This window comes from Erwinia artemisiae, assembly GCF_051400835.1.
GTDB classification, from domain to species: domain Bacteria; phylum Pseudomonadota; class Gammaproteobacteria; order Enterobacterales; family Enterobacteriaceae; genus Erwinia; species Erwinia aeris.
Genome location: NZ_JBLFFM010000011.1, coordinates 1 through 55,019 on the forward strand (window position 1 = coordinate 1; position 55,019 = coordinate 55,019).

Below are 55,019 nucleotides of genomic sequence, written 5' to 3' on the forward strand. Positions count from 1 at the left end.
CACGGTCGGGGTTTTTTGCGTTTGTGGGCCGGGAAAAAGCGGCCCCGCAGCGGATAAAGCGCGCAGGGGCCCGGAATCTCCCTTTACGGCCCGGCTGCGGGCCAGTGATGCCCTACTTACTGCTGTTCTTCTAACCAGTTTAAAATAAAGTCTGTAACCATAATTGCGTTATTAATATCCAGCAAGGGCACAGGCAAAGAGAAAGCAGAATCTGCGGCAACCGCAATAACGTGTTCATCAAACAGCTCGCTGAAACACTGTTCGCTCCCTCCACGCCACAGCACTATTTTGGGCACCGGCTCATGTTTAAAACCTTCCACTAAAATAATATCTGTCAGAGAAGGATCCATACGGCTGGCGAGAAAGCGAAGATCCGGCTCATTATGCTCAGGCGTTTCGGTAATCAATGCCCAACGCTGCGGATTATAAACCATCACCTGATCGGCTCCTGCCTTACGTAATTCATAGCTATCCTTGCCGGGCGTATCGATATCCATATTATGATGGGTATGTTTGATCAGGCCTGTACGGATCCCTCGCTGTTTTAAAATGGCAATAACCTGCTTTAACAGCGTCGTTTTGCCTGTCCCGCTCCAGGCCGCGATGGCTAAAAGGGGGATCATCCGCGTTCTCCTGCAATAAGATCTTCATAACGATTAATATTATTAAACGCGTCAGGACAATCGTTAAAATCCACGCTGTGTCCGCCTGCCTGCTGGAGAAAAATCATCACCTTCCGTTCTCCCTTTATCAGAAAGCTTTTCAGCGGCTCAATTAAACTGACATGCATTAATGCCAGAGTGGGATGATCGCGTCCGTCAGATTTAGCCCAAACCACAGGTGCATCCCGTTTAGCCTGCCACAGGCGAGAAACTAAATCTTCTGGCAGTAAAGGGGTGTCGCAAGAGACAAAAACCACCCATTCCGTCTCGATTTTTTCCAGCGCTGCCAGCATACCGGCTAACGGCCCCGGAAAATCCGGCAGCGTATCGGTTATAACCGACAGGCCGGTTTGCTGATAAACAGACAAATTACGGTTGGCGCTGATACACACACGGCTGACCTGAGGTCGTAGGCGACTCAGAACGTGCTGATAGAGCGGTTTTCCCTGATACAGCACCAGCCCTTTATCTTCGCCGCCCATGCGGCTGCCGCGCCCGCCTGCAAGAATGACGCCTGTAATCGAAACGGTATCTGAACCGCAAAAACGCATAAGCTGTAGACCCTCTTTTTTTGTGGGATTAACCCTGCTACCGTAGCGGAACCCGAATCTCACAGGAACCCTATTATGAAATGTCACCGTCTTAACGAGTTAATTTCACTGCTGCAGCCAGCCTGGCAACAGGAACCCGATCTGAATTTAGTGCAATTTTTGCAGAAAATGGCGGATGAGGCCGGATTTACTCAGCCCCTGGCCGACCTGAGCGATGACGTGCTGATTTATCATCTTAAACTACGCAATGTTGACAAAAGCGAAGCTATCCCGGGCCTGCAAAAAGATTATGAAGACGATTTCAAAACGGCGCTGCTTCGCGCGCGCGGCGTTATTAAAGATTAACTGCCGCTGTTCATCCGACGTACCGGCGATTAATGGTATCCTCAATGCATGACGATTATCGATGAGTACGCCGGATGACTGAACCCGCCTTTAACTTTCAAAACCTTAATCCTGATACGATCCTGGATGCGCTCTGGGAAACGGGCATCCGCGTTGAATCGGGGCTTACCGCGCTGAACAGCTACGAAAATCGGGTATATCAGTTTTCCGACGAGGACAAAAAGCGTTACGTGGTGAAATTCTATCGCCCTCAGCGCTGGTCTTCGCTGCAAATCGAAGAAGAACACCGGTTTACTGCCGAGCTGCTGGCTGATGAGGTCCCTGTGGCCGCACCGCTTGTGCTGCAAGGGCAAACGCTGCATCAACATAACGGCTACTGGTTTACCGTTTTCCCCAGCCTGGGAGGACGGCAATACGAAACGGATAACTACGACCATCTGGAATGGGTTGGTCGTTTTCTGGGACGTATTCACCAGACGGGACGTAAAAAAACCTTTGATGCTCGTCCGACCTTTGGTCTGGAGGAGTATATCCACGAACCTCATCAGGTGCTTGAATCCAGCACGTTGATCCCGGCCAAACTGAAACAGAATTTATTGGCAAGCGTCGATCTGCTCAGCGCAACTTTACAAAAGTGCTGGCATACTCAGTGGCAGCCGCTTCGTCTGCACGGCGATTGCCATCCCGGCAATATTCTGTGGCGCGATGGCCCGCTGTTTGTGGATCTGGACGACGCTCGTAATGGCCCTGCCGTACAGGATCTATGGATGCTGGTTAACGGCGATCTTCAGGAGCAGCGTATTCAGTGGGATATCCTGCTGGAAGCCTACGGTGAATTCTGCGAGTTCGACACACACGAATTGTCACTGATTGAGCCTTTACGCGCTATGAGGATGGTTTATTATCTGGCGTGGATTGTGCGCCGCTGGGAAGATCCGGCGTTTCCGGCCAGCTTTCCATGGATGACGGACGAAGATTTCTGGCGCAGACAGATCGCTATTTTCAATGAGCAGACCCGGCTGTTGCAGGAGCCACCGCTGCAGCTGATGCCTGCATTCCAGGGCTGATCGCCTTTTCCGGTCAGCCTCTTTTGCTGTTAGGAGAGAGTTTCCAGATGAAAAAGATTTTATTCGCGCTGATTGGTGTTTTTCTGGCGTTCAGCGCTTCTGCTGCCCAGTTTACCGATGGACAGCAGTACGTCACGATACAGAAACCTGTTACCGGCGAGCCTCAGGTTGTGGAGTTTTTCTCTTTCTTCTGCCCGCACTGCTATGAATTCGAACACGTCTGGCACGTTAGCGACGCGGTGAAAAAAGCCGTGCCTGCCGGCACTAAAGTGACTAAATATCACGTTGAATTCCTCGGCGGCGAAATGGGCAAAGTGGTGACTCAGGCATGGGCCGTTGCCATGGCGCTGGGTGTGGAAGATAAAGTCACTGCTCCGCTGTTTGAAGGCATCCAGAAAACCCAGACCATCACCGATCCGGCCAGCCTGAAAGCGGCCTTTGTGAAGGCAGCCGGCATCAAGCCGGAAGAATACGATGCGGCCTGGAACAGCTTTGTGGTGAAATCGCTGGTAGCCCAGCAGGAAAAAGCAGCGGTTGATGTCGATCTGCGCGGCGTGCCGGCGATGTTTGTTAACGGTAAATATATGGTTAACAACGGTGGCCTGGATACCAGCTCGATGGATAATTACACGCAGCAATACGCTAACGTCGTAAAATTCCTGTTAACCCAAAAGTAAGCCATATTTTGACGCAGCGAGGGTTTCAACCTCGCTGTGTCGGTTAAACCGCATCTTCATTTCCTCGTCAGATCAAAATTCTTCCGATCGCTTTTTCTTGCTAAAGATCCACCAGATCGTTTAGCCGCTAATTTATATCCACATTAATGCAAATTACCTTTGGGCAAGGATCCTTAGCGGTTAAATATTTAAGTTATTGAAAATTAAGGATTTAAATAATTGGTATAGCCCGGTACGCCAGCTGTATTAATATGTTATGAAATTTACGCACAAAGTTATCCACAGGAAGCGTTTGCGAAACAGGCCGCAAAACAAAGGCGTGTCGCCCGGAGATATTTCATATTTCCGGTATAGCTGTGGCATCCTTACCCTATAGTGAAATTTAACCCGGAATGTGACAAACCTATGGCACAAATTGCAGAAAACCCGCTTATTCTGGTAGATGGCTCGTCCTACCTGTATCGCGCATATCATGCGTTTCCTCCGCTGACCAACAGCGCCGGCGACCCTACCGGCGCTATGTACGGCGTGCTGAATATGCTGCGCAGCCTGCTGCTGCAATATAAACCCAGCCATGTTGCGGTCGTTTTCGATGCCAAGGGCAAAACGTTTCGTGATGAACTTTTTGAGCACTACAAATCTCATCGGCCGCCTATGCCGGACGATCTGCGTGCGCAGATTGAGCCACTGCACAATATGGTCAGGGCGATGGGACTGCCGTTATTAGCGGTATCAGGCGTGGAAGCCGATGACGTTATCGGTACCCTGGCGCTGGAGGCGGGTAAAAAGGGCATACCTGTTTTAATCAGCACCGGCGATAAAGATATGGCGCAGCTGGTCACGCCAAATATCACCCTTATCAACACCATGAATAACGCTATTCTTGGCCCGGACGAGGTGGTGGAGAAATACGGCATTCCACCCTCGCTGATTATCGATTTTCTGGCGCTGATGGGCGACGCTTCGGACAATATTCCGGGCGTGCCGGGCGTAGGCGAGAAAACGGCGCAGGCGCTGTTACAGGGACTTGGCGGTATTAAAGATATCTATGAGAACCTGGATAAAGTCGCCGATCTCTCCTTCCGCGGTGCCAAAACCATGGCGGCTAAGCTGGAGCAAAACAAGGAGGTCGCTCTCCTTTCTTACCAGCTGGCCACCATCAAAACTGATGTGCCGCTCGATGCAGGCTGTGAAGAGCTGATCGTTAGCGAGCCTGCTGTCGAAGAACTGCTGACGCTGTTCCGTCGCTATGAATTCAAACGCTGGATCACCGATCTGGAGGAGGGCAAATGGCTACAGGGGAAAAAGGGCGGCGCTGCTGCACAGAAAACCCTGGCGGAACAGCCGGAAAGCCCGCAGCCTGAAGCGACCAGCATTCTGGCGACGGATGGCTACGTCACTATCCTTGACGAGGAGACCTTTGCCGACTGGTTGCAAAAGTTACAGGCAAGCGAGCTTTTCGCTTTTGACCTGGAAACCGATTCGCTGGATACGTTGAGCGCCAATATCGTCGGCATCGCTTTCGCTGTGGCGCCGGGTGAGGCCGCTTACCTGCCGGTTGCTCACGACTACCTCGACGCACCTTTGCAGCTCGATCGTAAAGAGGTGCTGGCGCGCCTGAAACCGCTGCTGGAAGATAAAAAACTGTTCAAAGTTGGTCAGAACCTGAAATACGATCGCGGCGTGCTGAACAACTATGGTATTGAACTGCAAGGTATTAAATTCGATACCATGCTGGAATCCTACGCGCTAAACAGCGTGGTGGGCCGTCACGATATGGATACGCTGGCTTCACGCTGGCTGAACCATAAAACCGTGACCTTTGAGGAAATCGCCGGGAAAGGCAAAAAGCAGCTGACGTTTAATCAGATTGCCCTTGAGCAAGCGGCGCACTATGCGGCGGAAGATGCGGACGTAACGCTACAGCTGCATCTGAAAATGTGGCCGGAGCTGGAAAAAGAGCAGGGGCCAAAAGAGGTTTTCGAAAATATCGAAATGCCGCTGGTGACGGTGATCTCCCGTATTGAACGTAACGGCGTGCTGATTGACCAGGCTATCCTTGCCAAACATTCTCAGGAGCTGACCACGCGTCTGGCAGAGCTGGAGCAGAAAGCGCACGAGCTGGCGGGTGAGCCCTTTAATCTTTCCTCTACTAAACAGCTGCAAACTATTCTGTTTGAAAAACAGGGGATTAAGCCAACCAAGAAAACGCCCGGCGGCGCGCCGTCCACCAGCGAGGAAGTGCTGGCCGAACTGGCGCTGGACTATCCGCTGCCAAAAGTTATTCTGGAGCACCGTGGCCTTTCCAAGCTGAAATCAACCTACACCGACAAACTGCCGGTAATGATTAATCCGCTGACCGGCCGCGTGCACACTTCTTATCATCAGGCGGTGACGGCCACGGGACGCCTTTCTTCTACCGATCCTAATCTGCAGAACATTCCGGTACGCAATGAGGAAGGACGTCGTATCCGCCAGGCCTTTATCGCTTCTGAGGGCCATCAGATCCTGGCGGCGGACTACTCGCAAATCGAGCTGCGTATTATGGCGCACCTTTCTCAGGACAAAGGGTTACTGAGCGCCTTCTCGGCAGGAGAAGACATTCACCGTGCCACGGCGGCGGAAGTGTTTGGCATGGCGCTGGATAAGGTGACGGGCGAGCAGCGTCGCAGCGCAAAGGCTATCAACTTTGGCCTGATTTACGGCATGAGCGCTTTTGGTTTGTCGCGTCAGCTTAATATCGGCGCGGGCGAAGCCAGAAAATACATGGATCTCTATTTTGAACGCTATCCTGGCGTGCTGGAATATATGGAAAGCACGCGCCAGCAGGCGGCGGAAAAAGGCTATGTCTCTACGCTGGATGGTCGTCGTCTTTATCTGCCGGACATTAAAGCCAGCAACGCGATGCGTCGCAAAGCGGCCGAGCGGGCAGCAATCAACGCGCCAATGCAGGGCACGGCTGCCGATATCATCAAAAAGGCTATGATTGCCGTCGACGGCTGGCTGACGCCGCAGGCTAATCCTGATGTGAAGATGATCATGCAGGTTCACGATGAACTGGTATTTGAGGTGAAAACGTCGGAAATCGAAGCGGCAACGGTGAAAATCCGCGAGCTGATGGAAAACAGTATGCAGCTGGACGTGCCGCTGCGTGTCGATGTGGGCGTAGGGCATAACTGGGACGAAGCGCATTAAGCTGAGGCCGGGCTAAGGCCCGGCTTTATCAATGTGATGGCAGAAAGCGCTTTAGCCTGTCAATTAATGAGCGTTTATAAGCGATGATACCGTGCATAACGCCAGCGCTAACCTGTTAGCGCTCAAACATTTTTTTTGCGCCTTCGCTACCTGAAAACTATTTTTCTGTGAAGTGTATTCGATAAAAAAGGGAATTTTGTGAAACGGGGCGGTAAAAAATCCTTTTGAGGCCTGAAAAAATCATGTAGAGTTGAAGATGTAGGGTACAGAGGTAAGATGTTCTATCTTTCAAACCGTTTACTTCACGTAACCGGATTTGGCTGAATATTAGCCGCCCCAGTCGTTATGACTGGGGCGTTTTTTATTGGGCGTCGTTCAGCCGGATATCAGGCTTCTGGTAACGTTTCTTCCGTCGCTGGTGGAATTTCACTGAACCAGCTGTCCAGTTTCAGGCGCAATTTATCGACGCCCAATTTCTTAAGCGAAGAGAAAGCTTCAACCTGTACATCGCCGACGAACCCTTTAGCGGCTTCGCGTACCAGATTTAACTGCGCTTTACGCGCGCCGGAAGCCAGCTTGTCTGCCTTGGTCAGCAGCACCAGCACCTGAATGCCGCTCTGTACCGCCCATTCAATCATCTGCCGATCCAGATCCTTCAGCGGATGACGGATATCCATCAGCACAACCAGCCCTTTCAGACACTGACGCATCTGAAGATATTCTGCCAGCGAACGCTGCCATTTTAACTTCATCTCTTCCGGCACTTCGGCATAGCCATAGCCAGGTAAATCCACCAGGCGATAGCCTTCGGTGACCTGAAACAGGTTAATCAGCTGGGTGCGGCCGGGCGTTTTACTGGTACGGGCCAGGCTCTTCTGATTGGTTAGCGTATTCAACGCGCTGGATTTGCCGGCATTAGAGCGTCCTGCAAACGCCACTTCAATACCGATATCGGCTGGAAGGTGGCGGATGTCGGGCGCGCTGGTGACAAAGTGGGTAAGGTTATAATTCCAGCCAGACAAGTTAGAAACTCCAGATAATAAGAACAATTGCGCAGAGTATACCCTGTATGGATTAAAAGCGCCCAGCCGCACGCGGCGCGGCGGTGGCTTTGTAAGAGATTGGCTATACTTTTTGCCAGAACTTTACATTTTCTTTCCAGCTTTTAAAAATTAAGTTATTTAAAATCAATATCTTATTATTTTAAGGCCAAACATTAATAAATTTTTTCGTAACTTACCTTGTGAGTTTCTCCATATAGTCTACATTTGTTGTCAGAGCCAGGACGGCTCACTTCAGGATGAAGCGCTCAGGGGGATGCCAGGAAGGTACTGAGCAGGGAAGGAAAGTGTCGGGGAACGGCTCATCTGAAGGGAAAGGACTGCGTCCACGGAGGACGGCATGGCAAGGGAAAACCGGGAAGTTGGATGCCAAAAAGGATGCTGACTTAGTCAGTCCTTCTGCGGAAGGTGCGAAAAAAGGCGACAGGGTGACCTGGCGCCTTTTTTCTTTGTCTGCTTTCTGCTAGATTCCGCCGCAATTCTATACTGAAGATAAACAGTCTGAGAGCAGAAACCATGAAGCAACCTGTACGCGATTCGCAGAAAAAACCGGCGGCAAAAGCGAAGCGTAAAACGCGCGATGAAATCAACACGGAAGCGCGCGATCGTAAACGCGATAAGAAACATCGCGGCCACGCCTCCGGCAGTCGCGCTAACCCCGTAGCGGCGACAAAGAAAAACGGCGAAAGCGCTAAAGAGAAAGATCCACGTATTGGCAGTAAAACGCCGGTAGCGCTGGGCGCTGCTGCCGCGCAGCCCGCGAAAAAAGCTAAACCGGTGAAAAAAGCCGAAGAGAAGAAACCCCGTCTGACGCCGGAAGAAGAGCTGGCGAAGCTCGAAAACGACGAGCGGCTGGATGCGCTGCTGGATCGGCTGGAAAATGGCGACACCCTGAAAGCAGAAGAGCAGGCGTGGCTTGACCAGACGCTGGATCGCATCGACACGCTGATGGAACAGCTGGGGATCGCGCTGGATGACGAAGTCGAAGATGAAGAAGCTGAAGAGGATATGTATCGCCTGCTTAAAGGCGGTAATTAATCCCGGCGATGCTTTTCGGACTTACTTAAAGGACGGCGCCAACGGGCGCCGTTTCTGCATAAGGTATCTCTGCCAATGATTTGGCCTGGATCAATTTACCTGCTGATTCTGTTCTGCTGCCTGCTCTGGATGTTGGGTAAACTACGGCGTCTGTCCCGGCTGAAAGCCCGGCTACGCAGACCGACCGTCCTGCCGACAGCGCCTCCGCGACGGTCAACACGCCAATGCAGGAGAGAATATCGTGACGCAGACAATTGAGTGGGATCCCGTCCTGCTGCAAAAATATAATATCTCGGGTCCCCGTTACACTTCTTATCCTACCGCGCTGGAGTTCAGCGAGGCTTACCGTGAAGCCGATTTTATCCGTGCCAGCCAGCGTACTCCCCATCGCCCGCTGTCGCTTTATATTCATATTCCTTTCTGCCATCGCCTTTGCTACTTCTGCGGCTGTAATAAAGTCGTTACCCGTCATCAGCATAAAGCTGACGACTATCTGGAAGCTTTAGCCGTAGAAATCGCCAGTCGCGCCACGCTTTTCCGCAACCGAACCGTGACGCAGATGCACTGGGGCGGCGGCACGCCTACTTTTCTCAATAAAGCGCAGATTTCCACACTGATGGCGCTGCTGCGTCAGCACTTTGCCTTCAGCGACGAGGCGGAGCTTTCCATTGAAATCGATCCGCGAGAAATTGAAGCGGACGTGATCGATCATCTCTTTGCCGCAGGTTTTACCCGGCTGAGCATGGGCGTGCAGGATTTCAATAAAGAGGTGCAGGAAAAGGTTAACCGCGTACAGGACGAGCAGACTATCGTCGCGCTTATCGAGCGGGCAAAGCGGGTGGGCTTCAGCTCTGTTAATCTCGATTTGATTTATGGCTTACCGAAGCAGACGCCGGAAAGCTTTGCCTTTACCCTGCAAAAGGTCATTGCGCTGAACCCCGACAGGCTTAGCGTCTTCAATTATGCGCATATGCCCGCGCACTTTGCCGCGCAGCGGAAAATTAAAGAGGCCGATCTGCCCGATCCCCAACAGAAACTGACCATCCTGCAACAGTCCATTGCCGCGCTGATGGCGTCCGGCTACCAGTTTATCGGTATGGACCACTTTGCCAGACCGGAGGACGAGCTGGCCGTTGCTCAGCGGGAAGGCAAGCTGCATCGCAACTTCCAGGGGTATACCACGCAGGGAGACAACGATCTGCTGGGCCTGGGCGTCTCCGCCATCAGTATGATCGGCGGCGGCTATGCGCAAAACCAGAAAGGGCTAAAAGAGTGGTATGACGCCGTGGCTAAGCAGGGTACGGCGCTCTGGCGCGGCGTAGAGCTGTCGGGCGACGATATCCTGCGCCGCGAGGTGATTAAAACGCTGATGTGTAATTTCTCGCTGGATTTCGCCGCTTTTACCTCGCACGGCGTCACCTTTACCGACTATTTTGCGGAGGATCTGGCGCTGCTTGAGCCGCTGATTGCAGACGGGCTGGTGGAGCGCAGCGAGAAAGGCCTTCAGGTCACTTCTAAGGGGCGCCTGCTGGTCAGGAATATCTGCATGTGCTTTGACCGCTATCTACGCCAGCAAACGCGCCTACAGCAGTTCTCGCGGGTGATCTGAAAAGAGGCGAGCATAAAAAAGCCGGAAACAAAAACGTTCCCGGCTTTTTAGTGCTGAAATTTTTGGCGCCTCAGCCTGGAAATTTCAGCATTGCTGCGCACAGCACGGCGGCCATAGCCGTTTGCGGCAGATGCGCGGCACCCGTCTGCGCGTAGTGCGTCACCACATGAATTAACGATTCCAGCATTATCTTCCTCCCCGATAACGGTTCAGAATGATACTGACTGATACCGATGTGTAAAGTCGCAAAAGCATAAAAAATGCGCGAATCGACGTTTTTTTATGCTTCTTCTGCTTTACTCCATACCCAGCTCTTTCAGCTTGCGGGTCAGCGTGTTTCGCCCCCATCCCAACAGTCGCGCCGCTTCCTGCTTGTGGCCTTGTGTATGACGCAGCGCGGTAGTCAGCAGCGTGCGCTCCATCTCTGGCTGTGCTTCCGATAACAAGTTTTGATGACCGGAACGCAGCGCGCGATCGGCCCACTGCGCCAGCAGCGTCGCCCAGCTGTCGGGCAGTGACTGCACGGGATTGTCCGGCGTGGCGGTTTCAAACAGCTCCGGCGGCAAATCCTGGATCAGCACTTCCTGGCCGGCGGCCATCACCGTCAGCCAGCGGCAGGTATTTTCCAGCTGGCGCACGTTGCCTGACCAGTGCAGGCGGGTCAGTGCCGTTTCGGTTTCGGGATGCAGAATTTTTGCCTCGACGCCCAGCTCGCGTGCCGCGACCTGAAGGAAATAGCGCGCCAGACGAGGGATATCCTCACGACGCTCCCGCAGCGGCGGCAGATGCACGCGGATAACGTTCAGGCGGTGAAACAGATCCTCGCGGAATTTGCCTTCCTGTACCCGCAGCTCCAGGTTCTGGTGCGTGGCGGCGATGATCCTGACGTCGACTTTGACCGGCGCATAGCCGCCGACGCGATAAAACTGGCCGTCGGCCAGCACGCGTAATAAACGAGTCTGCACATCCAGCGGCATATCGCCAATTTCATCCAGAAACAGCGTGCCGCCGTCGGCCTGTTCGAAACGTCCCTGACGGATTTGATTAGCGCCCGTAAATGCGCCTTTCTCATGGCCGAAAAGCTCCGACTCAATCAGATCCTTCGGGATAGCCGCCATGTTCAGCGCGATAAAAGGCGCCTTCGCGCGCGGGCTGTGGCGATGCAGCGCGTGCGCCACCAGCTCTTTGCCCGTGCCCGACTCGCCGTTGATCAATACGCTGATTGAAGAACGCGAGAGGCGGCCGATAATACGAAACACGTCCTGCATCGCTGGCGCTTCGCCGATGATATCGGTAGTCGGGCCGCTGACCGGCTGGTTGCGCGGCTGCTGCTGCTCCTGATAGTGGCTGATCGCGCGTTCCACTAACGCCACGGCTTCATCGATATCAAAGGGTTTTGGCAGGTAATCGAATGCGCCTTGCTGATAGGCGCTGACGGCCGCATCCAGATCGGAGTGTGCGGTCATAATAATTACCGGCAGCATCGGATGACGTTGCTTAATTTGTTTCAGTAACGCCAGTCCGTCCATGCCGGGCATACGAATATCGGAAAGCAAAACGTCCGGGGTTTTGGTGGCAAGCGCGTCCAGCACCTCGCTCGCGCTGTCAAACGTGGCGCAGTTTAAACCGGCTCCAGTAAGCGCGCGTTCAAGCACCCAGCGGATGGAGCTATCGTCATCGACGATCCAGACTATCCCTCGTTGCATAGAAACCTCACTGGCGAATAGGCAAATAAACGGAAAATTCGGTGTGGCCAGGCCAACTGTTAAATTCTATTTTTCCCGAATGCTGATCGATCAGGCTGCGGGCGATCGACAGGCCTAAACCGGTGCCGCCTTCGCGGCCGCTCACCATCGGGTAAAACAGCGTGTCCTGTAGCTGAGCCGGAATGCCGGGGCCGTTATCTTCAATATCGATACGGGCCACCAGGCGATAGCGGACGCCGTGCAGCGTTAGCTGAAATGCGGTGCGGGTGCGCAGCGTAATGGCACCGCCTTTTTCTCCCAGCGCCTGTAGCGCGTTACGCACCACGTTTAGCAGCACCTGTTCGATTTGATCCGGGTCATGCGGCAGCTCCGGCAGGCTGGGGTCGTAATCTCTGATCAGCGTAACGTTATCGGGCAGCTCCATTGAGACCAGGTTAACCACGCGCTCGGCGACCTGATGGATGCTTTGCGTAACGTGCATGCCCGGCTGCTGCGGGCCAAGCAGGCGATCCACCAGGTTACGCAGGCGATCGGCCTGTTCGATAATGACTTTGGTATATTCCGTTAAGGCCGGGTCAGGCAGGGCTTTTGCCAACAGCTGCGCCGCGCCGCGTAATCCCCCTAACGGATTTTTAATTTCATGCGCCAGCCCGCGAACTAAATCCCGTGCGGCGACCTGTTGAGCATGCTGAAGCTGTTCCTGACTGAGGCGACGCTGATTGTCCATCGGCGCCATTTCCAGCAGGATTAGCCCGTCCGGCAGCAGCTGCGCCGTTAAAGACATAATATGCGCGCGGCTGTCGACGACCAGCGTAACCTCGCTGTCGGTAAACCCCTGACCGGCATTCAGACTCTCACGCATCACCCCGATGTTCAGGGAAAAATAGCCCATCAAATCCGGCAGCGGCGTGCCAAAGAGCTTGCGGGAGCTTTGCGCCAGCAGTTGCTGAGCGGCGGGATTGGCGTAATGCACCACCAGTTCGCTGTCGACCAGCAGTATGCTGTTAATCAGCGAGTTGAGGATCTGCCCGGCATCGGGCTGCGTGCCTGTTGCCATAACAGCGTTCTCCTGCACTATTTTAGTGCATTATAGTCATGGAACCTGAAATTCGTCTCTCTGCGCGTGGCGCTCACGGCGAAAAAAGCCCATCCGGAGATGGGCTGAAAATTTCCACGGCAACACTATCTCCGGCGTTCGTTACGCTGCGGCCCGTGTTCACCCGAATCACTGAGCCTGCCGTAGCCGCTTTAACGCGACGAGTCGCCGGAGTCAGAAATCAGACGCTGTAGTACAGTTCGAACTCAACCGGGTGCGGCGTCATGCGAACGCGATCCATTTCAGCCTTGCGCAGGTCGATGTACGCATCGATGGTGTCGTCGGTGAACACGCCGCCACGAGTCAGGAACTCACGGTCTTCGTTCAGCGCGTTCAGCGCCTCTTCCAGCGAGCCGGCTACTTTTGGAATTTCAGCTTCTTCTTCCGGCGGCAGGTCGTACAGGTTTTTGTCCATCGCGTCGCCAGGATGGATCTTGTTGATGATGCCGTCCAGGCCAGCCATCAGCAGCGCGGCGAAGCACAGATATGGGTTAGCGGCTGGATCCGGGAAGCGGGCTTCAATACGGCGCGCTTTCGGGCTGGCAACCACTGGAATACGGATAGAGGCGGAACGGTTACGGGCAGAGTAGGCCAGCATAACCGGCGCTTCGTAACCCGGAACCAGACGCTTGTAGGAGTTGGTAGTCGGGTTAGACAGCGCGTTGATCGCTTTAGCGTGCTTGATCACACCGCCGATGTAGAACAGGGCCATTTCAGACAGGCCGCCGTATTTGTCGCCAGCGAACAGGTTGGTGCCGCCTTTGGACAGGGACATATGGCAGTGCATACCGGAACCGTTATCGCCAAAAATTGGTTTTGGCATAAAGGTCGCGGTTTTGCCGAAAGCGTGCGCCACATTGTGCACGACATATTTGTAGATCTGAATTTCGTCGGCTTTTTTGGTCATGGTGTTGAAGCGGGTGGCCACTTCGTTCTGACCTGCGGTCGCCACTTCGTGGTGATGAGCTTCAACAACCAGACCCATCTGCTCCATGGTCAGACACATAGCAGAACGGATGTCCTGTGAAGAGTCGACCGGTGGCACCGGGAAATAGCCGCCTTTCAGGCCCGGACGGTGGCCTTTGTTGCCGCCTTCATATTCTTTGCCGGTGTTCCATGCCGCTTCGATATCATCGATAGCCACGTGAGAGCCAGAGGTGGTCGCGCCGAAACGCACATCGTCAAACAGGAAGAATTCTGGCTCCGGGCCAAACAGCACGGTGTCCGCAATGCCGGAAGAACGCAGGAAATCTTCGGCGCGCTTGGCGATAGAACGTGGGTCGCGATCGTAGCCCTGCATGGTGCCTGGCTCAAGGATGTCACAACGAATGATAAGCGTAGAGTCTTCAAAGAAAGGATCCAGGACCGCGGTGGTCGCGTCCGGCATCAGCACCATGTCGGATTCGTTAATGCCTTTCCAGCCGCCGATGGAGGAGCCGTCAAACATTTTGCCTTCTTCGAAGAAGTCAGCGTTAACCTGGTGAGCAGGAATGGTAACGTGCTGCTCTTTACCTTTGGTGTCAGTGAAGCGCAGGTCAACAAATTTGACTTCATGCTCGTTCATCATCGACAGAACGTGTTCAGCGGACATACTTAACTCTCCTGGATTTGTCATGGTCGTCGGTTAGAGAACTTTCGCGGTGCGCTTTGCTTATCTCGCCCAGCCGACCGATAATTATGTTCTCTGACTGCTTAGCAACCGTTGTGGAAACTGGCCTCTTTCGCTTGTTATAATTAAAGCGAAAACTATGCCAACTTTCTTAATTGATGAAAAAAGCGCTATGATGCGCCCTCTCGTGAAACGGGAGCTGCACCATGATGGAAGTCGCGCACCATTATGGTGCTTTTGCGTGCGGTCAGTGCACAATAATAGTGCATTTTTCTGATAAAGGGTGTTTTTTGCACCGGAAACGGCCCCGAAAGCAATCCCGAAAGTTATCTTTAATTGAAAACTGTGATCCTGTTCAGCTCTTCGATTAATCCGTGTACAATAGCGCGCTATTTCTAATGCCTGAGGCAAAGCTGTGATCGAAAATTTGCGTAACATCGCCATTATTGCCCACGTTGACCATGGTAAAACTACCCTGGTTGATAAGTTGCTGCAGCAGTCCGGGACCTTTGACGCCCGCACCGAAGCGACCGAACGCGTAATGGACTCCAACGATTTGGAGAAAGAGCGTGGGATTACCATCCTCGCAAAAAACACCGCCATTAAATGGAACGACTACCGTATCAACATCGTGGATACCCCGGGACACGCCGACTTCGGCGGCGAGGTAGAGCGTGTGATGTCTATGGTCGACTCGGTGCTGCTGGTTGTGGATGCAATGGATGGCCCTATGCCGCAAACCCGCTTCGTGACCAAAAAAGCGTTTGCTAATGGTCTGAAGCCGATCGTGGTCATCAACAAGGTTGACCGCCCTGGCGCACGTCCTGACTGGGTTGTGGATCAGGTCTTTGACCTGTTCGTTAACCTGGACGCGACCGACGAACAGCTCGACTTCCCGGTTATCTACGCTTCTGCTCTGAACGGTATTGCTGGTCTTGACCACAGCGACATGGCAGAAGACATGACCCCGCTGTATGAAGCCATCGTGCAGCACGTTTCTCCTCCACAGGTAGAAATGGAAGCGCCGTTCCAGATGCAGATCTCGCAGCTGGACTACAACAACTATGTTGGCGTTATCGGCATCGGCCGCATCAAGCGCGGCAAAGTGAAGCCGAACCAGCAGGTCACCATCGTCGATAGCGAAGGCAAAACCCGTAACGGTAAAGTCGGCAAGGTGCTGACTCACCTGGGTCTGGAGCGTATCGACGCGACCGAAGCAGAAGCGGGCGATATCATCGCTATCACCGGTCTGGGCGAGCTGAACATCTCCGACACCATCTGTGACCCACAGAATGTGGAAGCGCTGCCGGCGCTGAGCGTTGATGAGCCGACCGTTACCATGTTCTTTAACGTCAACACCTCGCCGTTCTGCGGTAAAGAAGGTAAGTTCGTTACTTCTCGTCAGATCCTGGATCGTCTGCGTAAAGAGCTGGTGCACAACGTTGCGCTGCGCGTGGAAGAGACCGAAGACGCCGATGCATTCCGCGTTTCCGGCCGTGGTGAACTGCACCTGTCCGTACTGATCGAAAACATGCGTCGTGAAGGCTTTGAGCTGGCGGTATCCCGTCCAAAAGTTATCTTCCGCGAAATTGACGGTCGTAAGCAGGAGCCGTTCGAGAACGTCACCCTGGATATCGAAGAGCAGCATCAGGGCTCTGTGATGCAGGCGATGGGCGAACGTAAAGCGGACATGAAAAACATGGATCCGGATGGCAAAGGCCGCGTACGTCTTGACTACGTGATCCCAAGCCGTGGCCTGATCGGCTTCCGTAACGAATTCATGACCATGACTTCCGGTACCGGCCTGCTGTACTCCACCTTCAGCCACTACGACGACATTCGTCCGGGCGAAGTGGGCCAGCGCCAGAACGGCGTGCTGATCTCTAACGGCCAGGGTAAAGCGGTAGCTTTCGCCCTGTTCAGCCTGCAGGATCGCGGTAAGCTGTTCCTGGGTCACGGCGCAGAAGTTTATGAAGGCCAGATTATCGGTATTCATAGCCGTTCTAACGACCTGACCGTGAACTGTCTGACCGGTAAGAAGCTGACCAACATGCGTGCTTCCGGTACTGACGAAGCGACCACGCTGGTGCCGGCTATCAAGATGACGCTTGAGCAGGCGATTGAATTTATCGATGACGACGAGCTGGTGGAAGTGACTCCGCTGTCCGTACGTATCCGTAAACGTCACCTGACTGAAAACGATCGTAAACGCGCATCACGCGGCAGCAAAGAAGCTTAATCGCTTTTTTTAAGCTGTAATACAGGGCCGGATCTTTCCGGCCCTGTTTTTTTTCGCCTGTGGAACCTTCTTTCCAGATTTCAAAATCCTGCCCTGTTCAGCTTCTCTTTTTACCGCTAGAGTGAATACCTTACCGGAACAAATGGAGATGGCCATGCTGTATATCTTTGATTTAGGTAACGTCATTGTTGATATTGATTTCAACCGGGTTCTGGGCGTCTGGAGCGATCTGGGACGCGTGCCTTTGGCCACGCTGCAAAGCCGTTTTACGATGGGAGAAAGCTTTCATCGTCATGAACGAGGAGAAATCAGCGACGAGGATTTTGCCGAACAGCTGTGCGACGAGCTGGGTCTGGCGCTGAGCTTCGAACAGTTCACCGCAGGCTGGCAGGCCGTTTTTGTCGGCGTCAGGGCGGACACCATCCGTATCATGAACGGACTGCGCGCGCGCGGCCATCGGGTCGTGATCCTGTCTAACACCAACCGGCTGCATCAGCGTTTCTGGCCGTCGCAGTATCCTGAGGTACAAAGCGCGGCGGACAAGCTCTATCTTTCCCAGGAGATGGGGATGCGCAAGCCGGAAGCGCGTATCTATCAGCAGGTGCTGAGCGAAGAGGGCTTCACCGCCGACCAGGCTATTTTCTTTGACGACAACCAGGAAAATATCGACGCGGCGCAGGCGCTGGGCATTCAGAGCGTGCCCGTATTTGATGCGACCACCATACCGGCCTTTTTCGCTAATGCGGCCGATTAACCATTATCGACACCGCCTGCGGGCGACCTGGCGCTGGATAAAGCTGCTGTGGCAGCGTATCGACGAGGATGGCATGACGCTGCTGGCGGGGCATCTTGCCTACGTATCGCTGCTGTCGCTGGTGCCGCTGGTGGCAGTGGTATTTGCGCTGTTCGCCGCGTTCCCGGCCTTCGCCGATGTCAGCAGGCAGCTCAAGCTGTTTATCTTTCAGAACTTTGTGCCGGCGTCCGGCACGGTAGTTCAAAGCTATCTGGAACAGTTTGTCGCCAACGTCAATAAAATGACGGCGGTGGGCGCCTGCGGGCTGGTGGTGACGGCGCTGCTGCTGATGTACTCCATCGACAGCGCGCTAAATGTCATCTGGCGCAGCAAGCGCAAAAGGCCCCTCGTTTACTCTTTTGCCGTCTACTGGATGATCCTGACGCTTGGCCCGCTGCTGGCGGGTGCCAGCCTGGCGATCAGCTCTTATCTGCTGTCGCTGCGCTGGGCTTCGGTCAGCGGCGTCAGCGGACTGATTGACTACGGGCTGCGTATTTTTCCGCTGCTGCTCTCCTGGCTGGCTTTCTGGCTGCTCTACAGCATTGTGCCAACGCGGCAGGTACCGGGGAAAGATGCGCTGGTCGGCGCGCTGGTGGCGGGGCTGCTGTTTGAGCTGGGGAAAAAAGGCTTTGCGCTCTATGTTACGATGTTCCCTTCATATCAGCTTATCTATGGCGTGCTGGCGGTTATCCCTATTCTGTTCCTTTGGGTTTACTGGACATGGTGTATTGTTCTGCTGGGTGCAGAGATCACCGCCTCTCTCGGCGACTATCGCCAGCTTAAACAGGAAGAAGAAAAGGAAGAGAATGATTGCCTTAATTCAACGAGCGCTGAGCGCCAGCGTGACGGTAGCCGGTCAGACCATCGGTGAAATCGGGCCGGGATTGCTAATCTTACTGGGCGTGGAAAAAGGCGACGACGAGCAAAAAGCGCAGCGGCTGTGCGACCGCGTGTTGGGCTATCGCATTTTCAGCGATGAGAACGGCAAGATGAATCTTAACGTGCAGCAGGCTGGCGGCAGCGTGCTGGTGGTTTCGCAGTTTACGCTGGCGGCCGACACGCAAAAAGGCATGCGCCCAGGCTTTTCGGGCGGCGCGGCGCCAGCAGAGGCCGAGCGGTTATATGAGTACTTTGTCGCCTGCTGTCGCGAAAGAGGCCTTGTCACCGAGACGGGCCGCTTTGCGGCGGATATGCAGGTATCGCTGGTTAATGACGGGCCGGTGACGTTCTGGCTCCAGGTATGAAGCGGTCGGAAAGGCTAACGGGCGCTCCGGAAAAAGAGAATCACTTTATGTATCATCTTCGTGTACCTGAAACCGCAGAAGAGCTGGATATCTACTACCAGTTTCGCTGGGAAATGCTGCGTAAACCGCTTCGCCAGCCCAAGGGATCGGAGCGCGACGCCTGGGATGCCTTTGCGCATCACCAAATGGTGGTGGATGAAAGCGGCGCGCCGGTTGCCGCAGGGCGGCTCTATATCAATGCGGATAACGAGGCGGCCATTCGCTTTCTTGCCGTGCACCCGGCGGTGCAGGGCAAAGGATTGGGCACGCTGGTCGCGATGACGCTGGAGTCGGTGGCGCGTCAGGAAGGGGCCAAGCGCGTGGTGTGCAGCGCCCGTGAAGACGCCGTCGAATTTTTCGCCAAGCTTGGCTACGTCAATCAGGGCGAAATCACCGTGCCACAGACAACGCCGGTTCGTCATTTTTTAATGATTAAGCCGGTGATCACGCTGGACGATATTCTGCATCGTGCCGACTGGTGCGGGCAGCTGCAGCAGGCCTGGTACGAGCACATCCCGCTCAGCGAAAAAATGGGCGTGCGTATTTTGCAGTATACCGGGCAAAAATTTATCACCACGATGCCGGAAACCGGCAACCAGAATCCGCACCATACGCTGTTCGCCGGCAGCCTGTTTTCGCTGGCGACGCTGACCGGCTGGGGACTGATTTGGCTGCTGCTGCGCGAGCGGCATTTAGGCGGCACCATTATCCTGGCCGATGCGCATATCCGCTACAGTCATCCCATCAGCGGCAGACCGGGCGCGGTAGCGGACTTAGGCTCGCTGAGCGGCGATCTGGACAGGTTGGCCCGGGGACGCAAGGCGCGCGTTCAGCTGGAAGTCGAGCTGTTTGGCAATGAAGAGTGCGGGGCGGTATTTGAGGGCGTCTATATTGTGTTGCCTGCCGATCCGGATGGCCCGCTGGAGCCAGCCGGATCGAATATGCCTTAACGGCCTTTTTTCTTGCGGCCCGGCTGGGTAAAGCGCTTACGGGAGGCCAGGTTGCCCGGCGTCTTCGCGCCTTCTTTACCGCCTTTATCGCCGCCTTTCGGCCCGCCGATGGCCGGTTTCTTCGCGGCGGCGGGCTTCGCTTTTGCCTGCGCTTTTTTGGCGGGTTTCGCTTCGGATGAGGAATCCTCAATCAGCCCGAACAGCTCGGTCAGCTCGTCGTCGGTCAGATCGCGCCACTCGCCCAGCGGCAGGCCTTTCAGGCTGACGTTCATAATGCGCGTGCGTTCGAGCTTAGTGACCTCGTAGCCAAAGTGTTTACACATGCGGCGGATCTGGCGGTTAAGCCCCTGCACCAGCGTAATGCGGAAAACAAACGGCGCTTCCTTTTGCACCTTGCACTTCAGCGTCACCGTGCCCAGCATCGGCACGCCAGCGCTCATGCCCTCAATAAACTCATCCGTCACCAGCTTGTTTACCGTGACCACATACTCTTTTTCGTGATTGTTTCCGGCGCGCAGGATTTTATTGACCAGATCGCCGTGATTGGTCAGGAAAATCAGGCCCTGCGAATCTTTATCCAGGCGGCCAATAGGGAAAACCCGCTTGCTGTGGTTAACGAAGTCGCTGATGTTATCCCGCTCGCCTTCTTCCATGGTGGTGATAATGCCGACGGGCTTATTCAGGGCGATAAAGACCAGATCTTCCTCATCGCGCGGCTCGATAAGCTGACCGTTCACTTTCACCACGTCACCGGCAAAAACCTGCGCGCCAACGGCGGCCCGCTTGCCGTTAATAAAGACATTTCCCTGTTCGATATAGCGATCGGCATCGCGACGAGAACAGATACCGCTCTCGCTAATGTATTTATTGAGACGTATGGATGAGTTGGTCAGCATGGTTCCTCCGTAAAAAAGCGGACTATACATTAACCGCGCTACGTTGCGAATACGGGTTAATCATATAGTCCGCTTACGGGCAGCGTTTTTACCTGCTGCCGAGATTACCTGCCTGCACGGTCTGCTGGACTGACTTATCGCCAGCAACAGCGGAAAGCGAGCCGTTAACGGAAGGCTTCAGCGGCGCGTCTTTCGCCAGGCTGCCCTGCATCTTCAGCGTCAGCTCACCGTTTTCGGTCAGGGGCACCGCTGGCCATCCCCAGTCCTGCAACAGATTCAGCGGCGTTTCACGGCCATGCAGCGACAGCGAAAAGGCGCGCTGCGGCTGCTGCGAAACCGTTGCCAGCCCTTCGAGAAGGCCGCTGCGGGGAAACGCGCTCATCTCCGTGACGTTAATGGCATTACTGTCCGCCGTCAGGGCGAGAGAAGGATGACGCAGATCCACACGGTTAAAGGTCGCTTCCGCCGCGTTAAAGCTCAGGTTGCCGCCCCAGATGCCCCATTCCCGATCGCGCGCCAGCAGCAGGTTGCTGCCGTTGCCATCCAGCGAGGTCAGCTGGAAGGGAAAATCCGGATCGATATCAATAATCAGGTTATGGCTGACGTTCAGCTTTGTTACTTCCACAGCGTGCAGCCACGCCGGTAAACGGCTCAGCCAGAACGCCCGCCAGGCTGGCGGCAGCGTGTACTCCAGCCCGGCGATTACCACGTCATCCAGCGTCAGCTTTTTATCGCTGCGCGTCCAGTTACCTGACGCGCGGATCAGCCCGTTAACCCAGCGGGAGCTGAACTGCGTCAGCGCCGCGCCCTGCGGCGAGAAGGTCATATTAACGATAGGATCGTTCAGCAGCAGCGCGCCATTTACAAAGCTGCTGGCGTTCATCGACAGCGAGCCGTCCTCGCTTTCCCAGTCGCCGTCGCGCAGCGTTATATTTTTCAACGCCAGATTAAGATCGGTCACCGCCCAGTTCTGACCTTCCAGTCGGGCATCGGTTACATCCACTCGCTCGAAATGCACGGCGGGCAGCATCAGTAAAGGCTGTAGAAATTCGGTAAGCGTTTTGCTGCTTTGCAGACGCAGATTGTTCAGCCTTAGCGTGCTGACCTGCCAGCTACCCTGCTCGTCACGCTGTGCGCTGGCCGTCACCGATCCGCGCGCCACGTCGGCGCCCATATTACTAAGCTCCAGCTGTTTGGACCTGATGCGGCCTTCAATCAGCACATTCCTGGCGGGAATGTCTTTAAACGTCAGCGATCCGGCGCTGAACTGGAAGCTGGCATTATTACCGATAAAGCTTGTCGCCTCGGGCTGCCACGGCATCACGCCGCCGTTTACGTGCTGAGCGTCCAGGGGCAGCATGTCGTGATGGCTGCTAACCGCCATTTCGCTCAGCTGCAAACGCGCTGCGGAAAGAGGCAGTTGGCTGGTTTTGCTGGTAATTCTTAGCGTACCCTGGTTAAGCAAAACGCTGGCAAAATGCAGCGGCCGTGAAAATTGCCCGGCGCTTAACCCTAAATCGACGCTTTTTGCCACCAGGGTGGCTGGTCGGGTTTTATGGCCGAACGAAACGTCATGAAGGATGAGATGCGATGGCGCGGAAAAATTATGCACCAGCTTGCCGACTGCCAGCTGATAACTACTGTGCTGGCTAACGGTGCGGCTGAGCCAGCTGGCTCCCCAGCGAGTTTGCAGCAGTAGATACAACACAATGACCAATGCCAGCAGGATAACCAGCAGCGAAAGAAGAATTTTTCCAACAAATTTCATGAGCTATCCCTGTGCGCTTGCAATAAGGGGTGTTATGCCTGATTTATGCGCGAAGCTCAACCCTGGGAAGACGGCAGAAGGCGCTTTGCCCTCTGCCGTTTACGCTATTTCTCCTGCGGGAAAAGCAGATTCAGGATGATAGCGGTAATGCCGCCGGCGGCGATGCCGGAAGAGAGCAGCGTTTTTAGCCATTCCGGTGCGAATTGCAGGATCAGCGGCTGTTGTGAAACGCCCAGTCCCACCGCCAGCGACAGCGCAATAATCATAATCGCCCGACGATTCAGCGGCTCGCGCGAGACGATGCGCACGCCCGAGGCCGCAATCGTACCAAACATAACGATGGTCGCGCCGCCCAGCACCGGTTCAGGAATATGCTGCACAAAGCCGCTGACCGCCGGGAAAAGCCCCAGCACGATCAGCATCAGCGCCACCACGAAGCCAACGTAGCGGCTGGCGACGCCGGTCAGCTGGATCACGCCGTTGTTCTGTCCAAAACAGGAGTTGGGAAAGGTATTAAACAGCGCCGAGACGCACGAGTTCAGGCCGTTCGCCAGCACGCCGCCTTTCAGCCGCTTCATATAGAGCGGGCCGCTGACCGGCTGTTCGGAAACGTCGGAAGTGGCGGTAATATCGCCGATGGTTTCCAGCGAGGTCACCATAAATACCAGCATCAGCGGGATAAGCAAATTCCAGTCGATGCCCAGCCCGTAATAGAAAGGCTGTGGCACGGCAATCAGCGGCTGGTTCGTTGCGGCGGTTCCGGCGGGGAGCATATCCATCAGCCAGGCCAGCAGATAGCCAACGGCCATGGCTATCACCAGAGAAGCCACGCGCAAATAAGGATTACGCTGGCGGTTCAGCAAAATAATCACCAGCAGCACCGCGCCGGCCAGTAGCAGGTTCTTTGGCGCACCAAAGGTGTGATCGCTCATGGCGGCAAAACCGCCGCCGATAGAGGTCAGGCCGACCTGGATCAGCGACAGACCGATAATCATCACCACAATGCCGGAAACCAGCGGCGTAATTACGCGGCGCGCCAGATGCAGCACGCGGGAAAGCGCCATTTCGGTAACGGAAGCCAGCATCAGCGTGCCGAACAGGGCGGCCATCATGGTCGGCACATCAGCGCCGCCGTTTTTCAGCGCCATGCCGCCCATGATCAGCGGCGTCACAAAGTTAAAGCTGGTGCCCTGAATCGACAGCAGTCCCGATCCTATCGGCCCCCAGGTTTTTATTTGCAGCACCGAGGCGACCCCGGAGGCGAACAGTGACATGCTGATAATATGCTGCGTGTCCTGAGCGGGCAGGCCCAAAGCCTGGCAGATCAATAGTGCGGGCGTGATAACCGCCACAAACATCGCCAGCAAATGCTGGCAGGCAGCAAACAGCGTTTGCGGCAGCGGCGGACGATCTTCAAGGCGGTAAATTAATTCACTTTTTGCAGCGGGCGCTGCGCTGCGGCTGGCTTCAGAAAGATTAGCGGACATGCTCAGGGGTTCCGTGGCAAACAAAGTGGCGATTTTAAGCTTCTCCACGGCAAAAGCAAACGATTGCCAACAGCATCGGCTAAACGCCGGACGGCAAAGCGAACCACAATTCACTAAGCTTAATCATCGCGCCTGCGGGCCAGAAAAAAGGAAGCATACAATGAACGTATTTATTATTGGCGCAACGGGCGGCGTGGGGCGACGTCTCAGAAAACGGCTGGTCAATGCGGGCCATCAGGTAACGGGGCTGCATCGCCGGGACAGTCAAAAAGAGGCGCTGGAAGCCGATGGTGTAAAACCGGTCAATATCGACCTGATGAACACCAGTAGCGAAAGGCTGGCGGCGGCGATGCAGGGCTGCGATGCCGTGGTGTTCTCCGCAGGCGCAGCAGGCGCTGGCGTAGATTTCACCGACGGCATTGACGGCCGTGGCGCGCGCTTCGCTGCCGAGGCCGCCAGGCTGGCCGGTATTCAGCGTTTTCTGCTGGTTTCCGCTTTTCCGGATGCCGGAAGGGGCAAGGCGCCTTCGCCGGGCTTTGAGCACTATATGCAGGTAAAAAAGCAGGCCGACGTGATGCTTTCCGCCACCTCACTGGACTGGGTGATCCTGCGGCCCGGCACGCTGGTTAACGAAGCGGGCACGGGAAAAGTCAACGCTGGGTTGGCCATTCCTTACGGCACCATCCCGCGCGATGATGTGGCCGCTGTGCTGCATTCGCTGATTGAGCAGCCAGAGGTGAAAAGGGTGATTATTGAGTTAACCGGCGGCGAGCAGCCCGTTAACGAGGCGGTTGCCGCGATGGCTGCCTTTAGCGGCCGGTAGCCGCAGAGCAGGAGAAAAGACAGCAGGCTGCCGGGGGTCAGGCGTTGGTATAGCGCTCGGTTTCCGGCATCCAGCGTTCAATCAGCGCCTGCGCCTGTTCAGGATAGTGCTGATGAATATGGCGGGCGACGCGCTGCACTTCCGGGATCATCGCGCCATCGCGTACCAGATCGGCTACCTTGAATTCGGCGTTGCCTGTCTGGCGCGTGCCCAGCAGCTCGCCAGGACCGCGGATTTCCAGATCGCATTGCGCAATCACAAAGCCGTCGTTGCTGTCGCGCAGAACCTGTAAGCGTTTCTGCGCGGTTTTGCTCAGCGGCGCTTTATAAAGCAGCACGCAGTGGGAGGCAACCGAGCCGCGACCAACGCGGCCCCGCAGCTGGTGCAGCTGCGCCAGGCCCAGCCTTTCCGGGTTTTCAATGATCATCAGGCTGGCATTAGGCACATCCACGCCAACTTCAATGACCGTGGTAGCGACCAGCAGGTCAATCTCGCCCTGTTTAAACGCCTGCATCACCGCCTGCTTCTCGGTGGGTTTCATCCTGCCATGCACTAGTCCAACGTGCAGCTCTGGCAGCGCCAGCTTCAGCTCTTCCCAGGTGGCTTCGGCGGCCTGGGCTTCCAGCTGTTCCGACTCTTCAATCAGCGTACAGACCCAGTAGGCCTGGCGACCTTCGCCGCTACAGGCGTTCTGCACGCGGGTAATAATATCGGCGCGCCGCGTATCGGGAATGGCGACGGTAGTGACCGGTGTACGGCCCGGCGGTAGCTCGTCAATGGTGGAGGTTTCCAGATCCGCATAGGCGGTCATCGCCAGCGTACGCGGGATCGGTGTCGCGGTCATAATCAGCTGATGAGGATGAAAACCCTGCTCCTGGCCTTTCTCCCACAGCGCCAGCCGCTGGTGGACGCCAAAGCGGTGCTGCTCGTCAATAATCACCAGCGCCAGGCCGTTAAACTGCACCTGTTCCTGGAAAATGGCGTGGGTGCCGACAATCATCGATACCTGGCCGCTGGCGATGGCATCCTGCTGCGCCAGGCGCGCCTTGCCTTTCTGCTTGCCAGCCAGCCAGCCAACTTCAATCCCCAACGGTGCAAACCACTGGCGGAAGTTATTGGCGTGCTGTTCGGCCAGCAGCTCGGTTGGCGCCATCAGCGCCACCTGTTTGCCCCAGGCGATAACGTTCAGGGCAGTCAGCGCGGCCACCAGCGTTTTGCCCGATCCTACGTCACCCTGCACCAGGCGCATCATGGGATAGCTTTGTGCCAGATCCTGCTCTATTTCCTGCACGACGCGCGCCTGGGCGTTAGTCGGCTTAAACGGCAAGGCAGCCAGCAGCCTGTCGCTCAGCGCATGGCGAGCCGGCATAGCTAAAGCACGATAGCGCTGCGCGCCGGCGCGCACGGCCAGCATACTGAGATTGTGCGCCAGCAGCTCTTCCATAATCAGGCGTCGCTGGGCGGGATGCCTGCCGTTTTCCAGATCCACCAGCGCCATGTCGGGCGGCGGCCTGTGCAGCATCCGCAGCGCATCCGGCAGGCTGATCATGCCCTGGCTCAGCTCCTGCGGCAGAAGTTCGGCGACAGGACAGGTATCCAGCAACTTCAGCGCCTGATCGGTCAAGTTGCGCAGCGTCGCCTGGCGGATCCCTTCGGTCGTGGAGTAGACCGGCGTCAGCGTTTCCTGTAGCTCCACCACGCTGTTATCGCCCTGAACGCGATACTCAGGATGGATGATTTCGGCCCCGCGCTGGCCGCGCTTTATTTCGCCATAGGCGGTTACGCGCCGGCCGGGCGCCAGGCTGTTTTTCATGCCGGCGTTAAAGTTGAAAAAGCGCAGCGTCAGGATGCCGGTGCCGTCGCTGATTTGACAGGTCAGCATGCGGCGGCGGCCAAAGGAGATATCGCTTTGCAGCACTTCGCCCTCTACCGTGGCGTAGATGTTAGGCAGGAGGTCGTTAATAGCGTAAAGCTGGGTGCGGTCTTCGTAACGAAGCGGCAGATGCAGCAGCAGATCCTGCACGGTGGTCAGCCCGAGCTTCGCCAGTTTGCCAGCCTGGCTGGCACCAACGCCGGCAAGCGTGCTGAGCGGGATGGCGTCCATCAGGCGGCCCGTCATTTTTTACGTACCGATGCCTGCATGGTGGCCCACCAGTCGGGATCGGCAATCACCTCGCCCGTCTCGCTAATTTGCGGATAAGGTAAGCCTTTATGTTTGGCGACCCTGGCCAGAACGGGATAGCCGCCTTCAAACAACAGGCGCTGCTGTTCGCTATAGGAAAGCAGGCTCTCCTGACGCTGATACATGCCTGCATTCTGGCGCTGGCGCTGCGCTTCATAGAGGATCAGCGCCGAAGCCACGGAAACGTTCAGCGACTGCACCATGCCGACCATCGGAATAACGATCTCCTGGTCAGCCAGTTCAAGCGCCTGTTGGGTGATACCGGTTTTTTCCTGACCCATCAACACGCAGGTCGGGCGGGTGTAATCGATTTCGCGGAAATCTACTGCTTTATCAGAAAGATGCGTAGCCAGGATCTGCATTCCCTGGCCTTTAAGATGCGTGACCGCATCGGCAATAGTGGGATGCGTTTTTACCTGCACCCAGCTGTTGCTTCCGGCGGCGGCAGAGGCCATGGTACGCATCCGGCTGCCCGGCCAGACCGCATGGACTTCATGCACGCCAACCGCATCCGCCGTGCGGATCACCGCAGAGACGTTATGCGGTTTGTGCACCAGCTCCATGCAGACGGTTAAATCGTGCTGGCGGGCAGCCAGCATTTCACGGATACGGGCAAAACGTTGAGCATTCATGCGCTAGTTTCGGTTGCGGTGAACTTTGATCACGTCAGGCATTACGCGGATTTTGCGCATAATATTCGCCAGATGAACGCGATCGCGTGCCGTCAGACGGATAAAGGCGCTGTAAACCCGGCCATCTTTCTCTTCCGTGTTCAGGCTCTGGATATTTGATCCGGCGGTGTTGATGGCCGCCGTCAGGTTTGCCAGCGCGCCCTGGTGGTTAAACATATCCACCTTGATCTCCGCCACGAACTCCTGCTCGGTAACCTTATCCCACTCTACCGCCATAAACTTCTCTGGCTCTTTCTGGTAGCCGCGAATATTACGGCAGGATTCGTGGTGCACTACCAGGCCTTTGCCGGGGCTGACATGCGCCACGATAGGATCGCCGGGAATAGGGCGGCAGCACTTGGCAAAGGTGATCAGCACGCCGTCGGCGCCTTTGATTGGCAGCTTGCCGCGCGATGGCGTACTGGAAACCACCGGTGCAGGCTGGTCGCTCTGCTGCAGGTTTTTCGCCACGACCACGCTCATGGCGTTGCCCAGGCCAATCTCTGCCAGCAGATCGTCCAGCGTCGCCAGCTTCATGCGTTCCAGCTCGTGCTGAATGCTCTCCGGCGAAATCTCGGCCAGCTTGCGGCTGCCGCCCAGCGCATGATTCAGCAGACGACGGCCAAGGCTGACCGAGTCGTCGCGCTTGAGGTTTTTCAACAGCTGACGGATTTTGGCGCGCGCTTTGGAGCTGACCACGAAGTTCAGCCAGGCGGCGTTAGGCCGTGCGCCCGGTGCCGTAATGATTTCAACGGTCTGACCGCTGGTCAGCGGCTGGGAAAGCGGGTAGGGCTGGCGATCGACACGCGCGCCCACGCAGGCATGACCGATATCGGTGTGCACCGCATAGGCGAAGTCAACCGGCGTCGCGCCCGCAGGCAGTTCGACGATGCGGCCTTCCGGCGTGAAAACGTAAATCTCGTCCGGGAAAAGGTCCGATTTTACGCTTTCGATAAATTCAAAGGAGCTGCCCGCGCTCTGCTGCAGCTCCAGCAGGCTTTGCAACCAACGCTGGGCGCGGATTTGCGCGGTGGTACTGCTTTCGCCCTGCTCTTTATAGGCCCAGTGCGCCGCGACGCCCATCTCTGCCATCTGATCCATATCTTCCGTACGGATCTGCACTTCAACCGGTACGCCATGCGGGCCGATCATCGAAGTGTGCAGCGACTGATAGCCGTTGGCCTTGGGGATAGCGATGTAGTCTTTCACCCGGCCCGGACGAGGCTTATAGAGGCTGTGCATCTGGCCCAGCACCCGGTAACAGGTGTCCACGTCGTGAACGATGACCCTGAAGGCATAGATATCCATAATGGAATGGAAGCGCTGCTCTTTCAGGTGCATTTTGCAGTAGATGGAATAGAGGTGTTTTTCCCTGCCGCTGACGCGACACGGAATGCCGGCTTCCTGCAGACGACCGTCAATTTCCGCAAGGATTTTCTGGATCATCTCTTTGCGGTTGCCGCGCGCCGCTTTCACTACCTCTTTGATAACGCGGTAGCGGTTGGGATAGAGCGCCTCGAAACCCAGCTCTTCCAGCTCGGTTTTCAGGTGATGAATACCCAGGCGATGCGCCAGCGGACTGTAGATCTCCAGTGTTTCCAGCGCGATACGTCGACGCTTATCCGGACGCAGCGATCCCAGCGTGCGCATGTTGTGCGTGCGGTCAGCCAGCTTGATCAGAATGACGCGGATATCCTGCACCATCGCCATGATCATTTTGCGAAAGTTTTCGGCCTGCGCCTCTTTCTTATCGCGAAATTTCAGCTTGTCTAGCTTGGAAACCCCTTCCACCAGTTCAGCCACGTTTTTACCGAACAGCTGTTCCATATCCTGATAGGTGGCGGGAGTATCCTCGATGACATCATGCAGAAGCGCGGCCATGAGCGTTTCATGGTCGAGCTTCATCTCCGCCAGAATACAGGCGACAGCAACCGGATGGGTAATATAAGGCTCACCGCTGGAGCGAGTCTGTCCCTCGTGAGCATCACGTGCGACAAGGTAAGCTTGCTTGAGGCGCTTTATCTGGTCCTCAGGCAAGTATTTTTCAATCAGTTGATTGAGACTTTCAAACAGATACAAGGGCGAGCCTTCCGGCTGATGATTAACGACGACCTTCAGCGATAGCGGTAACAGCCTGCAGTTCTGCGGCTTCCTGCTCCTGCTGTTCCTGACGATCACGGACATCCAGAATCTGGTTGGTGATCAGACCTTCTTCGATCTCGCGCAGCGCGATAACGGTAGACTTGTCGTTTTCTTCCGGAACCAGCGGATCTTTACCGCCAACCTGCATCTGGCGAGCGCGACGAGCGGCGACCAGAACCAGGTCAAAACGGTTACCAATTTTTTCTACTGCGTCCTGTACGGTTACGCGTGCCATAAGTGTGATACTCCACGGTTGACGAAATGACTGGGCATCATACTGAGTTGTCCTCAGTCTGCCAACAGTTTGCTGATTAAAGCATCATGACGGGATTTTTGACGGCCCATTCGCAGACGCTCGGCGCGAATAATGGTTTTCAGATCGGACAGCGCCAGATCGAAATCATCATTCACAATAAGGTAGTCGTACTCCGCATAGTGGCTCATTTCCGCGACGGCCTGCGCCATACGCCGGGCAATGACCTCTTCGCTGTCCTGACCGCGACCGCGCAGGCGGCGATCCAGCTCGTCTTTTGACGGCGGTAAAACAAAAATGCTGCGTGCCTGCGGCATTTTCTGACGGATTTGCTGCGCGCCCTGCCAGTCAATATCTAAAAAGACATCCACGCCGGTTGAGAGCACCTGCTCAATCGCCCTGCGTGATGTGCCGTAATAGTTGCCGAAGACTTCGGCGTGCTCCAGAAAGGCATCTTCTTCGATCATACGACGAAATTCGTCATGGTTTACAAAATAATAGTGTTCGCCGTGATTTTCACCCGGACGCACGCCCCTGGTGGTATGGGAGATGGACACCTGAGTGTCATACAGCGGTTGCGTCTTTAGCAGCGCGTTAATCAGGCTGGATTTACCCGCGCCGCTTGGTGCTGAAACAATAAAAAGTGTGCCTTGAGCCATGATGATTTCTTGCTATGCCAGTCGGAGTTTACTTCCTGCACAGTATACACGGGTGAAGGCCAGGATGCAGCGTTTCGGCTGTTCTGCCGCGTTTTTTCTCTAAAACTGGAAGATGGCTCGCGGTACTGATGACAGGTTTCATGCTAGGGAAAAAACTTTTCGATACGTTTTCCATAAGCGAACTTACGCTATCGCCGTGTTCTGATTTTGCCGATTTAATAAGCGAAGCAGAGCAACAAGGGAGTGTGGAGATGCGAAGCATAGTAATAATGTTCGGGCTGGGAGGGTGCGCCATTGCACAGGCTTTTTGCCCCGTCTGGTCGCCCGCCCGGGCAGAACTGGAGATGGCGGCGCTGGAAAAACAGCTGAGCGACTGGGATCGGGCCTACTATGAGCAGGGCATCAGCCTGGTAGAGGATGAACGCTATGATGCCTTAGAGAAAACGTATCACGACTGGCAGCGCTGCTTCCGGCCCGAAAGCGAGTCTCGTTCGCCGGCGCTGGCGAAAAGCGGCAAGGTACGGCATCCGGTAGCGCATGTTGGCGTCAAAAAGCTGCCGGACAGGCGGGCGGTGGTGCGCTGGATGGTGGGAAAGCAACCGCTGTGGGTGCAGCCAAAACTGGACGGCATTGCCGTGACGCTCTGGTACCGGCATGGAAAACTTGTGCGGGTAATCAGTCGCGGCGACGGGCTGCGAGGAGAAGACTGGACGGAAAAAGCACGCCATATACCCGCTATTCCGCAGCAGATAACGCTGGATGACGATCCCCTGGTTTTGCAGGGCGAACTTTATCTGAAGATGACCGATCACCAGCAGGCCAGCCAGGGCGGCGTTAATGCCCGCGCCGTCGTGGCTGGCGCAATGCGGCGTAATGAGAGCTCGCCGCTATTGGCACAGCTGGGCATGTTTATCTGGGCGTGGCCGGACGGCCCGGAAAAAATGCCGCAACGCTTACAGCAGTTAAGCAAGGCGGGCTTCAGCATTATGGAAGCCTGGAGCAAGCCTGTTGCCAACGCTGATGAAGTCGCCGACTGGCGCGAACGTTGGTTTCATCAGCCTCTGCCCTTTGTTACGGATGGCGTGGTGATCCACGGTACGCCAGTAAAGGGCGCTTACTGGCTACCCGGCGATAATACCTGGTCAGCAGCCTGGAAATATACGCCGCTGAAAGTGAGCGCAGAGGTTCGCTCAGTCGATTTCCCCATTGGGCGGACGGGAAAAACAGGCGCGGTACTAAATCTGTTACCCGTACAGCTGGATGATAAAAAAGTCAGCCGGGTCAATATTGGCTCGCTTAAACGCTGGCAGGCGCTGGATATCGTGCCGGGCGACAGGGTCGCCATTAGCCTGGCGGGTCAGGGCATCCCCAGGCTTGACGAGGTCATCTGGCGGGTACAAAAACGGGGCAGGCCGCCCGTACCGGATGCTGATGCTTTTCATGCTCTGAGCTGTTTTGACTATACGCCTGCCTGTCGCGAGCAGTTTCTGGCCCGCCTTGTCTGGGCAAGCGGCAGACAGGCGCTGGCGATGACCGGCGTCAGCCGCAGCAGCTGGCAGCGCCTGATGCAGGCCGGGCAGCTGACCCATCTCTTTTCCTGGCTTGCGCTGACTCAGGAAGATCTGCGGAAAATTGCTGACCTCACGCCCGCCCGCGCAGACTGGCTTTACCACCAATTCTCGCTAAGCCGACGGCAGCCCTTCAGGCGCTGGGTAAAAGCCCTGGGCGTTCCTGTACCGGAAGGTGCTCTGAACGCTATTGAAGATAACGACTGGTCAACGCTACTGGCCCGACGGGAAGAGGCATGGCAGCAGCTACCAGGCATAGGTAAAACGCTGGCCGGGCAAATCGTGCGTTTTCTGCATCACCCTCAGGTGCAGCAGCTGATTGCTTATGCAGACGAGGCAAGGCGATGAACCTTTTAGTGATCGGCATGAGGATAGTTAAATACCGGCAGCCCCAGCCGGAAGCGCAACGCCAGCAGGCGCGCCAGAAAGCCAAACAGCAGCGTGATGATGATGGCCAATTCGTCGGATACCGGCGTTTTCAACAGCAGGATATAGAGCCAGCCGGAAGCAAAAGCGATACCGGCATAAAGCTCCTTCTGGAAAACCAGCGGGATACGGTTGCAGAACATATCGCGCAGCACGCCGCCGAAGACGCCGGTAATCACCGCACTAATAGCCGCAATAATCGAGGCATGGCCCATATCCAGCGCCACTTTGGTGCCGATGATAGAGAAAACGGCCAGGCCCAGCGCGTCCAGCACCAGGAAGACCTTGCGCAAATGCGGCATCAGCGGCGCCAGCTGGGTGGTAATAACGGCAGCCATCGCCACAATGACGATGTATTCGGGGTGTTTTACCCAGCCAAGCGGGTAGTGCCCAAGCAGCATATCGCGCACGGATCCGCCGCCAATGGCGGTAACGGAAGCGATAATAATTACGCCAAACATATCCATTTTACGGCGGCCAGCCGCCAGCGCGCCGGTCATGGCCTCTGCGGTGATCCCAATCAGATAAAAAACAGTAAGTAGCATAACCCGCTCCTGAGCAATCGGCGGCAAGCCTGCAGGATCCCAGACAGGTTGACGAGTGAATTTTTCTAAAAGCCGTTAAGTAAATGAGTTTACCTAATCTGAAAATAAAGTAACCGTGCGCGTCTCCAGGACAACGTTTTATTTTGTTTAAGTTTTTTGAATCCGCTATTCAGCAATGGGCTTAGCCACCTGACATAGCATGATTAAAAAACTGCACGGCTGGATCCTGAAGTCGGGCAGGCTACCACAAGGACGAGAAAAATGATGGCAGGTGAAATTTTCCGACTGTTGGCAAAAGGGATCCATCCGGAAACAGGCGAGCTGTTGCCGCCAGCTTCTGTTGTGCATACACCCGATGCTATAAGGCTGTTGTTTGCTCTGGCTGAAGAGTTCAGCGGTGTGAATTTCAGTTCTGTAAAACGGCAAGAAAAAGTGAAGCTGACGCCAGAAGAGCGTCGGGAAAAGAATCGAGCGGAAGGGCGGCCTGGCAATGCTTATCTTCCCTGGTCTGAAGAGCAAAAACAGGAGTTGATAGCGCTTTTCCGGCAGGGCCATTCCGTCAGCGAGCTGGCTGGCCTGTGTGAGCGTTCGCCGCGTTCAATCGCCATGCAGTTAGAAAAGCAGGCGCTTATCACGGCGGAACAAGCTGCGGCCTTTAGCTGAAGACTGCGCAGCCTGTACGGCGATCGTTGCCGCAGGTTAAAACCGGATCAGTTTTTCTTTACGAATTCTGATTTCAGCTTCATCGGGCCAAAGCCGTCAATTTTACAGTCGATATTATGATCGCCTTCCACCAGGCGAATGCTTTTTACCCTGGTGCCGATCTTAAGAGGCGTCGAGCTGCCTTTGACCTTGAGGTCTTTGATAACTGTCACGCTGTCGCCGTCAGCCAGCAGATTGCCGTTGGCATCTTTAACTACCAGCGCCTCTGTGGCTTCTGTGTTGCCAGACCAGACGTGGCCGCATTCGGGACAGTTAAACAGGTCGCCATCCTGCCAGCTGTATTCGGAGTGGCATTCAGGGCAGGGAGGAAGAGTTTGCATAAAAACCTTAAAATTATCCGCAGGAAAAGAAGGGGGATTTTAGCCTGGTGCCGCCTGTAAAACTATTCATCTTTGACGATATGCGCCAGGCACAGGGTTCATGCACTCACCAGTGATAAAAGTGTACGGCAGACAATAACTGTTTATGCATTGGGTCAATCATCTTACCAACCAGTTGGCTGTACGGCTCATAAAGAGCAAATTTGCGGGATAGTGATCGGGCTCACTCATGTTTTCTTCGCATGGTTGGGGACAATACGGAGGGAGCGGAAGATTTTATTGTTATCTCTACGCGAGTGGAGCCGTTCTAATCTGATTTGTTTTTTACCATCTTACCACTGTCGTTTATACGATATGTTCCGCTATCTACAATGAAATAAAGGCCGGTATTCCTGCTATTGTTAACCATAATGAGCGAATCTTTATCAATACAATTTACTGGCGGTTTCATATCATTAAAACAGAGTCGGTCATACCCATCGGTTTCTTTATATCCATCACCAAAATCCCAAAAAATGACGGTGAAAAAACCATCCCGGGCCGGCCTTGGGATGTTATACCTGTTCTTGAGGATTTCCTTGTTTTTCAACCACCAATTAATTTTCCCTTGTTCAGTTAGAGGGAAATTCTTTACTAAAACATCGCTATAGTTATGTCTTTGGTGAACAGCTATGATCTTCACAGGACGTAACGACAACAAGAGGAGGTAAACCAGCAGGGTGCAACTAATAAGTAATGACGCACAAAACGCTTTTTTAATTTTAGATTTCATTGCGCTCACCTGTAATCTCTACAGTAGCTTCCATATTGGTCATGAATGGCCTGAAGCCAAACTGGTTGTATCGCTGGAGCACGAACCAGATACGGAAAAAATGGAACTGACTAAATTTTGTTTTCAAAATATCATCGCTATTCAAACCAAAATGGTCCTGTACCTTGTAATGTACCACTGTCCGGTAGCGATCATTATCAATATGCAGTGATTTTATAGTGATATGTGTAGCCCAGGTATCATGAACGGTAATGCCCATACCATTGTAATTATCCTGGAATCTGTCGAACTTTGGTAACTTACTACTTAGTATTGCATCTCTTAGTCTGTCCTTGTTTTCAACTGGAAAATTTTTTCTTTCCCAGTCTATACCTGTGCTAAATGCTTTTGATAACAAAATGCGTGTGCTTTTTTCCTCGGAAACATCTCTAATTATCTGTTCTTTCAATGCCCTGTTCAGCGCTGCATCCCGGAAAGTGGCACCCTTTTCGTTCTGCATGTGGTCGATCATCTTTTCAATCAGATGGCTGTATGGGCCATAAAGGGAAAATGTGCGTGATAGCGATCGGAGCTCATCAAACAGGATAATGGCGCACTGCTGGCGAGTGATTTTCTCACCGGCTCCGCGCAGATTGCAGCAGAACATGGACTGAGGGCGATCCAGTGAGGAACGTCGGGTTAACGTATAAGGATCAACCCGATCGGAAATATAATTCAGCTGGTATTGGGATTTCAGCTCTGCTTCGGAAAGGTCACCACAGCGCATATCGTCGGCGTTGTAGTCGTCCATGCGTTTCCGAGACTTGAAAAAGGTACAGGGGAACTCCAGGGCTGGCATAACTTCGCCTCCTTGCGTGCAATAATCCATAAGTGCGTTCAGATAAAGCCAAATTATACGCCGCTGACGCGGGCTGTATAATATTAGATGCTCGGCAGACAAAAATTAGGAATATGGCCCGATTTTAGCGTCTTTTTCTGCATTGGGTGGCACCAGATGAGGACATCCTAAGGTACGTTCCGTATAGCTGGTGTAAGCCCTGGAAAAAAGGATGATTTTAGTACTGTCTCAACCTGCGAGGACGGACTTATTCTTTTTTAAGTTTGATTATTTTACCCTCTTTTTTCATCCGATATTCGCCATCATTTAATATAAATATAGTGCCTCTGTTCCTGCTGGAACTGATTGAAAATACCCTGTCCTTTTCAATACAATTTACAGGCGGGTTCATATCATTAAAGCAAAGCCTGTCATTTTTACCTTCTTCTTTATAACCCTCACCAAATAACCAGAATGTCACATAAAAATGACCATCACTGTCAGGTTCAGGAATGCCATGTTTATCTTTTAACATACCTTTTTTTTAACCATCAGTTAATCTTTCCTTTATCCGTTGGCGGAAAAATGGTGACCAGAACATCACTGAAACCACTACTTCTGTGGTGAACGGCTATGATCTCCATGGGGCGCCCCTCAAGCCGTTCTCCTGCCTTAATCCATGCCTGCATCTGAATATCTTTCAGCTTTGCCATAGTGTTGCATTAACATTGAATAGTGCTTTGTACCCAAGCTGGAGCGAGGAAAGTACTTTGGGTACAAAGAAAATGCGCGATGTTATGCAACAGCATGAAAATAATAAAGCCCGCAATTAGCGGGCTTTATTGGTTTTCTGCTACTGAGTGCGACTGTATGCAACTTTACTCAATATTCTGAATCTGTAGATATTTAACGATGTAAGCTGCTGTTTTTTCTGTTTTTATATTTTGTTTTTGTTTTTTGGTACACTTTGTGGTACAGGTGGGGTTTGCACTTTATTAAGCTAAACCTCTTTGTAAATTTTCTAGGCCTAAATTCATAACAGTTTAGTCATTAATGTAGGTCTCTTAAAAAATACCTATTTTACATTAGGCTCGAGAACTGGTTCTACGCCTAAAATCTCTGCAACTTCACCTAACCTTTTTTTAGAAAACATCCATGCTTTTCCTCCAAAACGCAGATTAATCCACTTTCCACTTAGATCTTTAAAATCTTGTACATAATTAGTGGTATCGCCAGCTACAATAAATGCCTTTTCCGTATAATCGATCAATTTTATTGAGGTAGCATGAAGCTCACTTTCTTTGTTAATTGATTTATCTATAACTTTAGCTGTGACTTCTTCATTGTTTTTTGCTGCTTTTACCGCTTTAACATCCACAACTGTATTTACAGAAACTTCTCTTAGAACTATGGTTAAATGGCGCATCAATTTCATTTTTAATTCATCTGCGCTGCTATACTGCTCTTGAATTCCTTTATCCCTAATGCTTTTCTTGAAATCTTTTAGCTTTTCAAGCTGTTGAGTGTCAATAATATCTAAGTCAACTGGTTTCTTTGAATAATAAAGCATTACTGGTTTTTGCTGTTTAAGAAACCATCTTATTTCTTCGACAGTACCACTTTCCTCTAAACCTGTAGGAGAGCCTAACCTGGTCCAAAATGCCCCAATAAGCATGTCGCAACTTCTAACTAATTGATTATTTATAATTTCTTGAGGTCGGTCGCCCATAGTAGGTGCACTATGAGACTCCCATTTTACTGGTAATAATACAAATCCGTGTGTTTGAGAATTTAATGCATTCCACTCATAAAGACTGTTAGTTATAGCCTCTCTTTCCTCTGGTACGTCAGAAGGAGAAGCAATTAATACGTTTAAAACAGTAGCTGGAAACGACATTGCGCACCGCCTTTATTTCTTCAAAGGTTAAAGGACTATCCTAATATCAAAATTTATTCAAGCATGCCTTTTGTTTAATTGAAAATGCTACATTATCTTTATTTAATTACTCCCTATTTTATTATTTGATATTAATGAATAAGCTTTACTTTACCTAACATCTTTATATTCTGCGGCAAACCAAACTAATTCATAATCTTCTATTTTTCTCTCATCGTTTTTGCAATATGGTTTTGCCGAGAAAGTTATATAATATACCCCTTTGTTATTTACCTTAACCGCATACGGGATAGTCCTTTCTCCATCAACGGGTATTTCCATTATTCTAAATATTTTGTTTTTTACGGCTCGATTAGATGAAACATTTTCATAATAACTTGGGTTGTAACCTTGTTCTGCTATTATTTTGTCGCCGCTTAATCTTACTCTTTTTACTGTAAGCGCATCATTATCCAAAAATAATGATATCTTCCTTTTTCCGACATTCTTAATTGTTATAACTGGATATAAGTAATACCCTCCATCGCTACCTGTTACTGAGGTTGTGTTTATATTCACAGTTGTGGATTCAGAATTCCTTATCCTTTCTTTTATTTCAAATAATTCTGTCCGCGCGCGTTCTCTTTGATCGAGGAGGTGATAAGTCATTGCTGCCCATATCAATGTTAAAGCCGTTACAACTGCAATAATAATATTATATGTGGCCTGGTGCCTTTTGAACGGGAAGCAAAAAGCCACGCCTGCATACTTAGCACAAGCTCTTGCTCTTGTCCTCCAAGACATTATCTAATACCCTTTTGAGAATTTTCATTTTCAGGGAAATCATCGTTCTTTATATCATTATATATGTTGACGACTTTTTTGTTTTGAGGTGGCATGGTAAGCTCTAACTTATTAATAACCATACTCATATCATCTTCTTTTTTTATTTTCCCTACCGCTTCCTTAACCGTCCCACTGATTTGTTCAGCAATCAATATATCACTCTCTTCTGCGAAAGTTGGATGAACATTTAAAAGTTCACAAACGGCGATAGTAAATGCTATCGTTGCAACTCTCGTATTACCGGTAAATCCAGTCCAATAATCGCCTGGTGACATGAAAGATTGTTGCGTTGTCAAGTTTAGTAAATCATCACTTGCTAAATGAGATAATCTACTCTTGATTTTTTCAATGCTGATGTCTTCATCAGAGGAATTTTTTTTATAATCATCTTCAACTATAGTTGCCAAAGCTTCTATTTTGTTTAAGACTTCGGCAAACTTTGTAACAGAATAGTGATGGATATCACTTTCTTGATTAATTCTTGAGCTTGAGTAAACAGTACCCTCGCTTATAAAAACAGTATTTATCCAATGGTAAATTGAGCGGAGATGTTCAGCAGCCGAGAAAACTGTTTGATTGGCCTTAAAAGATCGTTTAACAGCTTCGGGAATATTTTCCCGATTATATGATTGCCCCCAAGATACATCCCTACGTATTTTGAATTTTAAATCTCTCTCGCTAGTGCCCCCGTATTTAAGATTGTTTACTATATCATCAGAACTAAATGCATCAGAAGTAATTATGCCAGCAACGACAGTTCCTGAGCCGATAGTAAAAATCAAATCCCCTTTTTGCATGTGGAAAAGAAATTTTCTTACTTGGTTCACGTTAGCACTTATTATCTGACGAGAAAGACCTTCCTTTGCCGCGCTGGTGTAATATTTTTTTACAAGTAAATCAAAGTCATCTTCATCTATAGGGCCCTCATCACTAATAAAATCGTCAAAATGACCAATAGCAGCGATGTTGCCCATAAGAAAATGCTCATAAAATTCATAGTCTTTACCGGGTCGGACAACCCAACAGTTAGCATTCAAATCCATGTCCAAAATTGTACATTCAGCCATCCAAAACTCCCTTCACTTTTGTAGTACTATTAAAATTGAGACCGTTAATTTATGATTGTTAGCTGCGCAAAAATTTAATGCTGGTTTTTTATGGCGTTAAAATGTTTCAGCGAGGTGGCCTTATAAGGTGATAGCAGGTTCTGCGCGCAATGCTATCCCCGCCACGCCTGCCCGCTTTATGCATCACTTTTCATGCAGCTGCATGTACTGGCTCCGGCCGCGCCGGTACCGCTCTTACGTGTGCTTTTGGCGCGCATTATTTGCATGCAAATCCATGCAGCTCTTGCATGCATTACTATTTATACTCGTCACCGTGCAGAAAATCTTTACCTTTGCGCAAAAAAAATCCCCGCCGGTTGGCAGGGAGTGAATGAGGTTTTGGTTCAGTGCCGGAAGGCGCTTCCGTAGCGGCCCAGCGTCTGTGACTGGCGCTGAGGCGGCGGTGGAGGCGGGGCCTTGCAGACTTCGGGCTGCGGCGGCGCGGTAATCACCCGGGTGATACTTTCGCTGGTTTTGAACGCGCAGGAACAATCGAGATTGGTGCACTGATGATAACGTTCCTTAACCTGTTCGGACATGTAGCGGCTTGACCTGGCGTGCGCCGGGCTTTTGCAGTACGGGCAGTGCATCATGCCTGGTTCTCCTTCTGCTGTTTCTCAAGCTTCTCTTTACGCCCCTGTACCAGCAGGTGCATAGCGCACGGACTGTTATACAGCTTCATATCCACGCCGGTCAGCGCCGGGCGATAAACGCCAATCTCTGACACAACAGGCTCCGCGTCCATATCCAGCCGCGCGGCTTCCGCCTTATCGGCCAGCGTCTTGCCGACCTCGCGGGCGAGTATGGCTTCCGGCTCTTCGTGATGTCGCTCTGTATGGCGCCCCCGGTCGTTGAGCCGGAGCGACAGCAGCTTAAGACGAACGGCGCGTATCAGCGTCGGGCTGAGGTTGCGCATGGCGGCCTCCCACTGGCCCTCCACGTACTGCGTAAACGCTGCGTTGTGTGCGTTAACGTAGGCGTGACCGGTGTGCACGGCCTTTATCATCTCCCCCTCGTGCTCAAATTCCAGCTCCTCAATCAGGCCGGTGAACTCTTCGGCCAGCTCGCGGCTGACGATGCGCTGGCTGTGCTGCGCCCTCAGCTCGTCGGTGAGGTTACCGCGCAGGCTGCGAAAGCGGGTGCGCCAGCTGGTTTCCGCTTCCTTGCCGTTCTCAATGGCCGCCTCGCGCTCTTTCTTGCTGTGGGCAATGGCGGCGGTGATGTCGTTAATTTTCATCATCTGCGCGGTGTGTTCGGCTCTGGCTTCGGTCAGGCGGATGACGGCGGGGCTTTTATTCTCGCTCATGATAATTCTCTCTCTGTAAAGGATGTTTGTATTCTGCCGTGGCCCAGCGGACAACGCCTGCTTTCCCCGCCTGCTCATGGCTCAGCAAACAAACCCGGTGGCCCGCCAGGAAAAAGGCCCGGAAGGGCGTGTTTCCCGCGTCTCTGTCGGTATTGGGGTGTAACAGGGGTAACACGGGTTACATCGCTGTTTTAAATGCATTTTTATGAGATGGTTCTGTGTAACATTACGGGTTACAGCGGGTAACAGATGCGGTGTTACACCTGTTACCCTTTTGCTTTTATGTGGTGTAACAGCGCCAGCGCCCGGCTGACGCGGCTGTTACACCTGTTACCTCTGTTACCCTTAAGAAATAAGACTCGCGCACCCTTAGCCCGGCACCTCGCTGTTAAAGACGTAGAGCCTGCGCACGTTCATCTCTGGCGGGCGAATGCTGGTCTGTAGCTTACCGTCGTTGGCCGCCAGCAGGTATCCCCTGTCCGCACAGAGTCGGGCCACCTTGCGCGGGTCAAAGCCCCGGCAGATTTCCTTCCAGCCCGACGGCATCACGTAGAAGGTGGTCACCGTTTCGCGGCCCTGCGCGGCGTTGCCTTTCTCCACCCTGCGCCAGCCCACCATATTGCCGGGGCGGTTGCGCTCGTCGTGCCAGTCGGCAAAGCGGCTGTACTGGTTGGCGGTGAAGAAGGTGCGTACCTGCTCCAGCGCGGCCATGTCTTCCTGGTTGGCCGTGTGTCCCCGGTCTTTCAGCCAGGCGTTCAGGCAGACGCGCGTTGCCCGCAGCGCTTCGCCCTCCGGCCAGCCGGTGATACCCATGCGCGTCGCTAGCTCCCCGGCCATCGCCACCAAGGCAAAGCGGTTGACCGCACGGCCCACCTGATTGCCCGCGTCCTGCGGGGCCAGCGCGGCGGTGTACTCCTTCATCAGCGCCTTTGCCTGCGCCGTCAGCCCGTTGAGGTCGGCGGTCAGCGCCTTCAGCCACTCGCGGAACGGCGAACCGTAGTAGCTGGCCGTGGCCCATTCCAGATGCTCCGCCAGCGCCTTGCCGCTCTCAAAGCCGTGCAGCTCCTCAAACACGCCGAACTTACCGGAGTCGCTGGGTATCTGTATCATCCTGACCTCCATCCCGGCGAAGGTGCGCTCGCCCGCCTTTGCGGCGTGCTCCGTCAGCGACAGCTCGCCCGTGGACAGGAACAGCAGCCGCCACTGTTTGCGGGCGCGCAGCTCTCCGTCCGTTCCTGCCCGGCCCTTGCCCTGGCCGTTTGCCAGCATGTAGGCAATGTTACCCGCCTCGCGTCCGTCCACCTCGCGGATTTCATCGAGCATCATCGCCGCGTCGTTGCGGCGGCTGGCGGAGCCTTCCAGCGAGTTGCCGGTAGCCCGCCACGTCTGCCAGTAGTCCGGGCCGCCGCATACCGAGGTGGCCGCCTTCATGGTGGTGGTCTTGCCGTCGGTGGATTCGCCCTTCAGGTGGTAGCCGCCGCCGTCCATGCCAATCAGGCGCAGCAGCGGCGCGGCAAAGGCCAGGCTCACCGCAAAGGCCACGCGGGAGTTGCCGGTGCAGTAGCGGGAGACGTGCTCGCGCCACTCTTCGGTCGTGCCCGCCACCCGGAAGTCGCGCCCCTGTACCGAGGTGGTCTGAAGAATGACGCCTTCCGCGTCCTCGCCGTTCACCTCGTCCTGCAGGACGTAAACCTGTCCGTGCCAGCCGGTACGGCTCACGCAGGTGACGCGCCGCTCCGGCTTGCACAGTGAGATGTATTCCATCAGCCGGGCGCGGGCCTCGCCGGTGGTGCTGATGTACGACAGGCCGTTAACCAGCAGCACCCGGCGCAGCTCCTCGCCGCTGCCGCTCAGCATTTCCATCGGCATCGCCCACCTGCGCCGCTCGCCCCAGGTATCCTCCCACTCCAGCAGGCGGCCGAAGTTGCCGCCGTCGGCGTCGCAGGTAATGGCGGTGACGCGCAGCGGATTACAGATTTTCACGTTCTGGATTTCCGTTTCGCCGTTGCGCTGCACCTGCTTTTCATACCAGAGATAGTCCTGCGTCAGCCGGAACCCCTGCGGCAGACGCGTGCGGCCCTCACCGGACATCACCAGACCGTTACGGAAGGCTTCGCGGGCGCGGGTCACGCCGTGCTGGCGGTGAAAGTCGTTCCAGTCGGCGCGGATTTCGCCCGGCGGCAGCGTCACCCAGCCGCCCACCGCCTTCGCCGCCTTTTCCGCGAACGCCTTGCCCGGATTCTCGCCGCCGTCCTGAAAATCGTTGTCCCCGGCGAGGATGATTTTTACCTCCGGCCAGCGGGCGCGCAGCGCCTGCGCCACGTTCGGCAGGTTCCCGGCCGACACGGCCGCCACCACGTACCCGGCGGTCAGCTGGCTCACGGTCAGCGCCGTGGCCCAGCCTTCGGTAATCACCGCCTGCACCGGCGGCTCTGCGGGCAGCGGGGCGAGCGTCACGAACGCGCCCTTCATGGTGCTGCCCGGCAGCAGGCTTTTTTCCCCGCCCGGCGCTATCAGCTGCGCGCCGGTTATCGCGCCGTCCGTGGTGATTAGCGGCAGCAGCACCGAACCCGCCGGGAACGTCGTGCCGCTGATGCGCTGCGCCTGGCCGGTCAGCGTCACCGGATGGCCGATAAAGCCTTTCGCGGTCAGATAGTCGCTTTCGCCGGTGTGACCTGCTGCCAGCAGCGCGTTCACCGTAGCGGTCATGTCGCGCTTCGGGGCTTTTTCCCTGGCAGGCTTAACCGGCACATCCTGCACGTCGCGGAACTCCAGCACCTGCGCCACGGCCTGCGCCGCCTTCTTCACGCCGTCGCCCGTAACCCGTTTGACCAGGTCGAGGCCGTCACCGTTGCCGCAGTGGCTGCAAATCCACGTCCCGCGCCCCTCCATATCGTCAAAGCGAAAGCGGTCTTCTCCGCCGCAGTGCGGGCAGGGGCCGTGCCGGCCGTTGTCCGGCACCGTAATACCCAGCAGCGGCAGGATAGCCGGCCAGCGGCCCCGTGCGGCCGTGGCAATCTGTGTCACAGTCATGGCTCCCCCTTAACGGTCGTACAGCGAAATGCCGGTATCGCAAAAATCATCGAAGGCCGCCGGTAATACCTGATACAGCTCCGTCATCACCTGCACGCCGCGCTCCGTGAGCACCGGCGGCGCGGTCAGCAGCTCCGGCCTGACCATATCGCTCATGAGCGCCAGCGCGGCGGCCGCGCCCTGCGCCTCGCCGTACTCGTTCACCATCACGCTTTCAATGTGCAGGGCCACAGCCATTTCGATGCGCTCCACCGACAGCTTGTGCGGCCCCAGAATCTCGCTGCCGGTGTCGGCCAGTACCTTTTCCCGCCAAGCGGAAGCGATGGCGCGACGGTACAGGGCGGTGGTCAGCTCCGCCGGGAAAACCGATACGTGATGACTCATACCTTTGCCTCCGTCAGCGGAGCGCAGTGCCGTGCGACTTCTTTCAGGTCGGCGTACAGGTAGTCCATCAGCGCGGCCACGCCGGGTACGCTGCCGCCGAACGGCAGGCCGTCGTTCTGCGGGTGCTGCGCAAACAGCTGTTGCAGCAGGTCGCAGGCGTCCTTGGCCCGCTCCAGCTTCTCGAATGCGTCTTCCGGCAGGCCGTAGGCGTAGAAACGGCGGTTTAGCGGCAAGGGGCGGCCCTGAGCAGCGTGCTGCCCGTTTGATGTGTTCATGGATAACTCCGTTACTGAATGCGGTTACGGCTTACAGAAAGCGCGAATAGTGGTCTGTGCCCGGTGTCGGGCGTGGGCTGACGTCGGCGGTACGCGGGCGAACAAGCGTCACGGACGGATGCAGGGACAGGGGGCCAGAGCCGCCCTTACCGCCGGTGGCTTTGGTCAGCCTGCGCGGTGCCACTGCGATACGCTGATAGCTTGCCTCAAACCACGCCAGCGGGCCGGACGTCAGCTGACCGTCGCTGTCGTGACGATACAGCACCTCGTGGCTGAACGCCGGGTTGGCGGCCGCCACGGCAAAGGGCGCAGCGGTGAGGCGGATAATACAGACCGTCCAGCCCTGCTTATGCTGCCAGCGCTCGCCGGGTTGCGGATACTCACGCATGACGACCTCCCCGGCACGGCAGACGACCGGCAAAAAACAGCACGTAGTCGGCGGCCAGACGACGGCGGGCGCTGCGCTCGTCGTTCGCGGTTACCCGCAGCATCACCGGACGGCAAGAGCGCTGCGCACGGTTGATTGCGGCAAAGATCCAGGTACACTTTGATGTAGCCATATATGTGACTCCCAAGTTCATTTGTGGTCAGGCTTTGTGAGGTATTGCGAGTACCTTGCAGAGCCGCTTGTTTTCATAAGCTTTGTTGTATAAGGTACGTACCTTATGGTGCTTATTAAAGTAAAAGGTACGTACAATGTCAAGGGCTAAAGATCGCACTCCTAAAACCGGCGGCAAATCGCCGACCTTCCAGATCCGTATTAATCCTGAGCTAAGAGAACAACTCGATCTCGAAGCGGCCAAAGACCAAACCACTCTTGGCAACTGGTTCAAAGAGGTTGCAAGACAAGAACTTAAACGTCGTGGCATAGAGCCCAAAGGATGATGTTTCGCGGTGATGAGTCGCCGCATATCTATCAATGAGCACACTGCTGGCCTATCCATTCTTTTACCTCTTCGGCGCGCCAGGCAGTAATACGGGCGGAAATTTTTATCGGCTTTGGAAATGATCCAGACGCGACCCGCCTCCACAGCGTTGCTGACGAAAATGGCAGGCAGTGCATTAACTGTTTTTGCCTGACAAACCCGGTTTCAGGGATGATTCCGTAGGGTGTTTGATTCAAAAGAGGATCTCCTATCTCGTTGATTACAAATGATGTGGGATGAGACTAACGGAGACGAGCTGATGTATTCCACTGAAAATGGAATTCCAGGAAGAAATAAGAAATTCCATAAATAAAATAGAATTCCATCAAGATGCCAATAATAGATAGCGTAGGAGTGATTTTTTAATCATCTGAATTATAAGGTTTTTATTTTAAAGGGAATCTCTCTGCCTGTTATTGCCCTATATATCCATTTATATACTCACAGGTTCAACAAAATTGGCCAATACCGGCCAATACCGACCTCACACCGGCCAATACCGATATCAGAAGCATCGTTAAAGGTACTTTGTAGGTATGGTTTGGCACATTGACGCACATTCTGACTGTAAGCATGGCGCCCTGACATCCTTACACCGGGCGCGGTAAATGTTTACTCGTCATAGAGTGAGGTAAGCGACGTTCGCAACTTGTCGTAGAAAGAAGATTTACCCATCCCCTTTTTGCTTATGCCATTTGATTCCGCATAGTCGTTTAACAGTTTGTGCAGGGGTTCTATGCTGGGAGAACCGGCTTTGTTAATCCATTTCGTCGACCCGCTAGTCGACTTCTCCATAGCCAGATTGATCGCGAGCAGCCCTATGATTTTATGTAGTGATGCATTTTCCTCGTTTTTCTTATGCTCGCCGCGCTTATCCTGGAAATTTTCTTTAGCGATCGAAAGAGCCTTGTCATCTCCACACTGCAAAATGAGCTTTTCTCCATACTTTTTATACATCCGGCATAAAGAGAAAATACATCGTTCAGATAAAATTTTTGGTGTTATATCTTCTTCTATAAGATTAATGCAGGATGCAAAAATTATATTTGCTTCTATAGGGCTATTAGTTGCAATAGGCTTTGGATAAAATAAATCCAGCTCTTTTTTCTTCTCATTTGATTTCAAGAAAGCATAAATTCTTCTGTTAACCCGGATAAGATAATCAGAGTATGCACTGACTATATCTATCTTATCTTCTGGCAAATCTTCAGTTTTCGTATACGGATTAACATTAGCTAAAGCCCTTGCCAGCTCCTTTATTTCAATCTGGGGGTAATAGGTCAGCCTGTCAATAGCGCTACCCTTTGAAAAACTAAAATGCATTATACTGCCGCCTCTATTCCAGCCAGAAAATCAGCCATTTTATTTAGCGCTAATTTCCTTTCATTAAAGTAATTATGTCGGTTATAGATGCCTTCAACACCTTTGATGCGGTGGTTAAGACAACGCTCTGCCACCACTGGGTCGATACCTAAAAAGGCCAGATGCGTTCTGGCGGTTCGCCTGAAATCGTGGATAGTAAAGCCTTCTACACCTGCCATATGCGGCTTAAGCTTCGCCAGTGCCACAGGAAGGGTGCTTTCTGCAATATGAGGTATCATCCTGTTCTGCATCTTTCTTGCCGGAAGAACCCATTCGCTGCCTAAAGAGAGCTGTTTTAGCTCATTCAGCCAAATCAGAGATAATTCAGGAAGAGGAATATCGAGATTATCGCCATTCTTAGTGTTTTTTAAAAACCACACGCCTTCTTCAAGATTGAAGTCTTCCCATTTAGCAGAACACAGCTCCATTTTCCTACAGCAAAGAAGTAAAAGTAACTTAAAAGTTATCTCATTCTGTCGGCTAAATCCTTTAGCCATTTTCATCGCGCGGAAAAGTAATGCAATCTCTTCTTCTGACAGAAAACGATCTCTGGATCTTTCCTGACCACCTGCATCATTGTTATCAAACGCTGCCGCTGGATTAACACTCAAATACTGACGCTTTATACCGTAGTTAAATATGCGCTTTATCCAACGTAACACGTCATTAGCGATAGTGGGTGCGCCCCGTTGAACGATGCTCTGCAACATCCTATCAATATCCCCGGGCTTAACGTCTTCTACCTTTATGTTACCTATGTGAGGATTGATATCTTTTTCAATACGCCTGCGAAGAATATCAGGGTGTTTCCAGCGACCCACAATTTGCTTTTCGTAATACTCAAGCGCCAGGTCAGCAACGCGACGAGCATTCTTTTCTTTCTCGATTTTGGCAAGGGTGGACGCCTTACGCTCCTGCTTCTCTCCGGCGACGTCATAGCCTAAAGCGACTCGTGCCGATAGCTCTCTGGCTCTTTCACGTGCTTTTGCAAGGGACAGGTCACCATAAGAACCGATCCACATTGCACGCGCCTTGCCTCCATAGCTGTAGCGAAATCGCCATTTTGGGATTGAGAACTCTTTTCGGTAGCACAGATATAACCCGTTTCCGTCAGAGCGACCCTCAAAGCGTTCCTGCGACCTTAGCCAGGCTTTTATCTGTATGTCTGATAGCTTTCCCATTCTTCCTGCTTGTACCAAAACGATAGCGGTAAAAAATGTAATTGGTACATCGTATGGTACAGCAAAAGCGGGAGATTTGGCGAGAAGTGATGATTCCTGGTGAGACAATAAAACCCGTAACATACGGGTTTTATTGTTATTATGACATTACATGAAATCTAATGAGATATTACTCAATATTCTGAATCTGTTCACGCATCTGCTCAATCAGCACCTTCAGCTCAATAGCCGAAGTGGTAACCTCTGCATTGATTGATTTAGACGCCAGCGTATTCGATTCGCGGTTAAATTCCTGCATCATAAAGTCGAGGCGGCGGCCCACCGCTTCTTTCTTTTTCAGGATGTTATAGGTTTCTTTAACATGCGCTTCCAGACGATCCAACTCTTCCGCCACGTCCACGCGCTGCGCCAGCATAATCAGTTCCTGCTCAACCCGATTACTGTCCAGCTGAACCTGAGCCTCTTCCAGTTTGGTAACCAGACGTTCGCGCTGCCATTTCAACACGTCCGGCATCTGCGCACGTACTTTAGTCACTTCAGTACTGACGCCTTCCAGCCGTTGTTCAATCAATGATTTTAACGCGGCGCCTTCCGTTTCACGGGCGGCGATAAAGTCGTCCAGAGCGCTGTCCAGCGCGCTCAGCAACTCTGCGGAAATGGCATCCAAATCCTGTTCTTCTGCTGACATGACGCCAGGCCAGCGCAAAATATCGACCGGATTGATTTCGCCCTCGTCGCTCTGCATTTTGACCCAGTTGGCGGCTTTAACCAGCTGGATAGCCAGTTTTTCATTCAGCACCAGAGAGCTCTGCGCGCGCGCGTCTGCGTCAAAACGCAGATTACACTCGATTTTACCGCGGGTCAGTCGGTTGCGAATACGTTCGCGGATCACCGGCTCCAGGCCGCGAAACTGCTCAGGCAGACGAATATAGGTTTCTAAATAGCGCTGGTTTACGGAACGAAGCTCCCAGGCTGCGCTGCCCCATTCGCCTTTGGTTTCACGCCGGGCGTAGGCGGTCATACTGCGGATCATTATGCGTACCCGTTTTCAGAATAAGTTCAGGTGATTATAGCGGTGCCGGCCTTGCCTTAACAGGCATCTGGTCAAACTCTGACAAATCAATGGGATTGAGGCGGCGCTTACTATCGCGCCAGCTGCACAGAAACCGCGTTACCAGCAGGCTGTCATAGGCATTCGGCTGTGAAATCCGTATAATGCGCAGCCAATCACGATTTTCAAGCCGGAGAAAAACCATGCGTCCAGCAGGCCGTAATGCCCATCAGGTGCGTCCCGTCACCCTGACTCGCCACTACACCAAACATGCGGAAGGCTCCGTTCTGGTTGAATTCGGTGAAACCAAAGTCCTTTGCACCGCCACCATTGAGGAAGGCGTGCCGCGCTTTCTGAAAGGACAGGGCCAGGGCTGGGTAACCGCAGAATATGGCATGCTGCCACGCGCTACCCATAGCCGTAACGCTCGCGAAGCGGCCAAAGGCAAGCAGGGCGGCCGCACGCTGGAAATTCAGCGTCTGATTGCCCGTTCCCTGCGAGCAGCGCTGGATCTGAAAGCGCTGGGCGAATTCACCATCACGCTGGACTGCGACGTCCTGCAGGCGGATGGCGGCACGCGTACCGCTTCTATTACCGGCGCCTGCGTAGCGCTGGCAGATGCGCTTAATCATCTGGTCGCTATCGGCAAGCTGAAAGCCAACCCAATGAAGGGGATGGTCGCCGCCGTGTCTGTCGGCATCGTCAACGGCGAAGCGTTATGCGATCTGGAATATGTCGAAGATTCCGCTGCGGAAACCGACATGAACGTAGTCATGACCGAAGATGGTCGCATGATTGAAGTGCAGGGCACGGCAGAAGGCGAGCCGTTCAGCCATGACGAGCTGTTGACGCTGCTGTCGCTGGCTCGCGGCGGTATTGATACGCTGATTCAGGCGCAGAAAGCGGCGCTACAAGACTGATTTCCCCAGGCGACCAGAGAGTCGCCTTTTTTAATGATTGAGGAGCGAGACATGAAAGCCTGGCAGCGCCAATTTATCGAATTTGCTATTAATAAGCAGGTCCTGAAATTTGGAGAGTTCACGCTGAAATCCGGACGTAAAAGCCCCTATTTCTTTAACGCGGGCTTGTTTAACACGGGCCGTGACCTGGCGCTGTTAGGCCGTTTCTATGCGCAGGCGCTGGTGGATTCCGCTATCGATTTCGATCTGGTGTTCGGCCCGGCCTATAAAGGCATTCCTATCGCTACTACCACCGCCGTTGCGCTGGCCGATCACCACGACCGCGATGTGCCTTACTGCTTCAACCGTAAGGAAGCGAAGGACCACGGCGAAGGCGGAACGCTGGTCGGCAGCCCATTACAGGGCCGTATTATGCTGGTAGATGACGTTATTACCGCCGGTACCGCTATTCGCGAATCGATGGAGATCATCTCGGCGAATAAGGCGACCCTGGCCGGCGTGCTGATTTCGCTGGATCGTCAGGAGCGAGGCCGCGGACAGGCGTCGGCTATTCAGGAAGTGGAGCGCGATTACGGCTGCAAGGTTATTGCCATCATCACGCTGAACGATCTGATTAGCTACCTGGAAGAGAAACCGGAGCTGGCCGATCATCTGGCCGCCGTCCGGGCCTACCGCAAAGAGTACGGTATCTGACGAATGCGGGCCGCGAGTTGCGGCCCTTTCATTTCACACCGGCTGGAAGGCCAACCGCGGCCTTCCCGATTCAGATCAGCTGGCAGGCCAACTGTGGCCTTCCCGATTCAGACCGGCTGACAGGCCAACTGCGGCCTTTTCGATTCAGACCAGCTGACAGGCCAGCAGCGGCCAGCGCGTTTCAAATTCCACCGTCGGGCGATAGCGGAAGTCGGAACGCACAAAACGCGACAGCAAACCCTCACAGAAAGCCAGCAGCTGCGAGGCCAGCAGCGCCTCCTCCGTCTGGAATCCTTCGCCGGTACGCATTTTCTGCTCGCGCAGCACCTGCTTCAGCTGCACCTCAATCCGTTCGAACAGCTGGTTAATTCTGCTTTGCAGACGGTCCTGCTCGAACATCAACGCATGGCCGGTCAGAATACGTGATAAGCCCGGATTACGCTCACCAAAGCCCAGGATCAGCTGGATAATCAGCCGTAAACGCGGCAGCGTCTCTTTTTCATCCTGCAAGATTAGATTGATGCGCGTAATCAGGCTGTCTTCAATAAACTCAATCAGGCTGTCAAACATGCGGGTTTTGCTGGGAAAGTGCCGGTAAAGCGCAGCTTCAGAAACCCCCACGCTTGCCGCCAATTTGGCGGTAGTGATCCGCTGGCTACCATCGCTGGATTCCAGCATCTGCGCCAGCGCCTGCAGTATTTCTTCGCGACGATTCCTTTTCGCACTTTTTTTCTCTGCCATGTCCTGAAAGACCCCTGAAATATCACCATGTACGGGCAAGCGCCCACGCAACATCCGTGAGCCATCACGCTCACGGTGGAAATAAGGACGGGTACTCTGGTCGGTCGTTACTGACGACCCGAGTGGCCGAAGCCGCCTTCGCCGCGCACGCTGGCGTCGAAGTCATTAACCAGATTGAATTCAGCCTGAACGACCGGTACAAACACCATTTGCGCGATACGCTCGCCTGGCTCAATGCTGAACGTCTCCTGGCTGCGGTTCCAGACGGAAACCATCAGCTGTCCCTGATAATCGGAGTCGATTAGCCCGACCAGGTTGCCCAGCACCACGCCATGCTTATGGCCGAGGCCGGAGCGCGGCAGGATAACGGCCGCCAGCTGCGGGTCGCCAATATGGATAGCCAGGCCGGTCGGTACCAGCGTGGTCGCGCCCGGCGCCAGCTGTACCGCCTCGTCCAGGCAGGCGCGCAGATCGAGACCAGCGGAGCCGGAAGTGGCATAGGCGGGCAGAGGGAAAGTGGTGCCCACGCGCGGGTCTAAAATCTTAACGTCGATTTTTTTCTTCATAACGGCTGACTATCTCGTCCAGTAATTGTTGGCCCAGGAGCTGCTTATCGCCGAGCGGTAAGGCTTTATTCCCTTCCTGCCAGAAAAGATGCAGGGCATTGGTATCGCTGTTGAAACCGTGCCCGGCTTTTGAAACATCGTTGGCGCAAATCAGATCCAGATTCTTCCGAATCCTTTTTTGCCGGGCGTATTCTTCCACATTCCGGGTTTCCGCTGCAAACCCCACCACGTACGGGCGATTTTGCTGCATGGCCGCGACGCCCGCGACGATATCCGGATTTTTAATCATCTTCAGCAGGATTTCGTCGCCCTGCTTTTTGATTTTCTCGCTGGAGACTTCCGCAGCGCGGTAGTCGCCGACGGCAGCGGCCGCGATAAAAATCTGCTGTTCGGCGGCGCTGGCCATCACGGCCTGCTGCATTTCCAGCGCGCTTATCACGTCGATACGTTTGACGCCCGGCGGCGTGGCTAAGGCGACCGGCCCGGCGACCAGCGTCACGTTAGCGCCCCGTTTTGCGGCGGCGGCAGCCACGGCGAAGCCCATTTTACCCGAGCTGTGGTTGCTAATGAACCGGACTGGATCAAGCGATTCGCGGGTTGGGCCAGCGGTTACCATCACATTAAGGTGCGTTAAATCGTGCTGCGGCGTCGCCCAGCGGACGGCTTCGTCCACGATAGTCAGCGGATCTAACATACGGCCCGGACCGACGTCGCCGCAGGCCTGGCTGCCGCTGTCCGGCCCCCAAATCATCAGGCCGCGTGCCTGCAAAACCTGAAGATTATGCTGCGTGGCGGCGGCACGATACATCTGCTGGTTCATGGCGGGAACGACGGCAACAGGCGCCGCCGTCGCCAGGCAAATCGTGGTAACCAAATCGTTAGCCATGCCTGCGGCGACGCGAGCGATAAGATCGGCCGTGGCGGGTGCCAGGATCACCAGATCAGCCCATTTTCCCAGTTCGATATGCCCCATCGCCGCTTCCGCCGCCGGATCGAGCAGGTCGTCGCTGACCGGATGACCCGATACGGCCTGTAGACTCAGCGGCGTGATAAATGCTTTGGCTGCGGCAGTCAGCACGACGCGCACTTCCGCCCCGCGATCGCGCAGGCGTCTTACCAGCTCAGGCGCCTTGTAGGCAGCGATACCGCCGCTTACGCCCAGCACAATACGTTTACCGGTTAATGTCATAGTTTCTGCTCCATTGAGCCAGCAGGGCGCCCGCGCGCCGGAATTCCGCCATTTTATCATAATCCCTGCCTGCTGACTTTTAGCACAACGACCGTACTGTAAAGCAGCCCGGCAGACGGAAAAATGCATGGAAAACTACTGTATATAATGCCATGATTTAGCCAGCTACGGAAGGAGAAAGCGGATGAAGAAGCCATGGAAAAAAATGCCACCGCGCGAAAAGCTGGTGGCAGGCGGGGCCGGCACGTTAACGGATACGGAACTGCTGGCGATTTTTTTACGTACCGGCGCGCGCGGTGTCCACGTAATGACGCTGGCGCAACAGCTGCTGGAGGAGTTCGGTTCGCTGCACCGGCTGATGACGGCGGACAAAGACGCGTTTTTACGGGTGAAAGGCGTAGGCGTGGCGAAGTATGCCCAGCTGAATGCCATTGCCGAACTGGGCAGGCGTTTTTTCACCTGTGCGGATTCGGTAAAACAGGCCATGCAAAGCCCGGGCGATATGGTGAATTTCCTGCACAGCAAGCTGGCGCATCGTGAACGGGAAATATTTATGGTGGTTTTTTTTGATAATCAGCATCGGGTCATTCACACCAGTGAAATGTTTGCGGGCACTATAGCCAGCGTAGAGGTGCATCCGCGTGAAATCGTGCGTGAAGCGCTGAAGCAAAACGCGGCGGCGATTATCCTGGCGCATAACCATCCCTCGGGCATTTCGGCGCCCAGCATGGCAGATCGCGATGTGACTCAACAGGTTAACGACTGCTGCAAGCTGTTTAACATCCGCGTGCTTGACCATATTGTTATCGGTCAGGGCGAATATGTTTCCTTTGCGGAAAAAGGCTGGCTGTAATGCGGAAAAAAGCGGCAAACCGTGTTTTTTCCCACGTAGCGGCGGTGCTTTTTCCGTTCAAATGCGGCAATTTTGCGCGATCCAAAGGGATCTTTATCTGTTCGGGACTTGAGCACCAGCGTTGCAGGGCGTATACTACGCCACCTTTGAGAATCTCGGGTTTGGCATTTGGGCCTGCTCAGCGGGTTCACATAGAACTCGCCTGGATGGGCTAAGAGCCTGACGAGGCGGCCAAGACCTTATTTTTAAAGCTCGAGCTTATTTGATTTTTGGAGAATTGACATGTCACGAGTCTGCCAGGTAACTGGAAAGCGTCCGGTGACGGGTAACAACCGTTCCCACGCAATGAACGCGACGAAACGCCGTTTCCTGCCGAACCTGCACTCTCACCGTTTCTGGGTTGAGAGCGAAAAGCGCTTCGTTACACTGCGCGTATCTGCCAAAGGCATGCGCGTAATTGATAAAAAGGGTATTGAGACGGTTCTGGCCGATCTGCGTACCCGCGGTGAGAAGTACTAAGGTAAGGAACTGAAACATGGCTAAAGGTATTCGTGAGAAGATCAAGCTGGTTTCTTCTGCTGGTACAGGTCACTTCTATACCACCACGAAGAACAAGCGTACTAAGCCGGAAAAACTGGAACTGAAGAAATTCGATCCTGTTGTCCGCCAGCACGTGATCTACAAAGAAGCTAAAATCAAGTAATTGACTTTAGCGACTGAAAAACCCTGCCTCGGCGGGGTTTTTTCTTTTGTGCGCCTGAAAACATTTGCACGTCTG

59 protein-coding genes are annotated in these 55,019 nt (G+C 54.0%); 21 read left to right on the forward strand and 38 right to left on the reverse strand.

The features are described 5' to 3' along the window. Positions 1 to 116: 116 nt before the first annotated feature. Together mobB and mobA are read right to left on the reverse strand one after the other, a co-directional pair. Complete coding sequence (gene mobB, locus ACMGEE_RS19070) at positions 117 to 623, reverse strand: molybdopterin-guanine dinucleotide biosynthesis protein MobB (RefSeq protein WP_301253374.1); 507 nt, start codon at positions 621 to 623, stop codon at positions 117 to 119. After that, positions 620 to 1,213 carry a molybdenum cofactor guanylyltransferase MobA gene (gene mobA, locus ACMGEE_RS19075; RefSeq protein ID WP_253456914.1) on the reverse strand — a complete coding sequence of 198 codons (594 nt, stop codon included), beginning with the start codon at positions 1,211 to 1,213 and terminating at the stop codon, positions 620 to 622. Before mobA ends, mobB begins: the two co-directional genes overlap by 4 nt. 75 nt (positions 1,214 to 1,288) lie before the next feature. On the opposite strand from mobA, the gene ACMGEE_RS19080 reads away from it, so the two are divergent. The 5 genes from ACMGEE_RS19080 to spfP all read left to right on the forward strand — a co-directional run bounded on the left by ACMGEE_RS19080 (position 1,289) and on the right by spfP (position 6,821). Then, positions 1,289 to 1,558 carry a YihD family protein gene (locus ACMGEE_RS19080; RefSeq protein ID WP_436830507.1) on the forward strand — a complete coding sequence of 90 codons (270 nt, stop codon included), beginning with the start codon at positions 1,289 to 1,291 and terminating at the stop codon, positions 1,556 to 1,558. Positions 1,559 to 1,632: 74 nt separating this feature from the next. Next, entirely contained in the window at positions 1,633 to 2,625 is a 993-nt protein-coding gene (locus ACMGEE_RS19085) for a serine/threonine protein kinase (RefSeq protein ID WP_369896565.1), read from the forward strand. Positions 2,626 to 2,672: 47 nt separating this feature from the next. Continuing rightward, positions 2,673 to 3,302, forward strand: coding sequence for a thiol:disulfide interchange protein DsbA (gene dsbA / locus ACMGEE_RS19090; RefSeq protein ID WP_253456921.1), 630 nt, complete (start codon positions 2,673 to 2,675; stop codon positions 3,300 to 3,302). A 405-nt stretch (positions 3,303 to 3,707) separates the two neighbouring features. Next, positions 3,708 to 6,497, forward strand: a complete 2,790-nt coding sequence (gene polA, locus ACMGEE_RS19095; RefSeq protein ID WP_301253377.1) for a DNA polymerase I — start codon at positions 3,708 to 3,710, stop codon at positions 6,495 to 6,497. 276 nt (positions 6,498 to 6,773) lie between these two features. Continuing rightward, a complete protein-coding gene (gene spfP, locus ACMGEE_RS21735; protein ID WP_440135769.1) occupies positions 6,774 to 6,821 on the forward strand; it encodes a small protein SpfP in 48 nt (15 codons plus the stop codon). A 62-nt stretch (positions 6,822 to 6,883) separates the two neighbouring features. On the opposite strand, the gene yihA is transcribed toward spfP, so the two are convergent. Continuing rightward, positions 6,884 to 7,519 (reverse strand): ribosome biogenesis GTP-binding protein YihA/YsxC, encoded by a 636-nt coding sequence (gene yihA, locus ACMGEE_RS19100; protein WP_253456926.1) that lies wholly within the window; start codon positions 7,517 to 7,519, stop codon positions 6,884 to 6,886. Positions 7,520 to 8,074: 555 nt separating this feature from the next. Here yihA and yihI point away from each other — a divergent pair. Beyond that, entirely contained in the window at positions 8,075 to 8,596 is a 522-nt protein-coding gene (yihI, locus tag ACMGEE_RS19105; protein ID WP_253456928.1) for a Der GTPase-activating protein YihI, read from the forward strand. 238 nt (positions 8,597 to 8,834) lie between these two features. Then, positions 8,835 to 10,205 (forward strand): oxygen-independent coproporphyrinogen III oxidase, encoded by a 1,371-nt coding sequence (gene hemN / locus ACMGEE_RS19110; protein ID WP_436830530.1) that lies wholly within the window; start codon positions 8,835 to 8,837, stop codon positions 10,203 to 10,205. A 70-nt stretch (positions 10,206 to 10,275) separates the two neighbouring features. On the opposite strand, the gene ACMGEE_RS19115 is transcribed toward hemN, so the two are convergent. The 4 genes from ACMGEE_RS19115 to glnA all read right to left on the reverse strand — a co-directional run bounded on the left by ACMGEE_RS19115 (position 10,276) and on the right by glnA (position 14,598). Next, on the reverse strand, positions 10,276 to 10,392 hold the full coding sequence (locus tag ACMGEE_RS19115; protein ID WP_148101258.1) for a YshB family small membrane protein: 117 nt from the start codon (positions 10,390 to 10,392) through the stop codon (positions 10,276 to 10,278). Positions 10,393 to 10,501: 109 nt separating this feature from the next. Further along, the gene (gene glnG, locus ACMGEE_RS19120) at positions 10,502 to 11,911 is read right to left on the reverse strand and encodes a nitrogen regulation protein NR(I) (RefSeq protein ID WP_253456931.1); all 1,410 of its coding nucleotides are present in this window, start codon (positions 11,909 to 11,911) and stop codon (positions 10,502 to 10,504) included. Positions 11,912 to 11,918: 7 nt separating this feature from the next. Then, on the reverse strand, positions 11,919 to 12,968 hold the full coding sequence (gene glnL, locus ACMGEE_RS19125; RefSeq protein ID WP_253456934.1) for a nitrogen regulation protein NR(II): 1,050 nt from the start codon (positions 12,966 to 12,968) through the stop codon (positions 11,919 to 11,921). A 220-nt stretch (positions 12,969 to 13,188) separates the two neighbouring features. Beyond that, positions 13,189 to 14,598 (reverse strand): glutamate--ammonia ligase, encoded by a 1,410-nt coding sequence (glnA, locus tag ACMGEE_RS19130; RefSeq protein ID WP_253456937.1) that lies wholly within the window; start codon positions 14,596 to 14,598, stop codon positions 13,189 to 13,191. A 433-nt stretch (positions 14,599 to 15,031) separates the two neighbouring features. Between glnA and typA the strand changes: the two genes are divergently transcribed. The 5 genes from typA (at position 15,032) to fabY (ending at position 19,881) form a co-directional block, all read left to right on the forward strand. After that, positions 15,032 to 16,855, forward strand: a complete 1,824-nt coding sequence (gene typA, locus ACMGEE_RS19135; RefSeq protein WP_125290646.1) for a ribosome-dependent GTPase TypA — start codon at positions 15,032 to 15,034, stop codon at positions 16,853 to 16,855. A gap of 154 nt (positions 16,856 to 17,009) precedes the next feature. Next, positions 17,010 to 17,609: a glucose-1-phosphatase gene (yihX, locus tag ACMGEE_RS19140; protein WP_253456940.1), complete on the forward strand. Its 600-nt coding sequence runs from the start codon at positions 17,010 to 17,012 to the stop codon at positions 17,607 to 17,609. After that, positions 17,596 to 18,519, forward strand: a complete 924-nt coding sequence (locus ACMGEE_RS19145) for a virulence factor BrkB family protein (RefSeq protein WP_369896567.1) — start codon at positions 17,596 to 17,598, stop codon at positions 18,517 to 18,519. Before yihX ends, ACMGEE_RS19145 begins: the two co-directional genes overlap by 14 nt. After that, positions 18,455 to 18,892, forward strand: a complete 438-nt coding sequence (gene dtd, locus ACMGEE_RS19150; RefSeq protein ID WP_253456945.1) for a D-aminoacyl-tRNA deacylase — start codon at positions 18,455 to 18,457, stop codon at positions 18,890 to 18,892. Before ACMGEE_RS19145 ends, dtd begins: the two co-directional genes overlap by 65 nt. 47 nt (positions 18,893 to 18,939) lie before the next feature. Then, positions 18,940 to 19,881: a fatty acid biosynthesis protein FabY gene (gene fabY / locus ACMGEE_RS19155; protein WP_253456948.1), complete on the forward strand. Its 942-nt coding sequence runs from the start codon at positions 18,940 to 18,942 to the stop codon at positions 19,879 to 19,881. Here fabY and rluF read toward each other — a convergent pair. The 3 genes from rluF to ACMGEE_RS19170 form a co-directional block, all read right to left on the reverse strand. Then, positions 19,878 to 20,777 (reverse strand): 23S rRNA pseudouridine(2604) synthase RluF, encoded by a 900-nt coding sequence (rluF, locus tag ACMGEE_RS19160; RefSeq protein WP_253456951.1) that lies wholly within the window; start codon positions 20,775 to 20,777, stop codon positions 19,878 to 19,880. The two genes, fabY and rluF, sit on opposite strands and share 4 nt — an antisense overlap. A gap of 88 nt (positions 20,778 to 20,865) precedes the next feature. Continuing rightward, positions 20,866 to 22,545 carry an AsmA family protein gene (locus ACMGEE_RS19165; protein WP_436830508.1) on the reverse strand — a complete coding sequence of 560 codons (1,680 nt, stop codon included), beginning with the start codon at positions 22,543 to 22,545 and terminating at the stop codon, positions 20,866 to 20,868. 104 nt (positions 22,546 to 22,649) lie between these two features. Continuing rightward, on the reverse strand, positions 22,650 to 24,032 hold the full coding sequence (locus ACMGEE_RS19170; protein WP_369896570.1) for a nucleobase:cation symporter-2 family protein: 1,383 nt from the start codon (positions 24,030 to 24,032) through the stop codon (positions 22,650 to 22,652). Between the two features lie 160 nt (positions 24,033 to 24,192). Here ACMGEE_RS19170 and ACMGEE_RS19175 point away from each other — a divergent pair, with 160 nt between their 5' ends. Beyond that, positions 24,193 to 24,855, forward strand: coding sequence for an SDR family oxidoreductase (locus tag ACMGEE_RS19175; protein ID WP_369896571.1), 663 nt, complete (start codon positions 24,193 to 24,195; stop codon positions 24,853 to 24,855). A 37-nt stretch (positions 24,856 to 24,892) separates the two neighbouring features. Here the strand turns inward: ACMGEE_RS19175 and recG are convergent, their stop codons facing one another. The 5 genes from recG to gmk are packed head-to-tail and all read right to left on the reverse strand — an operon-like array spanning position 24,893 to position 30,762. After that, positions 24,893 to 26,974: an ATP-dependent DNA helicase RecG gene (recG, locus tag ACMGEE_RS19180; protein WP_253456961.1), complete on the reverse strand. Its 2,082-nt coding sequence runs from the start codon at positions 26,972 to 26,974 to the stop codon at positions 24,893 to 24,895. Continuing rightward, positions 26,971 to 27,669, reverse strand: a complete 699-nt coding sequence (gene trmH / locus ACMGEE_RS19185) for a tRNA (guanosine(18)-2'-O)-methyltransferase TrmH (RefSeq protein WP_301253383.1) — start codon at positions 27,667 to 27,669, stop codon at positions 26,971 to 26,973. Before trmH ends, recG begins: the two co-directional genes overlap by 4 nt. A 3-nt stretch (positions 27,670 to 27,672) precedes the next feature. Further along, positions 27,673 to 29,787 (reverse strand): bifunctional GTP diphosphokinase/guanosine-3',5'-bis pyrophosphate 3'-pyrophosphohydrolase, encoded by a 2,115-nt coding sequence (gene spoT / locus ACMGEE_RS19190; RefSeq protein WP_125290632.1) that lies wholly within the window; start codon positions 29,785 to 29,787, stop codon positions 27,673 to 27,675. 22 nt (positions 29,788 to 29,809) lie between these two features. Further along, the gene (gene rpoZ / locus ACMGEE_RS19195) at positions 29,810 to 30,085 is read right to left on the reverse strand and encodes a DNA-directed RNA polymerase subunit omega (protein ID WP_016191359.1); all 276 of its coding nucleotides are present in this window, start codon (positions 30,083 to 30,085) and stop codon (positions 29,810 to 29,812) included. Positions 30,086 to 30,138: 53 nt separating this feature from the next. Further along, positions 30,139 to 30,762 (reverse strand): guanylate kinase, encoded by a 624-nt coding sequence (gene gmk / locus ACMGEE_RS19200; RefSeq protein WP_125290631.1) that lies wholly within the window; start codon positions 30,760 to 30,762, stop codon positions 30,139 to 30,141. 251 nt (positions 30,763 to 31,013) lie between these two features. Between gmk and ligB the strand changes: the two genes are divergently transcribed. Next, on the forward strand, positions 31,014 to 32,678 hold the full coding sequence (ligB, locus tag ACMGEE_RS19205) for an NAD-dependent DNA ligase LigB (protein ID WP_253456969.1): 1,665 nt from the start codon (positions 31,014 to 31,016) through the stop codon (positions 32,676 to 32,678). 5 nt (positions 32,679 to 32,683) lie between these two features. Here ligB and ACMGEE_RS19210 read toward each other — a convergent pair whose 3' ends face one another. Next, positions 32,684 to 33,301, reverse strand: coding sequence for a trimeric intracellular cation channel family protein (locus ACMGEE_RS19210; protein WP_125290629.1), 618 nt, complete (start codon positions 33,299 to 33,301; stop codon positions 32,684 to 32,686). A 261-nt stretch (positions 33,302 to 33,562) separates the two neighbouring features. Here ACMGEE_RS19210 and ACMGEE_RS19215 point away from each other — a divergent pair, with 261 nt between their 5' ends. Then, positions 33,563 to 33,964 carry a hypothetical protein gene (locus tag ACMGEE_RS19215; protein WP_301730987.1) on the forward strand — a complete coding sequence of 134 codons (402 nt, stop codon included), beginning with the start codon at positions 33,563 to 33,565 and terminating at the stop codon, positions 33,962 to 33,964. Between the two features lie 47 nt (positions 33,965 to 34,011). Here the strand turns inward: ACMGEE_RS19215 and ACMGEE_RS19220 are convergent, their stop codons facing one another. From ACMGEE_RS19220 to ACMGEE_RS19290, 15 genes are all read right to left on the reverse strand, one after another. Further along, positions 34,012 to 34,344, reverse strand: a complete 333-nt coding sequence (locus ACMGEE_RS19220) for a zinc ribbon domain-containing protein YjdM (RefSeq protein ID WP_253456977.1) — start codon at positions 34,342 to 34,344, stop codon at positions 34,012 to 34,014. Positions 34,345 to 34,651: 307 nt separating this feature from the next. After that, entirely contained in the window at positions 34,652 to 35,116 is a 465-nt protein-coding gene (locus tag ACMGEE_RS19225) for a DUF943 family protein (protein ID WP_301253387.1), read from the reverse strand. Then, positions 35,106 to 35,954 (reverse strand): YPO3983 family protein, encoded by an 849-nt coding sequence (locus ACMGEE_RS19230; RefSeq protein WP_436830509.1) that lies wholly within the window; start codon positions 35,952 to 35,954, stop codon positions 35,106 to 35,108. The genes ACMGEE_RS19225 and ACMGEE_RS19230 overlap by 11 nt, the downstream gene beginning before the upstream one ends. Positions 35,955 to 36,201: 247 nt before the next feature. Continuing rightward, the gene (locus tag ACMGEE_RS19235) at positions 36,202 to 36,468 is read right to left on the reverse strand and encodes a DUF943 family protein (protein ID WP_367399468.1); all 267 of its coding nucleotides are present in this window, start codon (positions 36,466 to 36,468) and stop codon (positions 36,202 to 36,204) included. A 16-nt stretch (positions 36,469 to 36,484) separates the two neighbouring features. After that, on the reverse strand, positions 36,485 to 36,646 hold the full coding sequence (locus ACMGEE_RS19240; protein WP_367399469.1) for a DUF943 family protein: 162 nt from the start codon (positions 36,644 to 36,646) through the stop codon (positions 36,485 to 36,487). A gap of 362 nt (positions 36,647 to 37,008) precedes the next feature. Further along, positions 37,009 to 37,830, reverse strand: a complete 822-nt coding sequence (locus ACMGEE_RS19245) for a DUF4062 domain-containing protein (protein WP_436830510.1) — start codon at positions 37,828 to 37,830, stop codon at positions 37,009 to 37,011. Between the two features lie 150 nt (positions 37,831 to 37,980). Beyond that, on the reverse strand, positions 37,981 to 38,613 hold the full coding sequence (locus ACMGEE_RS19250; protein WP_436830511.1) for a hypothetical protein: 633 nt from the start codon (positions 38,611 to 38,613) through the stop codon (positions 37,981 to 37,983). Next, positions 38,613 to 39,722, reverse strand: a complete 1,110-nt coding sequence (locus ACMGEE_RS19255) for a hypothetical protein (protein WP_436830512.1) — start codon at positions 39,720 to 39,722, stop codon at positions 38,613 to 38,615. Before ACMGEE_RS19255 ends, ACMGEE_RS19250 begins: the two co-directional genes overlap by 1 nt. A gap of 383 nt (positions 39,723 to 40,105) precedes the next feature. Further along, positions 40,106 to 40,354 (reverse strand): ogr/Delta-like zinc finger family protein, encoded by a 249-nt coding sequence (locus ACMGEE_RS19260; protein ID WP_436830513.1) that lies wholly within the window; start codon positions 40,352 to 40,354, stop codon positions 40,106 to 40,108. Further along, a complete protein-coding gene (gene sid, locus ACMGEE_RS19265) occupies positions 40,351 to 41,067 on the reverse strand; it encodes a capsid size-determining scaffold Sid (RefSeq protein ID WP_436830514.1) in 717 nt (238 codons plus the stop codon). Before sid ends, ACMGEE_RS19260 begins: the two co-directional genes overlap by 4 nt. Positions 41,068 to 41,436: 369 nt before the next feature. Then, positions 41,437 to 44,100, reverse strand: coding sequence for a DUF927 domain-containing protein (locus tag ACMGEE_RS19270; RefSeq protein ID WP_436830515.1), 2,664 nt, complete (start codon positions 44,098 to 44,100; stop codon positions 41,437 to 41,439). Positions 44,101 to 44,109: 9 nt separating this feature from the next. Beyond that, on the reverse strand, positions 44,110 to 44,484 hold the full coding sequence (locus ACMGEE_RS19275) for a DUF5375 family protein (protein ID WP_436830516.1): 375 nt from the start codon (positions 44,482 to 44,484) through the stop codon (positions 44,110 to 44,112). Next, positions 44,481 to 44,759, reverse strand: a complete 279-nt coding sequence (locus ACMGEE_RS19280) for a hypothetical protein (RefSeq protein WP_137764774.1) — start codon at positions 44,757 to 44,759, stop codon at positions 44,481 to 44,483. Before ACMGEE_RS19280 ends, ACMGEE_RS19275 begins: the two co-directional genes overlap by 4 nt. Positions 44,760 to 44,790: 31 nt before the next feature. After that, positions 44,791 to 45,147, reverse strand: a complete 357-nt coding sequence (locus ACMGEE_RS19285; protein WP_436830517.1) for a hypothetical protein — start codon at positions 45,145 to 45,147, stop codon at positions 44,791 to 44,793. Beyond that, positions 45,140 to 45,319 (reverse strand): host cell division inhibitor Icd-like protein, encoded by a 180-nt coding sequence (locus ACMGEE_RS19290; RefSeq protein WP_105630453.1) that lies wholly within the window; start codon positions 45,317 to 45,319, stop codon positions 45,140 to 45,142. Before ACMGEE_RS19290 ends, ACMGEE_RS19285 begins: the two co-directional genes overlap by 8 nt. Before the next feature lie 136 nt (positions 45,320 to 45,455). On the opposite strand from ACMGEE_RS19290, the gene ACMGEE_RS19295 reads away from it, so the two are divergent. Beyond that, positions 45,456 to 45,644, forward strand: a complete 189-nt coding sequence (locus tag ACMGEE_RS19295) for a toxin-antitoxin system HicB family antitoxin (RefSeq protein WP_105630452.1) — start codon at positions 45,456 to 45,458, stop codon at positions 45,642 to 45,644. A 31-nt stretch (positions 45,645 to 45,675) separates the two neighbouring features. Here ACMGEE_RS19295 and ACMGEE_RS19300 read toward each other — a convergent pair whose 3' ends face one another. The 4 genes from ACMGEE_RS19300 to ACMGEE_RS19315 form a co-directional block, all read right to left on the reverse strand. Continuing rightward, positions 45,676 to 45,882, reverse strand: a complete 207-nt coding sequence (locus tag ACMGEE_RS19300) for a helix-turn-helix transcriptional regulator (RefSeq protein ID WP_147200383.1) — start codon at positions 45,880 to 45,882, stop codon at positions 45,676 to 45,678. A gap of 415 nt (positions 45,883 to 46,297) precedes the next feature. After that, positions 46,298 to 47,008 (reverse strand): hypothetical protein, encoded by a 711-nt coding sequence (locus ACMGEE_RS19305; RefSeq protein WP_436830518.1) that lies wholly within the window; start codon positions 47,006 to 47,008, stop codon positions 46,298 to 46,300. Further along, positions 47,008 to 48,228, reverse strand: coding sequence for a tyrosine-type recombinase/integrase (locus tag ACMGEE_RS19310; protein ID WP_436830531.1), 1,221 nt, complete (start codon positions 48,226 to 48,228; stop codon positions 47,008 to 47,010). Before ACMGEE_RS19310 ends, ACMGEE_RS19305 begins: the two co-directional genes overlap by 1 nt. Before the next feature lie 169 nt (positions 48,229 to 48,397). Further along, positions 48,398 to 49,261, reverse strand: coding sequence for a YicC/YloC family endoribonuclease (locus ACMGEE_RS19315; RefSeq protein ID WP_301253389.1), 864 nt, complete (start codon positions 49,259 to 49,261; stop codon positions 48,398 to 48,400). A 221-nt stretch (positions 49,262 to 49,482) separates the two neighbouring features. On the opposite strand from ACMGEE_RS19315, the gene rph reads away from it, so the two are divergent. Beyond that, positions 49,483 to 50,199, forward strand: a complete 717-nt coding sequence (gene rph, locus ACMGEE_RS19320) for a ribonuclease PH (RefSeq protein ID WP_125290623.1) — start codon at positions 49,483 to 49,485, stop codon at positions 50,197 to 50,199. Between the two features lie 51 nt (positions 50,200 to 50,250). Continuing rightward, a complete protein-coding gene (gene pyrE, locus ACMGEE_RS19325) occupies positions 50,251 to 50,892 on the forward strand; it encodes an orotate phosphoribosyltransferase (protein WP_253456988.1) in 642 nt (213 codons plus the stop codon). A 144-nt stretch (positions 50,893 to 51,036) separates the two neighbouring features. Here the strand turns inward: pyrE and slmA are convergent, their stop codons facing one another. The 3 genes from slmA to coaBC form a co-directional block, all read right to left on the reverse strand. After that, a complete protein-coding gene (gene slmA, locus ACMGEE_RS19330) occupies positions 51,037 to 51,633 on the reverse strand; it encodes a nucleoid occlusion factor SlmA (protein WP_253456991.1) in 597 nt (198 codons plus the stop codon). Positions 51,634 to 51,740: 107 nt separating this feature from the next. Beyond that, entirely contained in the window at positions 51,741 to 52,199 is a 459-nt protein-coding gene (gene dut / locus ACMGEE_RS19335) for a dUTP diphosphatase (protein WP_253456994.1), read from the reverse strand. Continuing rightward, entirely contained in the window at positions 52,177 to 53,388 is a 1,212-nt protein-coding gene (gene coaBC, locus ACMGEE_RS19340; RefSeq protein ID WP_301730984.1) for a bifunctional phosphopantothenoylcysteine decarboxylase/phosphopantothenate--cysteine ligase CoaBC, read from the reverse strand. The genes dut and coaBC overlap by 23 nt, the downstream gene beginning before the upstream one ends. A 184-nt stretch (positions 53,389 to 53,572) precedes the next feature. Here coaBC and radC point away from each other — a divergent pair, with 184 nt between their 5' ends. From radC to rpmG, 3 genes are all read left to right on the forward strand, one after another. After that, positions 53,573 to 54,241 (forward strand): RadC family protein, encoded by a 669-nt coding sequence (radC, locus tag ACMGEE_RS19345; RefSeq protein ID WP_253456999.1) that lies wholly within the window; start codon positions 53,573 to 53,575, stop codon positions 54,239 to 54,241. Between the two features lie 282 nt (positions 54,242 to 54,523). Next, positions 54,524 to 54,760, forward strand: a complete 237-nt coding sequence (gene rpmB, locus ACMGEE_RS19350; RefSeq protein WP_004154798.1) for a 50S ribosomal protein L28 — start codon at positions 54,524 to 54,526, stop codon at positions 54,758 to 54,760. 16 nt (positions 54,761 to 54,776) lie between these two features. Next, positions 54,777 to 54,944 carry a 50S ribosomal protein L33 gene (rpmG, locus tag ACMGEE_RS19355; RefSeq protein WP_001051798.1) on the forward strand — a complete coding sequence of 56 codons (168 nt, stop codon included), beginning with the start codon at positions 54,777 to 54,779 and terminating at the stop codon, positions 54,942 to 54,944. Positions 54,945 to 55,019: the final 75 nt, after the last annotated feature.

Excerpts from the sequence above, each read along its gene's own strand:
- mobB (WP_301253374.1), bottom strand. The coding sequence starts at position 623 with ATGATCCCCCTTTTAGCCATCGCGGCCTGGAGCGGGACAGGCAAAACG.
- mobA (WP_253456914.1), bottom strand. The coding sequence starts at position 1,213 with ATGCGTTTTTGCGGTTCAGATACCGTTTCGATTACAGGCGTCATTCTT.
- ACMGEE_RS19080 (WP_436830507.1), top strand. The coding sequence starts at position 1,289 with ATGAAATGTCACCGTCTTAACGAGTTAATTTCACTGCTGCAGCCAGCC.
- ACMGEE_RS19085 (WP_369896565.1), top strand. The coding sequence starts at position 1,633 with ATGACTGAACCCGCCTTTAACTTTCAAAACCTTAATCCTGATACGATC.
- dsbA (WP_253456921.1), top strand. The coding sequence starts at position 2,673 with ATGAAAAAGATTTTATTCGCGCTGATTGGTGTTTTTCTGGCGTTCAGC.
- polA (WP_301253377.1), top strand. The coding sequence starts at position 3,708 with ATGGCACAAATTGCAGAAAACCCGCTTATTCTGGTAGATGGCTCGTCC.
- yihI (WP_253456928.1), top strand. The coding sequence starts at position 8,075 with ATGAAGCAACCTGTACGCGATTCGCAGAAAAAACCGGCGGCAAAAGCG.
- ACMGEE_RS19115 (WP_148101258.1), bottom strand. The coding sequence starts at position 10,392 with ATGCTGGAATCGTTAATTCATGTGGTGACGCACTACGCGCAGACGGGT.
- glnG (WP_253456931.1), bottom strand. The coding sequence starts at position 11,911 with ATGCAACGAGGGATAGTCTGGATCGTCGATGACGATAGCTCCATCCGC.
- glnL (WP_253456934.1), bottom strand. The coding sequence starts at position 12,968 with ATGGCAACAGGCACGCAGCCCGATGCCGGGCAGATCCTCAACTCGCTG.
- glnA (WP_253456937.1), bottom strand. The coding sequence starts at position 14,598 with ATGTCCGCTGAACACGTTCTGTCGATGATGAACGAGCATGAAGTCAAA.
- yihX (WP_253456940.1), top strand. The coding sequence starts at position 17,010 with ATGCTGTATATCTTTGATTTAGGTAACGTCATTGTTGATATTGATTTC.
- ACMGEE_RS19145 (WP_369896567.1), top strand. The coding sequence starts at position 17,596 with ATGCGGCCGATTAACCATTATCGACACCGCCTGCGGGCGACCTGGCGC.
- dtd (WP_253456945.1), top strand. The coding sequence starts at position 18,455 with ATGATTGCCTTAATTCAACGAGCGCTGAGCGCCAGCGTGACGGTAGCC.
- fabY (WP_253456948.1), top strand. The coding sequence starts at position 18,940 with ATGTATCATCTTCGTGTACCTGAAACCGCAGAAGAGCTGGATATCTAC.
- rluF (WP_253456951.1), bottom strand. The coding sequence starts at position 20,777 with ATGCTGACCAACTCATCCATACGTCTCAATAAATACATTAGCGAGAGC.
- ACMGEE_RS19165 (WP_436830508.1), bottom strand. The coding sequence starts at position 22,545 with ATGAAATTTGTTGGAAAAATTCTTCTTTCGCTGCTGGTTATCCTGCTG.
- ACMGEE_RS19170 (WP_369896570.1), bottom strand. The coding sequence starts at position 24,032 with ATGTCCGCTAATCTTTCTGAAGCCAGCCGCAGCGCAGCGCCCGCTGCA.
- ACMGEE_RS19175 (WP_369896571.1), top strand. The coding sequence starts at position 24,193 with ATGAACGTATTTATTATTGGCGCAACGGGCGGCGTGGGGCGACGTCTC.
- recG (WP_253456961.1), bottom strand. The coding sequence starts at position 26,974 with ATGACGGGCCGCCTGATGGACGCCATCCCGCTCAGCACGCTTGCCGGC.
- trmH (WP_301253383.1), bottom strand. The coding sequence starts at position 27,669 with ATGAATGCTCAACGTTTTGCCCGTATCCGTGAAATGCTGGCTGCCCGC.
- rpoZ (WP_016191359.1), bottom strand. The coding sequence starts at position 30,085 with ATGGCACGCGTAACCGTACAGGACGCAGTAGAAAAAATTGGTAACCGT.
- gmk (WP_125290631.1), bottom strand. The coding sequence starts at position 30,762 with ATGGCTCAAGGCACACTTTTTATTGTTTCAGCACCAAGCGGCGCGGGT.
- ligB (WP_253456969.1), top strand. The coding sequence starts at position 31,014 with ATGCGAAGCATAGTAATAATGTTCGGGCTGGGAGGGTGCGCCATTGCA.
- ACMGEE_RS19210 (WP_125290629.1), bottom strand. The coding sequence starts at position 33,301 with ATGCTACTTACTGTTTTTTATCTGATTGGGATCACCGCAGAGGCCATG.
- ACMGEE_RS19215 (WP_301730987.1), top strand. The coding sequence starts at position 33,563 with ATGATGGCAGGTGAAATTTTCCGACTGTTGGCAAAAGGGATCCATCCG.
- ACMGEE_RS19220 (WP_253456977.1), bottom strand. The coding sequence starts at position 34,344 with ATGCAAACTCTTCCTCCCTGCCCTGAATGCCACTCCGAATACAGCTGG.
- ACMGEE_RS19225 (WP_301253387.1), bottom strand. The coding sequence starts at position 35,116 with ATGAAATCTAAAATTAAAAAAGCGTTTTGTGCGTCATTACTTATTAGT.
- ACMGEE_RS19230 (WP_436830509.1), bottom strand. The coding sequence starts at position 35,954 with ATGCCAGCCCTGGAGTTCCCCTGTACCTTTTTCAAGTCTCGGAAACGC.
- ACMGEE_RS19235 (WP_367399468.1), bottom strand. The coding sequence starts at position 36,468 with ATGTTAAAAGATAAACATGGCATTCCTGAACCTGACAGTGATGGTCAT.
- ACMGEE_RS19240 (WP_367399469.1), bottom strand. The coding sequence starts at position 36,646 with ATGGCAAAGCTGAAAGATATTCAGATGCAGGCATGGATTAAGGCAGGA.
- ACMGEE_RS19245 (WP_436830510.1), bottom strand. The coding sequence starts at position 37,830 with ATGTCGTTTCCAGCTACTGTTTTAAACGTATTAATTGCTTCTCCTTCT.
- ACMGEE_RS19250 (WP_436830511.1), bottom strand. The coding sequence starts at position 38,613 with ATGTCTTGGAGGACAAGAGCAAGAGCTTGTGCTAAGTATGCAGGCGTG.
- ACMGEE_RS19255 (WP_436830512.1), bottom strand. The coding sequence starts at position 39,722 with ATGGCTGAATGTACAATTTTGGACATGGATTTGAATGCTAACTGTTGG.
- ACMGEE_RS19260 (WP_436830513.1), bottom strand. The coding sequence starts at position 40,354 with ATGATGCACTGCCCGTACTGCAAAAGCCCGGCGCACGCCAGGTCAAGC.
- sid (WP_436830514.1), bottom strand. The coding sequence starts at position 41,067 with ATGAGCGAGAATAAAAGCCCCGCCGTCATCCGCCTGACCGAAGCCAGA.
- ACMGEE_RS19270 (WP_436830515.1), bottom strand. The coding sequence starts at position 44,100 with ATGACTGTGACACAGATTGCCACGGCCGCACGGGGCCGCTGGCCGGCT.
- ACMGEE_RS19275 (WP_436830516.1), bottom strand. The coding sequence starts at position 44,484 with ATGAGTCATCACGTATCGGTTTTCCCGGCGGAGCTGACCACCGCCCTG.
- ACMGEE_RS19280 (WP_137764774.1), bottom strand. The coding sequence starts at position 44,759 with ATGAACACATCAAACGGGCAGCACGCTGCTCAGGGCCGCCCCTTGCCG.
- ACMGEE_RS19285 (WP_436830517.1), bottom strand. The coding sequence starts at position 45,147 with ATGCGTGAGTATCCGCAACCCGGCGAGCGCTGGCAGCATAAGCAGGGC.
- ACMGEE_RS19290 (WP_105630453.1), bottom strand. The coding sequence starts at position 45,319 with ATGGCTACATCAAAGTGTACCTGGATCTTTGCCGCAATCAACCGTGCG.
- ACMGEE_RS19295 (WP_105630452.1), top strand. The coding sequence starts at position 45,456 with ATGTCAAGGGCTAAAGATCGCACTCCTAAAACCGGCGGCAAATCGCCG.
- ACMGEE_RS19305 (WP_436830518.1), bottom strand. The coding sequence starts at position 47,008 with ATGCATTTTAGTTTTTCAAAGGGTAGCGCTATTGACAGGCTGACCTAT.
- ACMGEE_RS19310 (WP_436830531.1), bottom strand. The coding sequence starts at position 48,228 with ATGGGAAAGCTATCAGACATACAGATAAAAGCCTGGCTAAGGTCGCAG.
- ACMGEE_RS19315 (WP_301253389.1), bottom strand. The coding sequence starts at position 49,261 with ATGATCCGCAGTATGACCGCCTACGCCCGGCGTGAAACCAAAGGCGAA.
- rph (WP_125290623.1), top strand. The coding sequence starts at position 49,483 with ATGCGTCCAGCAGGCCGTAATGCCCATCAGGTGCGTCCCGTCACCCTG.
- pyrE (WP_253456988.1), top strand. The coding sequence starts at position 50,251 with ATGAAAGCCTGGCAGCGCCAATTTATCGAATTTGCTATTAATAAGCAG.
- slmA (WP_253456991.1), bottom strand. The coding sequence starts at position 51,633 with ATGGCAGAGAAAAAAAGTGCGAAAAGGAATCGTCGCGAAGAAATACTG.
- dut (WP_253456994.1), bottom strand. The coding sequence starts at position 52,199 with ATGAAGAAAAAAATCGACGTTAAGATTTTAGACCCGCGCGTGGGCACC.
- coaBC (WP_301730984.1), bottom strand. The coding sequence starts at position 53,388 with ATGACATTAACCGGTAAACGTATTGTGCTGGGCGTAAGCGGCGGTATC.
- radC (WP_253456999.1), top strand. The coding sequence starts at position 53,573 with ATGAAGAAGCCATGGAAAAAAATGCCACCGCGCGAAAAGCTGGTGGCA.
- rpmB (WP_004154798.1), top strand. The coding sequence starts at position 54,524 with ATGTCACGAGTCTGCCAGGTAACTGGAAAGCGTCCGGTGACGGGTAAC.
- rpmG (WP_001051798.1), top strand. The coding sequence starts at position 54,777 with ATGGCTAAAGGTATTCGTGAGAAGATCAAGCTGGTTTCTTCTGCTGGT.